This is a genomic window from Leyella stercorea (assembly GCF_019052365.1).
Lineage (GTDB): Bacteria > Bacteroidota > Bacteroidia > Bacteroidales > Bacteroidaceae > Prevotella.
The window spans coordinates 1-57671 of sequence record NZ_JAHQUY010000005.1; the positions used below are offsets into that span (position 1 = coordinate 1).

Sequence of the window (57671 nt, forward strand, 5' to 3'; positions counted from 1 at the left end):
CAAGCATTTTGAAGAACAGGGAAAGACCACCAAAAGGTGTTATTTCCTTATTTACGAACTTTATGTCACAGTTTCGCATCGGAGTATATTCTTTTTTCGTGGTAAAGTTAGTAAATATTTATGAATCAAGCATATACAAAGCTGCTTTTCTAATGGCGGTCATTAGAAAAAGCTTCTTGTCATTTTCTAATGACCGATTTGGGTTTATTATTGGCTATGTAACTTAAGCTATCTGTTGAGTCGGTTTAGAACGTGATGTTCACACCGGCTGCAAAGGCGCTGTTGTTGCGGGTGTAGTCGGAGTTGTATGTGTTAGACACGCCCGGTGCGAGAGTCACGGTCTCCGAAGTCTTCACGTGGTCGTAGAATGTGTGGAAGTAAGCCACGGAGAAGTCGAGCTTCTTTGTGATGTGGTAAACGCCGCCCAAGCCAACAGAGTTGGAGCCAACAACGAACGACTTGTCGTCCATGTACTCGTCTGTAAGACCGTAGTTGGTGTTCTGCCAACCGGTGCTGACCGTAATCTTCTTTGTCACGTCGTACTCAACGCCGGCGTTGAACTCGAGTGTACCGCGCTTCTTGAGCAGCTTGTTGCGGTTGTTGTAAGAAGTGGCGTTATAGTCGTCGAACCAGTGGAAGCCCACGTTGATGTGCAGCTCGTCGATAGGACTGTAGCCCACACCCACGGTGAGCAGCGACGGTATGTCGCCAGCAATCTTCTTGCCGTCGGCGTACTCGCCGATAGCCTTGTCGATCTTCGAGTCGAACTGCTGCTTCAGACCTGCTGTTGTAGCCACAACGGTCGGGTCAGCGAGCACCGCAGTAGAAGTCTGTTCAGCCTTGATTATAGCCTGCTCCTGCGGCAGACCAGCCTGCATGAACTTAGCGGTGAGAACCTTGTTCATCTGGTTCTTCAGATTGTCGTCGAGGTTACCGATAGACGGCAACTGGTTGACCGACTTGTTCTTCAGACGCATACGAGTCTTGAACTCGTACTTAGCCGAGAAGTTCCAGTGTCCGGTCTTATAGTCGACAGCCAACATTGGTGTGAAGCCGATGCCGCTCTGGTCGCAGCTCAGCTCGATGTTAGCCGAGTTCTCCTTCGACGGGTCGAGCACCTGGTAGAGCGGCATATTGCCCACCTTGATGTCCTCAACATATCCGTAGTAGTTGCAGGTAGCGTAGATGCCGCGCAAGCCGGCGTAAACGCTGAAGTTGTCGCTCACCTTGTAAGCTGCACCAGCCGAAAGACCGAAGTAGTACTGACGGCCATGCATGTAGCTGTTGAAGCTGTACGAGCCATTCTTGCCGAAAGCCTTGTCAGAGGTGAACATCTCTGCGCCGAGTTTGGTGTCGATAGCGCGAGCCAGTCCGATCGCACCCATAGCAGTCTCGCTCACGATCTTCTCGAACGAGCCGAGTCCGTTGTCGAACGTACACTTACCGCCGCCGCCAGTCAGCGCGAAGTTGCCCTGCAGCGACCATCTGCCCTTGTTGTATGCATACTGGAAAGAAGGAATAACCGGCGCGACAGCCTTTCCCTTGAAGTCGCGTGGAGTAGTAGGATTGTTCACGTTGTTTGTGAACAGCTTGTAGTCGTTATTGATTGTACGTGTCTGCCAAGCCGCCTGCCAGTTGATAGCGAGGTGGTTGCCTTCGCCCATAAATACAACACCAGCCGGGTTATAATACACACCATCAATACCAATAGAAGCCTCGCGGCTCATCATACGACTGAATGCGACGTGCTGGTTGGTGTTAGTGAGAAGACCGCCCGCAAAAGTCGCGCTGCTTGAGGCAATCGCTGCTGTCAAGCATACTGTTTTAAACTTGTTTATCATAATTACCTTGAATAATTGGTTGCAAAGTTAGCTGAATTGTTCTAAACTTCGGCTATATCATGGTTTATTTTAATAACTATTAACGCTTAGAGGCTCAACTTCGCGTGTGTGTATGTTATGCTTTTGTCACCGTTCGCGTTCGCCGTCCGATCGGATTGCGTCCGCCGTCCGATCGGATTGCGTCCGCCGTCCGATCAGATTGCGTTCGGTGTCCAATCGGATTGCGTTCGGTGCACGATGAAAAGAGTATGCCGGAGACCTCCGCTACTAGATGTCCAAAACGATAAAAAACGTTTAAATGCGTGCGGCTATAGCCTCAGTCTTGAAAAAAAAGAGTAACTTTGCAGCATAGTACTATTTATACGTATATATTCATTAACAGCAAATTAAGATCAAGACCAATTCCTTGCGACGCGTGGATGCGCCGTCGGGAGTGTCACCCCTTTTGTTTAAACAGAAAGAAATATGCACAAAGCAGGATTTGTAAACATAGTGGGCAATCCTAATGTGGGCAAGTCGACGCTGATGAACCAGCTTGTCGGCGAGCGCATCAGCATTGCCACGTTCAAGGCGCAGACCACGCGCCACCGCATCATGGGCATCGTCAATGAGGAAGACGCGCAGATCGTATTCTCTGACACGCCCGGCGTACTCAAACCAAACTATAAGCTCCAGGAGTCGATGCTCGCATTCTCGGAGTCGGCGTTGCAGGATGCCGACGTGCTGCTCTACGTCACCGACGTCGTGGAGAACCCCGAGAAGAACCAGGACTTCCTCGACAAGGTGAAGCGCATGAAAATACCCGTGCTGCTGCTCATCAACAAGATTGACCAGAGCGACCAGAAGACGCTCGGCGACACCGTTGAGCGCTGGCACTCGCTGCTGCCCAATGCCGAGATTCTCCCCATCTCGGCTAAGAACAAGTTCGGCGTTGACATGCTCATGCGCCGCATCAAGGAACTGCTGCCCGACTCGCCGCCGTTCTTCGACAAGGACCAGCTCACCGACAAGCCCGCACGCTTCTTCGTCTCGGAGATTATCCGCGAGAAGATTCTGCTCTACTACGACAAGGAGATTCCGTACTCGGTAGAGGTGAAGGTGGAGTCGTTCAAGGAGACCGACAAGCACATCGACATACACGCCGTGATATACGTGGAGCGCGACTCGCAGAAGGGCATCATCATCGGACACCAGGGCGTGGCGCTGAAGAAAATGTCGACCGAGGCACGCAAGTCGCTCGAGAAGTTCTTCGGCAAGAGCGTATACCTCCACACCTTCGTGAAGGTGGACAAGGACTGGCGCAGCTCGCAGCGCGAACTCGACAACTTCGGATATAACCCGGAGTAAACTCCCCTGAATAGCAAAGAGGGGATACTCTCGTCAGACTGGCGAGGGCCGGAGTAGGGTCAGCTTCGGAAAATCGTTAACAAGGATGCAGAGACCACATCCTACAAGCCTCCGTGAGATGCGGAGGAAAGAATGACTAAAAGAATATGGCAAATTTAGTGGCAATAGTGGGACGCCCGAACGTGGGCAAGTCTACACTGTTCAACCGCCTGACCAAGACACGTCAGGCAATCGTTAGCGACACCGCAGGCACCACACGCGACCGCCAGTACGGCAAGTGCGAGTGGAACGGACGCGAGTTTTCTGTAGTAGACACCGGCGGATGGGTCGTGAATAGCGACGACATCTTCGAGGATGCCATCCGCAAGCAGGTTATCGTGGCAACCGAGGAGGCCGACGTTGTGCTCTTCGTCGTTGACGTGCAGACCGGACTCACCGACTGGGATCAGGACGTGGCTACAATCCTCCGCCGCACCAAGCTCCCCGTGATTCTTGTGGCTAACAAGACCGACAACAACGACCAGATATACGACGCGGCTGAGTTCTACGCACTCGGACTCGGCGAGCCGCAGTGCATCTCGTCGGCAACCGGCAGCGGCACGGGCGACCTGCTCGACCTCGTGCTCACAAAGCTCAAACCCGAAGTGAAGGAAGACGTAGAGGACGGCATACCACGCTTCGCCGTAGTAGGACGCCCGAACGCCGGCAAGAGCTCTATCATCAACGCCTTCATCGGCGAAGACCGCAACATCGTGACCGAGATAGCCGGCACCACACGCGACTCTATCTACACACGCTACGACAAGTTCGGCTTCGACTTCTACCTCGTAGACACAGCCGGCATCCGCCGCAAGAACAAGGTGTCGGAAGACCTGGAGTTCTACTCGGTGATGCGCTCCATCCGCGCTATCGAGAACTCCGACGTCTGCATCCTCATGCTCGACGCAACACGCGGCATCGAGGCGCAGGACATGAACATCTTCCAGCTCATACAGCGCAACAACAAGTCGCTCGTAGTGGTTGTCAACAAGTGGGACCTCGTGGAGAACAAGGACCAGGCAGTCATCAAGACCTTCGAGAACGCCATCCGTCAGCGCATGGCTCCGTTCGTCGACTTCCCTATTATCTTCGCCTCGGCGCTCACCAAGCAGCGCATCTTCAAGGTGCTCGAGACAGCCAAGGAGGTGTACCTCAACCGCAAGGCACACGTGGGCACATCGAAGCTCAACGAGGTGATGCTACCGCTCATCGAGGCTTACCCGCCACCATCAACAAAGGGCAAGTACATCAAGATAAAGTACTGCACGCAGCTGCCTAACACGCAGATTCCGTCGTTCGTGTTCTACGCCAACCTGCCGCAGTATATCAAGGAGCCGTACCGCCGCTTCCTCGAGAACAAGATTCGCGAAAACTGGTCGATGCACGGCTGCCCGATAAACATCTTTATCCGACAGAAGTAACTAAAAGGGGGTGCAGTTGTCTCAACTGCACCAACCTATTTGCACCAACCTATTTGCACCAATAGCTCGGTTGGTGCACTTGAGACAAGTGCACCCCCTATCTGCACCAACCTATTTGCACCCATCTAATTGGTTGGTGCACTTGAGACAAGTGCACCCCCTATTTGCACCCCTATTTGCACCCCCTATTTACACCAATCTATGCGACACATTATATATTTAATAACAACCTTGTGTAGTCTGGCCCTCGTCTCCTGCGGCAAGCAGTCTGCTGCCGTCAGCCCCGACGAGATGGCATCGCGTGCCGCCAAGGTCTACTACGACTATCTGCTTCACGGCAACTGCGCGGCATACGTCGACGGCTTCTACCGCCCCGACAGCATACCAGAGAGCTACCGCGAGCAGCTCATCGTGAGCGCAAAGCAGTACGTAGGGCAGATGAAGACCGACCACCAAGGACTCGTGAGCGTTGAGGCTGCCGGAGCACGCACCGACACCGCGAAGCACGTGGGCGAGGCGTACCTCATGCTCGGCTTCGGCGACAAGACTAAAGAGGAGATCGTTGTGCCACTCGTGCTGCACAACGGCAACTGGATGCTAAGATAATGATATAACATATACAAAAAAAGAGCCATGTTGCATCAACTGCGACATGGCTTTTCAATTAATAGTAAAGTGATGACTATCAGTTTTTCTTATTCTTTGAGAAGGTAATTATTAGGTGATTGTTTAAAAGGTACTTATCTGCTCGCTTCGTCCTGTAAAAGAACCGCTCGCAGACGGTTTGTGTCTTATGGTTTTGGTAGGTTGTTATGTACTGATGATAATTTTCGTGTGCAAAGATAGTTTTATTTTCCAATATGGCAAAATTATCTGGCACTTTTATTTCAATTAAAGCGATATTTGTTTAAAATTCGCAATTATTCTGTCTTTTTTCTGTTTTTTACAGGAAATATTGAGCCAAATCAATATGTTATTAAAATAATTATCCGTACTTTTGTATTACACCCGAAAACGGTTGAAATCCAATCACCACCTCACCACCTCACCATAACAAATCTCACCACCTCACCATCTCACCATAACACCACCATATGTCTACAATATCTCCCTTTGCGCATCCGCTCTACGTGATGCTCAAGCCCGTTGGCGCAGCCTGCAACCTGCGCTGCGAATACTGCTACTATCTTGAGAAGTCGAACCTCTACCGCGATGCGCAGAAGCGCGTGCTTTCGGAGGAGATGCTCGAGCAGTTCACCAAGGAATACATCGAGGCGCAGACCTCGCCCGACATTCTCTTCACATGGCACGGCGGCGAACCGCTCATGCGCCCACTTGCGTTCTATCGGAAAGCTGTGGAGCTGCAGCGCAAGTACGGCGTGGGCAGACGCATATCCAACTCGATACAGACCAACGGCACGCTGCTCAACGATGAGTGGTGCCGCTTCCTGCGCGAGAACAACTGGCTCGTCGGAATATCCATCGACGGACCGCAGGAGTTTCACGACGAGTTCCGCCGCACCGCCTCGGGCGCACAGACATGGCAGAAGGTGATGCACGGCATACGCCTGCTGAAGAAGCACGGCGTGGAGTGGAACGCGATGGCGGTGGTGAACGACTTCAACGCCGACTATCCGCTCGACTTCTATCGCTTCTTCAAGGAGAACGGATGCCAGTTCCTGCAGTTCACGCCTATCGTTGAGCGCACGGTGAAGCACGCCGACGGACGCCATCTCGCCACGATCACCGACCCGGCAGACGCGCCGCTCTCCGACATGAGCGTCACGCCGGAACAGTGGGGACGCTTCCTCTGCGCCATCTTCGACGAGTGGGTGCGCCACGACGTGGGCAAGATATACGTGGAGCTGTTCGACTGCATGCTTGCTAACTGGGTGGGCGTGACGCCCGGCATCTGCATGTACGCCAAGGAGTGCGGACACGCCGGCGTGATGGAGTTCAACGGCGACGTCTACTCCTGCGACCACTTCGTGTTCCCAGAATACCGACTGGGCAACATACGCCAGAAAACCATCACCGAGATGCTCTACGGCGAGCAGCAGCAGCGTTTCAGCGAACTCAAGCACAAGTCGCTGCCGCAGGAGTGCAAGGAATGTCGCTGGGAGTTTGCCTGCCACGGCGAGTGTCCGAAGAACCGTTTCATAAAAGACCGCTACGGCAACCCCGGCAAGAACTATCTCTGCCGCGGCTACCAGCAGTTCTTTGAGCACGTAGCGCCCTACATGGAGTACATGAAAAACGAATACCTCAACCAGCGTCCGCCTGCGAACGTGATGGATAGGGTAGACGAGATAGCAAAAAAGTAGCGGAGGTCTCCGGCCTCCGCAGCAGTTGATAATACATTTGTTTATTCAGTATTATTGCTTGCTGCGGAGGCCGGAGACCTCCGCTACTAATATATATATATGTAATGTAGTTAGAGTTGCTTGAGCTTGCTCATTTCCACCTCCTTCACACGCTTGAAGAGGTCGGAAGCGAAGACGAGGTCGTTGAGCTTCTCGTTCGTAGCGCCCATCACATCGTCCTTCGTGCCATGCCACTCGTTGTTGCCCTGGTAGATGAAGAGGATGTTCTCGCCGATGCCCATCACTGAGTTCATGTCGTGCGTGTTGATGATGGTCGTGATGTTATACTCCTTCGTGATAGACGAGAGCAGCTGGTCGATAACGAGCGACGTGTGCGGGTCGAGGCCCGAGTTAGGCTCGTCGCAGAACAGATACTTCGGGTTGAGCACGATGGCGCGCGCTATAGCCACACGCTTCTGCATACCGCCCGAGATCTCACCCGGATACTTCAGCTGTGCGTCGCTGAGGTTGACACGGTCGAGACACTCCTGGGCGCGGCGCACACGCTCGCGGTAGTTCATTGAAGAGAACATGTCGAGCGGGAACATCACGTTCTCCAGCACGTTGAGCGAGTCGAAGAGCGCTGCGCTTTGGAATATCATGCCCATTTCGCGGCGCATGAACACCTTCTCCTGCTTTGTCATAGCCACGAAGTTGCGTCCGTCGTAGAGCACCTCGCCGCTTGTAGGCGTGAGCAGTCCCACGAGGTTCTTCATCAGCACGGTCTTTCCCGAACCGCTCTGTCCGATGATGAGATTCGTCTTGCCGTCCTCGAAGACGGCGTTGATGTCTTTCAGCACTTCCTTGTCGCCGAATGACTTATATAAGTGTTTTACTTCTATCATATTGTGTTGAGGTGTTGAGATGTTGAGGTGTTGAGATGTTGAGGTGTTGAGATGTTGAGGTGTTGAGATGTTGAGGTGTTGAGTTGTTGAGGTGTTGAGATTTGTTGTTAGGGTGGTAATGTCACCACCTCACCATCTCACCACAACAACTTCATTTTTCACCACATCACCATCTCACCACAACAACTTCATTTTGCTTAGCTGAGCAGCTGAGTGAGGAATACGTCCGAGAACAATATCAATACACTTGAGCAGACCACAGCGTCGGTACTCGCTTTGCCTACTTCCACCGATCCGCCTTCGACTGTGTAGCCGAAGAAGCTCGACACGCTCGAAATGATGAACGCGAAGACAAGACTCTTGATGATACTCATCCACATGAACCACGCATTGAACGAGTGCTGCAGACCCAGCGTCAGGTCTTCGGGCGAAAGGATGTGTCCGATGTACGCCGTGCCGTAGGCGCCGAGAATACCCGTGGCTGAAGAGAAGATGACGAGGAACGGCATCAGCGTCACCAGTCCCAGTATCTTCGGCAGGATGAGATAGTTGGCGGAGTTGACGCCCATTATCTCCAATGCGTCAATCTGCTGCGTCACGCGCATCGTGCCCAGCTCCGAGGCGATGTTGGAGCCCACCTTGCCGGCAAGAATAAGACACATGATGCTTGAAGAGAACTCCAAGAGCAGAATCTCGCGCGTGGTGTAGCCCGACACCCATCGAGGCATCCACGGACTCTGGATGTTCAGCTTCATCTGGATGCAGATTACGGCACCGATGAAGAACGAGATGAGCAGCACGATGCCTATGGAGTTGACGCCGAGCGCAGACATCTCCTTTACGTACTGCTTCAGAAACATGCGCATACGCTCAGGTCGCGCGAAGGAACGGCCCATCAGCATGATGTAGCGCCCCAGTGTGTTTAAGTATTTTAATATCAACATAGTTGCGTTCGCTTTATATAATATTGTATTAACGATGCAAAAGTAGCAATAAAAAGATAAAAACTCGGCATTGTGCATAAGTTTTTATGTTTTATTTGTGGGTTTTCTATCAATTTGCACTACCTTTGTAGAGTAAATAATAACAAGAACATGAGTGAAATCGACATAAAGAATGGTCAGGCGGCAGAAGCTGCTGCAGAGGACAAGCCCCACTGCATGGTGCTGCGCACCGAAGGACTGGTGAAACGATACGGAAAGCGTACCGTTGTCAACAATGTGTCTATCAACGTGAAGCAGGGCGAAATCGTAGGTCTGCTCGGACCGAACGGCGCCGGCAAGACAACGTCGTTCTACATGACCACCGGACTCATTGTGCCCAACGACGGCCACATCTATCTCGACGACAAGGAGATAACCGACTATCCCGTCTACAAGCGAGCACGCGCCGGCATCGGCTATCTGCCGCAGGAGGCAAGCGTGTTCCGCAAGCTGAGCGTGGAGGACAACATCATGGCGGTGCTCGAGATGACAAAGCTCACGCACCATCAGCAGCTTGAGAAACTCGAAGCGCTCATTGCCGACTTCAACCTCGGAAAGGTGCGCAAGAACATGGGCGACCAGCTCTCCGGCGGCGAGCGCCGACGCACCGAGATCGCTCGCTGCCTCGCCATCGACCCGAAGTTCATCATGCTCGACGAGCCTTTCGCTGGCGTCGACCCTATCGCCGTAGAGGAGATTCAGCACGTGGTGTGGCGACTGAAGTACCGCAACATCGGTATTCTCATTACCGACCATAACGTGCAGGAGACGCTCACCATCACCGACCGCGCATACCTGCTCTTCGAAGGACGCATCCTCTTTCAGGGCAACCCCGAGGAACTGGCGCAGAACCGCATCGTGCGCGAGAAGTATCTCGGCTCGCAGTTCGAACTGAAGAAGAAAGACTTCCAGCTCGTGGACGAACAGAAACGTAAGCGCGACCGCGACCGCGAACTGCAAGGATAAACAACCGGCTTGGCGACTCACGCTACACGCATTTTTCAATAGTAAATAGACAAGAACTTTAAGGCATAACCAATAGACATGAAGATATTATTCGTTTCTGATATTCACGGTTGTCTGCCAACGCTGCAGCAAGTGCTCAGCTTCTACGACCGCGAACACTACGACATGCTCTGCATTCTGGGCGACATACTCAACTACGGACCGCGCAACCGCATTCCCGAAGGCATCGACCCGAAAGGCATCGTCGAACTGCTCAACGCTCGCAAGCACAACATCATAGCCGTGCGCGGCAATTGCGACGCAGAGGTAGACCAGATGTTGCTCCAGTTCCCGATAATGGCAGACTACGCCCTCGTCGTAGACGGCACACAGCGCTTCTTCCTCACACACGGACACGTATACAACGAGCAGAACCGTCCAACGTTCAAGCACGACATATTCATCTACGGACACACCCATCTCTGGAAGCTCGAAGAGACGGAGCAGGGCGACGTGGTGTGCAATCTCGGCTCTATAACCTTCCCCAAAGGCGGCAACGAACCCACTTTCGCCACCTACGACGACGGCGTGATGCGCGTGCGCAGAATGGACGGAACCGTGCTGCGGGAGCTTGTTAAAAAAACAAATTTTTGACCTTTATATTCTCTATTTACATTATTAATGTGTAATTTTGCACTTCCGTGGAGTGCAGCGAATATAAAGACTACAAGCTGAAGCTGCAAAAGCTATAAGCTGAAACGGCAATACGCACTCAGTCAAACCGAATATAATAAGTAAAAACAATAAATACAAAAAACAGAAAAATGAACATTTCATTTGAAAATCCCGACAAAGTGAATGGTCTGTTGACTATCACAGTCGAAGAGTCAGATTTCCAGGACTCTGTCGAGAAGACACTTAAGGACTACCGCAAGAAGGCTAACATCCCTGGCTTCCGCCCGGGTCAGGCTCCTATGGGTCTCATCAAGCGCCAGTTCGGTGCATCTGTACGCTACGACGCTGTTAACAAGTTCGTAGGCGAGCAGCTCTACAAATACATCAAGGACAACAATATCCAGATGCTCGGCGAGCCTCTGCCTTCTGACAAGCAGGAGACTCCGGCTGACATCGAGAAGCCGGCTCCTTACACATTCGTATTCGACATCGCTGTTGCTCCGGAGTTCACAATCAACCTCGACGGTCGCAACAAGATCGACTACTACACAATCAAGGCTGACGAGAAGCTCATCAACGAGCAGGTAGACATGTACGCAAGTCGTGCAGGTAGCTACTCAAAGGTTGAGGAGTACGACGGCGAGAAGAACGATATGCTCAAGGGCGACCTGCGTGAGCTCGACGCTGAGGGCAACACAAAGGAAGGTGGTATCACCGTTGAGGCTGCTGTGCTCATGCCTTCATACATCAAGGTTGACGAGCAGAAGGACCTCTTCAAGGGTGCTAAGCTCGGCGACATCATCACATTCAACCCGCGTAAGGCTTATCCGGAAGGCGAAGCAGAAATCTCTGCTCTCCTCAAGATCGACCGCGAGGTAGCTAAGGAGCTCGAGTCTGACTTCAGCTATCAGATTACAGAGATCAGCCGCTACAACAAGGCTGAGATTAACCAGGACCTCTTCGATCAGGTATTCGGCAAGGACGAGGTTAAGAGCGAGGAAGAGTTCCGCAACAAGATCGCTGAGTCTCTCAAGCCGCAGCTCGAGACCAACTCTAACTTCAAGTTCCTCCTCGACGTTCGCGAGTACTGCGAGAAGAAGGTAGGCGAGCTCACATGGCCTGACGCACTCCTCAAGCGCGTTATGCTCATGAACAACCAGGACAAGGGCGAGGAGTTCGTAGAGAAGAACTACGCTGAGAGCATCAAGCAGCTCGAGTGGCACCTCATCAAGGAGCAGCTCGTTAAGGCCGCTGAGGTGAAGGTAGAGGACGCTGACATCCGCGAGGCTGCTAAGGAGATGGCTCGCATGCAGTTCGCTCAGTACGGCATGACAAGCATTCCTGAGGAGTACATCGAGAACTACGCTAACGAGCTTCTCAAGAAGCGCGAGGCTGTAGACAACTTCGTAGAGCGTGCTATCGACGTGAAGCTTGCAGCTGCACTCAAGAACACCGTAACTCTCAACGAGAAGGAAATCACTCTCGACGAGTTCAACGAAATGATGAAGTAATAAGTCTATTTGATAGATATAAAAAATCCCTTGCAGAGCAATCTGCAAGGGATTTTTTTAATTAGTAATTATTAATTAGTAATTATTAATTGGCTGGTAGATGGCTGGCAGATGGCTGGCAGATGGGGTCTATCTATCAGCTATCTATCAGCCTTTAACTCTCTACTCAACAACGCGTTACACGCCTGCTGGCAGATATGGTACATTTTTTCGCGTTGATAGAGTTTTTACATATCCTCTTCTCAACTAAAGACTCTCTTTACTCTTTCTCCGGAGCCTTGTCGATAAGGTCCATAAACTGGTCGAGCTTCGGAGTGATGATAATCTGAGTGCGGCGGTTGCGCTGCTTGCCTACCTCGGTAGAGTTGGTTGTAACGGGGTTGTACTCGCCGCGTCCGCCAGCTGTGAGGCGCTTCGGGTCTACGCCGTACTTGTTCTGCAGAGCCTGCACCACGCTCGATGCACGCAAGCAAGAGAGGTCCCAGTTGTTGCGGATGTTCTTCATTGTAGCCGCACTTGCGTTCACTGGCACATTGTCGGTGTTACCCTCGATGAGTACCTCGTAGTCCTTGTAGTCGGTGATGATCTTCGCAATCTTGCTCAGAGTCTCCGCAGCGCGGTCGTTGATTTCGTACGAACCGCTCTTGTAGAGCATGTTGTCGGCAAGCGAGATGTACACGACACCCTTGAGCACCTGCACGTCTACCTCCTTCATCTCCTCCTTAGAGAGCGAGCGTGTGAGGTTGTTGGTGAGCACCATGTTGAGCGAGTCTGACTTCGACTTCACCTCAACCAAGTGGCGGATGTACTGGTTCGACTCGTTGATCTGGTCAACAAGCTTAGAGATATTCACGTTGTTATCGCCAGCGTTGGTCAAACTCTTGTCGAGCGAAGCCTGCAGCGCAGCATAGTCCTGCTTCTGCTGCTTGAGAAGTTCCTTTGAAGCGTTGAGCTGTTCCTCGAGAGCTGCCACGCGAGCCTTCGATGCAGCGAGGTTTTCCTTAGCTGTCTGATAGTTGCCTGTGAGTTCTCTGTTTTCGTTCTGGCAGTTTACAAGATCCTTCTTTGATGCGCAGCTTGAGAAAGCGAGCAAGCCTGCGAACATCGCGATTGTCAATACGTTTCTTTTCTTCATATTCTAAATGTTTTTTATTGTTTTCAAAGTAGCATTTCGGTGCAAAGTTAGCATTTAAACTTCATATCTACTACATATAAGATGTTTATATAACTAAAATGTAAAGCCGGTTTAATGTAATTTAACTGTATATGATTGTCGTAGCATGGTGTAAAATGCTATTTTTTTGTTCTTTTTATAGGGTTATTTCATTTAAAATGCTTTATTTTGCAAATAGTAATGTGTATAACGCATTCTTTATGTGATACGACTAATCAAAACTAAAAACAAAACATACATCGAATGAAGAACTTGAAGTATATGGCTGTGGCGGCATTGTTGGCGTGCGGAGCGCTCAATGCCTCAGCGAAAGACAACGTAGAGTACGTGGATCCGTTCATCGGAACGACTAACTTCAGCATCTGCAACCCGGGCGCTATCCGTCCGCACGGACTGATGTCGGTGGTGCCGTTCAACGTGATGGGATCTGACCTCAACGTGCAGGACAAGGACAAGCGCTGGTGGTCGGCGTGCTATGAGTACAACAACAAATACTTCACTGGCTTTGCGCACGTGACGCTCAGCGGCGTGGGCTGTCCCGAGATGGGCACTCTGCTCACCATGCCTACATCGGGCGAGCTTTGCGTCGACTACCGCAGCTACGGCTCCGAATACAAAAACGAGACGGCGCGTCCGGGCTATTACAGCACCATGCTTACAAAGTACGGCATCAAGTGCGAGGTGGCGTCTACGATGCGCTCGTCTATTGAACGCTACACCTTCCCGAAGGGCAAGGGCAACCTGCTTTTCAACCTCGGCAACGGACTCACCAACGAGATTGGCGCTTCGCTGCGCCGCGTCAGCGACACCGAGTTCGAGGGCACACGCCTTTTAGGCACGTTCTGCTACAACCCGCAGGCGGTGTTCCCGATGTACTTCGTCGTTCGTGTGAGCAAGAAGCCTGAGGCTTACGGCATGTGGAAGAAGCAGCCGGCTTTCGGCAACGCTCAGGCTCAGTGGGACTCCGACCAGGGCAAGTACAAGCTCTATCCGGGCTACGGTCGCGACATGGCTGGCAACGATATAGGCTATTATATGTCGTACGATTGTGCCGAGGGCGATCAGGTGGAAGTGCAGGTAGGCGTGTCGTTCGTGTCTATCGACAACGCTCGCGAGAACCTCAACGCCGAGCAGAACGGCTTCGAGTTTGAGAAGGTTGTGAAAGAGGGTCACGACGAGTGGGCTCGTACGCTCGACCGCGTCACCGTAGAGGGCGGCACCGAGGACCAACGCCGTGTGTTCTACACCGCTCTTTACCACACACAGATTCACCCGACCGTGCTGCAGGACGTCAACGGCGAGTATCCGAAGATGGAAAGCAACGAGAACGGCAAGACCGCAGGCAATCGCTACACAGTATTTTCGCTGTGGGACACATACCGCAACCTCTCGCAGCTCGAGACATTGCTCTATCCCGACAAGCAGGTGGACATGATCAACTCGATGATTGACATGTACCGCGAGTGGGGCTGGATGCCGAAGTGGGAGTTGTTCTCTCGCGAGACATGGACTATGGAGGGCGACCCTGCCATCCCGTACATCACCGACGCTTACATGCGCGGTCTGCGCGGCTTCGACATCAACGAGGCTTACAAGGCGTTCCGCACATCGGCTACTACCGAGGGCAAGAACAATCGTATGCGTCCCGATATCGACCCGTACATAGAGCGTGGCTATGTGCCGATGGGCTACTATGCTGCCGATATGTCGGGCGACAACTCCGTGTCGCACGCATTGGAGTATTACCTCGCAGACAACGCGCTCTCCATACTTGCCAACGAACTCGGACACAAGACAGACGCCAAGTTGTTCCGCCAGCGCTCTCTCGGCTACAAGCACTACTACTCTAAGGAGAGCGGCACGCTGCGCCCGATAACTATGGACGGCAAGTTCCTCTCACCGTTCAACCCCGAGGACGGCTACGACTTCACCAATGCGCCGGGCTTCCACGAGGGTTCGGCATGGAACTACACGTTCTACGCTCCGTACGACGTGCTGGGCATGGCTAAGCTCATGGGCGGACAGCGCAAGTTCTGCGACAAGCTGCAGATGGTGTTCGACAAGGGACTCTACGACCCTGCCAACGAGCCTGACATCGCCTACCCGTACCTCTTCTCCTACTTCAAGGGCGACGAGTGGCGCACGCAGAAGACCGTCAGCGAACTGCTCGCAAAGTATTACACAGCGCGTCCGGACGGCATTCCTGGCAATGAAGACACCGGCACGATGTCGGCTTGGGCTATCTTCTCGATGATTGGTCTCTATCCTGACAACCCTGGCGATCCTTCATACACGCTCACCACTCCGGTGTTCGACAAGGTGACGCTACATCTCGATCCGAAGTTCTACCCGCAGGGCGATATCACCATCGAGACCGACCGCACATCTCCGTCGCAGCTCTACATCAAGAGCATGACGCTCGGCGGCAAGAAGCTCAACGGCTACCGCATCTCGCACAAGCAGCTCGTGGAAGGCAAGACGCTGCGCATGAGTCTGAAGTAATAGCACCTCAGAAAGAAACGCATAACAGTATAAACTTAATAGGGCGTGCTGGAAGTAGCAACACTTCCAGCACGCCCTTTTGCTGTTCAATAGCAGTTGTTTAATTCCCTGCAACTATTTTCGTTGTCTGTCCACCTATTTTTAATATGTATATACCATTGGTAGGTAATATTATGTTGGCGGCTCCTCTTTCTACGACCAACTCTTTAACAAGTTTGCCATCTGCTGAAAACAGTTCCACTCTTTCCGGCTTACCTATATTGGTTACAGTAACGTTCTTTCCGCTTACAGATGTTTTCAATCCACCAGTAGCCACGTTCTCAACACTTGTCGTATTGTTAGAATAAATCACTTCACCATTGTAAGATACTTCCATCAATTTTCTTCCAATTCCGTCTACTCCACAACCATTGTTCCATAGCAGACCTAAGTCTGACGACAGCCCTTTGTACCAGACAAAAGTTCCACAGTCGATACCTTCCAAACTTTCTTGCACGAGCATTTTGTCGAATCCACTGTTTTCGTCTTTCTGTACGTCCAGACATGTGATGTGCGATTCTCTCAAATTGGGATAGTTATCGATGTTCCATGCGCTGTATACCTCGCAGCTTTCACCTACTTTTAGTCCGAAATCGTACATCAGATACCATGTATCTTCTGCTGCGTTAGCAGGCTTGAAGTACACTTTATCGCCATCGGTACGTATGTAGGCATATAATTGGGGCTCAGGTTTGGTTTCTTCATAATAGAATAGTTTCAAGGCTTGGTGCCCGTCAACTGTTTCCGTACCATTTAACTTGGCATACGTGTTGTAGTATACTGTATTGTCTGCCGATTGAGTTCCACACAATCTCGTTTTCCATGTCGTACCGTCTTTGAAATATGTTTGGGCGGTAGCAAGCATTGGCATTATTGTAAATGCAATCAGTGCAAATATGTTACGTATAAGTTTTTGTTTCATAGGTAAAATGTTTAAATGTTAATAATAAGTTCGTTTATGTTGCAAAAATATAAATGATAAGTGTAATAAGCAACTAATTGTTGTGGTTTTTTTTGATTTGTCAGTTTTTTTATCTATTTTTGCGGAAAATGTTAGTAATAGAATTGCTATCACGCTTTTAATAATATTAAAAAAACATTGTATTATGAAAATCCGCCATCTTAAAGTGTCAGCTGTGCTTCTCGCAGCTACGTTATTGACAAGTTCGTGTGTTGGTTCGTTCAGTCTGTTCAACAAGCTTGCTGGTTGGAACAAGGATGCAACCGGCAACAAGTTCCTCAATGAGCTTATCTTTATCCTCATTTCGCCGGCATACGCAGTGTGTACTGTGGCTGACGTACTCGTGCTCAACACCATCGAGTTCTGGACCGGCAGCAATCCGGTTGCACAGCGCGTAGGCACAACGCAGGAGATTACGGGCAAGGACGGCAAGCTCTACGCCGTGACCACTCTGCGCAACGGCTACAAGATCAAGTCGCCTGATGGTGAGGTCATAAAGTTCAAGTACGACAAGAAGACCAATTCTTGGAGCAAGGAGGAGAAGGGCAAGATTGAAGAGCTCTTCCGCATCAACGAGGACGGCACTATCCAGGCGCATCTGCAGGACGGTCGTTCTATCACCGTTACACCCGATGCTGCTGGTCTCTATGAGGTTCGCATGGCTGCAGCCGGCGCGTGCTTCTGGGCACAGCGATAACAATGTTTTATAAAAAATATTTACCATTTAAACCCTTTCTATGAATATGCTGCTGACTGTTTCAAATTGCGCGATGGAGAGTTGTAATACCATTTCTTCTGTGCTCGTTGTGTTTGTCCTTTTACTGGCGCTTTTGTTCATTGTTGACTTCAAGGCGAAGCGTGCGTTAGCGAAAGGCAAGTCGGAGGATAGTGAGGGCGCAAAGCCTTCGAGCGTTACAAAGTTCATGAACGGTGTCGACTTCTTTCTGGCATTGTCGTTCTTAACTGTTGCCGTGAACCACTTCCACGTGTCTGTTTACACGCTGGTAGCCATGGCTATAGACTTCTTTTTAGGCGTATATACATTGTATCTGTGCCTTACGTTGCGCCAGAAGCTACTCACGTTCAGCGTTATCGTGAAGTTTGCAATACTCGTGTTGATTTACGTCTCGTATAAGTAGCCGCTGAACATATACAGAAAAACGACATATCTTAGGGCTTTCTCCCTGAGATATGTCGTTTTTTGTTGCTTATTGCTGTAAGTCATGCTTCAGCAGATACTTCTTTTCGCCTTATACCACGCCTCGTAGCGCTCCTGCATCGTGCGCACCGAGAAGCGTTCTTTGGCGAAAGCGTAGGCTTGCTGTGTGAGTGCGTCGCGGTCGGCGGTGGGCAGCCGGTCGAAGATACGGCGGTAGTCGTCGATATTGTTGCCATGCGCAAGCAAAGACCAGTCGGCGGGGAGCGTGTCGGCGAGTCCTGGGCACGCATTGGCTATCACGGGCAGGCGGTTGAGGCTTGCTTCCATAGAGAGCATGCTGAGACCCTCGAACTCCGACGGCATGAACAGATAGTCGAACGACTGCATGTAGCCGGCGAGTCCGAATATCGGGGGCACGAGCTGTGCGTTGAGGGGCTTTCCTTCGGCGGCGATCTCCGCAAGTGTCTGCTCTACGAGTGTGCGCTGCGAACCGTCGCCGGCTATGGTAAAGAAGAAGCGTGCGTCGCCTGCAAGCATCTTCAGCACATTGCAGAGCACAACTACGCCCTTCTGAGGCTCAAGGCGACCGGCGAACAAGATGTTGAGGTGTTCTTGCTCTGGCAAGCGGCAAAAGCCGAGCGGAGGTGTTGTTGGTGCACTTGAGACAAGTGCACCCCCTGAGGTGTTGAGGTGTTGTTGGTGCACTTGAGACAAGTGCACCCCCTGAGGTGTTGAGATGTTGAAATAATCCTTCTGCTCAACCTCCGCCACACCATTATTAATTATAGGCGCCACTTCGCCGAAGCGTTCGGCGTAGCTGTCGCGCACCGAGTCGGAGATGGCGATGTTGGCGTTGCGGCTCTTGAAGAACGCCTCAACCCACTGGGCGGTGCGGGGCAGACCCGTCCAAAGGCGTGTGTTGTGAATGGTGCGCACTATCTTCACGCGGCGTAGCATACGCGGAAAAACACGACTGAAGACGTAGAGTGCCAGGTCGGGCGTCTCGGTGTGCGTGTGTATCACGTCGGGGCGCCAGCGCAGCATGATGTAGAGCATGCGCAGCGGAAAGAGCAAAGCGGCGATGCGCTCGAAGAGGAAGTGGAAACTCACGTCGGGCATCCACGAGCGGTGGCAGCGCACGCCAGCCTTTTCGAGTTCGCCGATGAACTTCGGTGTGTAAGCGGTGCGTCCGCGCATTATCTCTACGACATGATACTCCATGCCGTGGGTCTGCGACTCGGCGATGTTGGCGGCTACGCGTTCGGCGCCGCCAAGCGAGAAGTGGGTTATGAGGTGGAATGTTCGCATGGAAATATGGTGCTGAGATATGATGTTGAGGTGTTGAGATGTTGTTGTGTTGAGATGTTGAGATATGATGTTGAGGTGTTGTTGTGGTGAGATGTTGAGATGAGGTGTTGGGATGTTGTTGTGGTGAGATGGTGAGATTTGATATAGTAATGTCACCACTTCACCACCTCGCCACCACAACATCTCATGTCACCATCTCACCATCTCACCACTTCAACACAGATAATCAATAACAATTACTGCATTATACGCCCAGAGCCACAGCGTGAGTGCCGCAACGAGCACCCTTGCCGCCATGCTGTTCTTGCGGCGCAGTATGTATCCGGTGGCGATAGGGATGATGAACGCCCAGTGAGCCGTCATGATGTACACCTCGTTGAGGCCGAAACCGAAGCCCATGTGCATGAGCATGTCGAATGCGAACCACGCGAGCACCATGAGGAAGAACTTCTCGCGGCGTGCTATCCATGTGCCAGCAACAAGAAGCAGTACGACGAGAGCCTCTACGATATAGTTGACCGCCGAGCGATACTCTACGAACACGGGGCGCGTCTGCTGCACGTCCTCAAGCAGATAGTCGCGGTGGAGCTGCAGCGACTCGCCGAACAGATTGTCCACTGCCGACTGCCAGCGGCTGGTTGTCATATCGCTCCATTCGAGCAGCGGCACGCTCTTTGTGAGCGCTTCGCCGTTCTGTTGCTTCACGAAGTCGTCGTGCTCTTTCAGTTTCGCGATGCGCGCCGGGTCTTTCTTTGCCACCGCCGCCTCGATGCGCTTAATATTCCTCTCCTGCGGCGCAATGATGGCTTCCTTTTGCCACAGATAAACCGCGCCGAGCAGCAGCGTCGGCACCACGAACGAGAGTATGCTGCGCCACGAGAACACCTTTCTGCCGTTTACGAACCAAGCCGCCAGCGCCACCTTCACGCCGTTGGTGAGCGTCATGCCCGCCGTGAGGAAGAAGAGCAGGGCGCTCTGCCACAGCTTCATCGGCTTGCCCTCCTTCAGCCGGCGTCCGGCTATGAGCAGCGTGAGCAGCAGCAGCGGCAGCGAGAGCGCGAAGTGGTCGGGCACCATCGTGGCTATCATCACATGCGCAAAGCCGTAGAACATAGCCGTGAGGAAAGCCGCGTCCATGCGGTTCACCTCCACCACGTCGCGCAGCAAGCGGTGCATGAGCACAACCCCCCACACGTCGGTAGCCACGAGCAGCGCGCCCATGAGCAACACAGCGGCGTTGAACTCCGTGGGCGGCATTATCTGATGGTTCAGCCAGAACAGCGGCAGCAGCAGCGCCACGAACAGTGGGTGGCGTAGGGCGTTCCAGTGGAGACGCATGCAGGAGATGAATATCAGCGAGAAGATGTCGTAGCCCGACATGTTCAGGTGGTTGTAGAACACCGACCAGAAGCCCACGTGCGCACCACGTGTGAACGACTGCCAATGATTGGCGATGAGCAGCGCGTTGAGCGCGGCGAACACTATCAGCGCCACTATGGCTACGGGGCGTTCCTCTTTGCGAAGTATTTTCATGTTATGTTTTCCTATATGTTGTCAGAAGAAGAGATACTGCACGATGAGCGCCACGTTCCATATCCACAGATATGCCGCCAGCGCGGCTATCAGCCCTTTCAGCGCGAGAGCCTTGCGGCGCTTCTCGGTAGCCTTCAGCAGGAACGCCACGGCTATCGGTATGATGTATATCCAGTGGGCTGACATGATGTACACCTCGTTGATGCCGAAGCCCAGACCCACGTGCAGCACCATATCCAGAGCGAAATAAGACATGGCGAGCCAGAAGAAGCGCGACCGTCTGCCTGCCCAGATGCCGAGCACGAAGAGCAGAGCGATGATGCCCTCAACGATATAGTTGAACGCATAGCGGTAGTGTACCATCATCGGGCGCGACTTCAGCACGTCGCCCAACAGATAGTCCTGGTGCAGCTGAATAGACTCGCCGAAGAGATTTTCCACTATCGACTCTGAGCGCGAGGTCGTAACGTCGGTCCAGCTGATGAACTCGCCGTTGGCTATCGGCTTGCCGTTCTTGCGCACGCGCTTTTTCTTCTTCGCCGCAGCCACCTTCGCCTTGTTTACAGAGTCGCGCTCAGCCTTGGCAGCCAGCGCAGAGTCTTGCTGTGTGGTGGTGAACGCAGCGAACGCTATCGAGTCGCGGTGCGCCTGCTCAGCCTGCTCTGCCTTCCGCTTAGCCTCCTTCGCGGCTTTCGCCTTCTCGCGTGCAGCTTTTGCCGTCACGTCGCGCGGCCAGACGATGTAGTCGTAGCTCAAGCGTGCCACGCCCCATGTGAGCGCCGCCGGCAGCAGAATGCAACCGAAGAGGAACTTCGGTCGGAAGATGCGCCATCCGTTCACGAAGAGGTCGGAGAGATAAATCTTCAGTCCGTTGTTCAGCGATGTGCCCGCCGTCACGAAGAAGTAGAGCGCCGCCTGCCATCCGCTCAGCCGCTGCTTCTTCAGTATCAGCTTGCCCGACACGTAGAGTGCCAGCAGCAGAAGCATCATCGAGATGACGAAGTGGTCGGGCACCATCGTAGAGAGCATCACGAACGCGAAGCCGAAGTAGAAGACGGTAGCCAGCGTAGAGTCGGTGCGGCTCACGCCCACCACCTCGCGGCAGATGCGGTAGAGGAATATCATCGAGTAGAACGCCGCGAACAGCAGTATCGCCGACACGATGAAGATGGCGCAGTTGATGCCCGTGAGCCACATCAGTCCTTGGTTGATGAGGTAGGGCACGTACATGAAGAACGCCAGCAGCGGATGGCGGTAGACGTTGTAGCCCGCCGTCCAGTTGCTCACCACGCTGTACGTGATGGGGTCGAAACCCGAGATGTGGAACTTCGAGATGAACAGATGCCAGTAGTGGGCGTTCTGCGGTGTGAACACGTCGTAGTACTTGCAGATGACGAGGGCGTCGAGGGCAAGGAACACCAAGAGCATCACCGTCGCCAACGGGCGTTCTTCGCGCTTCACGCGGAAGAGGCGGAACGCACTGAGGAGGGAGTCGCTATTCATATTGTTTGTTGTTTCTGTTTTCTTTCTTTTCTTTTAAGCCTTTCTAAGCCTTTCTAAGCCTCTTTAAGCCTTTGCGTAAACTTTTGCTAACTAAGCCCTCCCCGACGGGGAGGGTTGGGAGGGGCTTTTTAAAAAGAATCTCACGAGCACGAAGTTCACGGGCACGCAGATACAGAACATCGGAATCGGCGCCCACTGCTTCGGCACGCCTATCCAAAGGAACAGATTAAGCGTGAGCATCTGCAGCACATAGTTTACGGCGTGCGAGAAGGCGAAGCCTGCGCCGCGCTTAGCCGACGCCTTCACGCGGAACGTGTAGCGCGTGGACGCCACGAAGTTGAAGACGAAGCTGATGGCGTAGCCGATGGTCATCGCCACGCTCGGGTTGAGCCAGCTGATGAGCAGCCAGTAGATGGCGTACTGCAACGCCGTTGCCAGCACGCCCACTATGCCAAAGCGTATCACTTCGCCAAGTTTTTGTCTGTCTATCATATCTTTCTTTTTTTTATATGGATGGGTGTTAACAGATTCTCTGCGCACACGAACTATATATTATAATGATTTCATGTGTTATGAGCATTTACGGTTTTTACTCTACAAACTTGGTGCTGCGGAGGCCGGAGACCTCCGCTACGGATAAATCGCATTTCTATAGTTTTGATGCACACACACTGTGTATTTGTCATCGTTCTCCGTCCGCCGTCCGATCAGATTCCGTTCGCCGTCCAATCGGATTCCGTCCGCCGTCCGATCGGATTGCGTTCGCCGCCCGATCAGATTCCGTCCGCCGTCCAATCGGATTCCGTTCGCCGTCCGCCGAAAAAGTCAAAAAAAAGCGTTCTATCTGAACGGCTTGTAATGGGCTTTATCTGCGAAGGCGAGCAGTTCGCGGTCGCCCCTGCTGTCGCCGAACGCCTCGATGTGGTAGTCGCAGCGGTGCGTCGTGAGTTCGGGCAGCTGCTTGCAGAGTCGCTCCACCTTCTCCGCTCCGTAGCAGTTGTTGGAGAGGAAGCGCCCCGTGAGGCGTCCGTCTTTGTCAGTCTCCACCTGCGTGCCGAGCACACAGAACGCCGACCGGCTCGCGCGCGCCATCTCCGTAAAGAACGGGCGCACCCAGTTGTCGATGCTTGCGCTCACCACACACACGTTCTCGCCCTGGGCGAAGAGCTTCGAGAGCAGCGCCTTCGCCTTCGGTCTTATCAGGCAGGCGTTGTCGTCGGCGAAGCGGCGGCACAGTGCGTCGAATGTTTCAGCCTCCATGCCGCGGAAGAACCACGCGAAGATGCGCTGCTTGGCGCGGTAGTTGGGGTAGAGCTTTAGTTTCATCAGCACCAGCAGCGGACTGTGCACGAGGAATCCCCAGACGAACCGCCACGTGCCGCAGGCGTAGCGTATGAACACTAACAGCGTGTCCGCCGTCGTCAGCGTGCCGTCGAAGTCGAATACGTAGAGTCGTTTCATATTATATAACGTATATCATGAGCAGGAACGTGAGCAGCCACGCCACCACGACAATCTGCGAGAAGTGGTCGCGCAGGATGATCTTTGTAGGGTCGCCGCTCTTCTGGTCGACCACCGCAATCTGTATGTAGCGCAGCAGACCGATGAGCACGAAGACGAACGTGAGGTAGAGGTAAGGCGTCTGGAAACGCTCCACAACCTCCGGCGAGACGCAGTACATGATGTAGCAGACGAGTGTGACGGAGGCGGTGATGGTGATGGCTTGGTTGATGAACGTGAGGTTGTAGCGCACGGTGTTCTTGCGCGGCGCCTCGCCCGTCTCGTTCATGCGCAGCACGTCGTCGCGGCGCTTGGCGAACGACATGAAGAGCGTGAGCAGGAAGGTCATGATGACTATCCAGTTGCTCAGCGGCAGCTCGCAGGCGAAGCCTCCGGCGAGGATGCGTAGCACGAAGCCGAACGCCACGATGCACACGTCGAGTATGGCATACTGCTTCAGCTTAGAGCAGTAGGCGAGGTTGAGCACGTAGTAGAACACGATGACAGCCATAACGTTGCTCATCACTTCGGGCGGCAGCGTCAGCGCCACGCCGATGCCGAGCACGAACATCACTATCATAAGCGTGTAGCCCATGCGTATGGACAGCGCGCCTGAGGCTATCGGGCGCTGACACTTCACAGGATGGTTGCGGTCGGCGTCTACGTCCACGATGTCGTTGTAGCAGTAAATGGACGACGCCACGAAACTGTAGGCGAAGAATGTGAGCGTCACGAGTTCTATCGAGTGGAGGTCGAAGAGCTCGCCACCGAAAAACATCGGGATGAAGACGAAGAAGTTCTTTATCCACTGCTTGGGGCGCGTAAGGCGCAGAATATTCTTTATCATAATGTGTTGAGGTGTTGAGATGGTGAGAAATGTTGTTGAGGGGTTGAGGTGTTGAGATGGTGAGAAATGTTGTTGAGGTGGTGAGGGGTTGAGGTGGTGACATTACTTTTTGCTGAAGATATTCAGCGCGAAGCTCGTTGCCTGATGCAGCACCCACGCTACGGGCAGCGTGATGGCAACGGTGGCGGCGAACGTTCCCCAATAGCCCAAGCCCATCGGCTGTATGTATACGAGCACGAAGTGGATGTGTATGAGGTAAGCCTCCAGACTAAGCATTCCGACAAGACGGAACGCGCGGTTCACCCACTCGGGCGTGCGGCGGAAGATGCGGTTCATCACCAGTATGGAGCACACCGTGAACGGTATGTAGAGCATTCGCTCAACGAAGAGCGGGAAGTGTCCGTGGCGCACCTGCTCAAGATATAGGCACGTGCCGAACGTCATGAGGAACGTAACGAGCAACAGCCACACCGCATCGGGCGGCAACTGCTTGCGCGAGCGAACCATCTCGCCCATGTTGATGCCGATGAAGAAGATAGGCACGCGACTCCAGAATATCTCCAGATGACCCACGGCGGCATGTATCGGCAGCACCCACTGCACCATCACGCACCACACCACCATCAGCATCGGCAGCCAACGATAGGTAGGGTAGCGCTCGATGAGGCGCATATACCACGGCGCAACGAGGTAGAGCGCCATGATGGCAGGCACGTACCAGAACGTTAGCTCGTCGTGCAGCCAGAAGTCCCAGTTGATGGTGATGTCGCCGATGAGGTCGATGATGTCCTTCGAGAAACGGCGCGCTCCGAGATAGTCGCGCAGGTAGAACGCCGTGGAGCAGATGAGCCATGTAGGCAGGATGCGGATGAGTCGGCGGCGATAGAAATGGCTCACCGACGGCGTCTTTGTCCATGCGAACCACAGGCCCACACCACTAAGGAAGAGGAAGATGTCGACCCCCACGTTGCCGCAGCGGCGCAGTCCGTAGAACGGGTCGCCGCGGTCGAGCGCCACATGGAACAGAATGACGAAGAGCATTGCGGCTCCCATCTGTTCGGCGCGGAATCGCGATATGTTTCCTAACTCAATGCTTGGTATCTTCATTGCGTAGCTTGAAATTATGGTAGAACCATGCCAATGCTATCGACGCCACGATGTACAGCAGCAGACCCGTGTACACATCGCCGTGGCGAGAGATTGGTATGAATATTTTTCTTGTGAGCGGATGCAGCACGAAAAGTGCGGCAGAGATGGTGCCTACCCACGCTATCCACTCGTTCACGGTTTTCGGCAGTAGCTTTACGATGCCGATTGAGGCGGTGCACACGAAGAGCGGCGCCCACAGCCATGTCTGGAAGTTGAAGCTGAAGAAGAACACTGCTACGACGGATATCACCATGAGCGTCATGCGTACGCCGTGTGTCAGTTTTTTGCCGTGGCGAGCATAGAGCAGTCCGGCGCAGAACGGCAGCACGCCGCCCATGAAGTTGTAGCGTACGCGGTTGAGCGTGTCGCCCTCTGGGTCGCAGAACGCCTGCATAGCCCAGCACACCGCAATGAGCAGTAGGGCGTAGACGTCGCCCTTGCGCCAAAGCAGCAGGCGGTAGACTATATAGAGCTGCATCATCAGTCCGAAGAACCAGTAGGGGCCGGGCCATATCACATGGTCGGGGTCGGGCATCATGTTGTTGAACATGAACATCTGTCCGAGTATGTCCATGACGTGATACTTGTGCGATCCGGGCGTGATGGCGTCAACCATCGTGAACGCCACGAAGCCCACTATCATCATCTTGAACAGCTTAACGTAGTGATGCTTCAGGAACGGCACCACGTTGGTCTGCTTCGGCGAGAGTGCGCCGCGCTTTTCGTACTTCATGACGAGTCCGTAGGCGGAGAGGAAGAGGAACACCGGCACACCGTAATGGCCGAAGAACGACACGAGGTGGATGGGCAGGTTGAGGTCGGGGTGTGCGAGCGCCTGCATCAGATCGCTTGCCTTCGACATGGTGAAGGTGTACTCGTTTTCCTTTACGGCGAAACCGAGCCAGTGACAGTAGTTATGCAGGAAGATGCCTATTATGGCGAGTCCGCGCATGGCGGAACATTCTGTGCGGGTAAGCATTATTTATTCTTCAATTCAAAGTTTGTCGTAATCCGTAGTTTTCTTTAGTATTCTCGGGCGGTTCTCGTTGTACTCGGGCGACAGCAGGTTGAGCTGTTCGTTGTAGTCGCGGGCGTGGATACCACCGAGATAGAGCAGCATGTGCGCAAGAGCGTCGGTCATGAAGCGTCGGTTGCGTGCGTTCACCACCTGGCGGAATACCTCAGGACGCTTCTTTATATACTTGCGCGAGCACCATATCCACATCGGAATGTCGAACTCGGCGTGCGCCAGTCGAGCATCTATCTTCGCCGAGTGCATTCGGCAGAAGAAGTGCATGTCGCCCTCGTAGCACTCCTCGCCATGATCGGGCACGTAGATAACTATAGCGTCCTCGTTCTCGAACTTTTTCACTATCTCTGTCACCACCGAGTCGTTGTACAGAATAGCGTTGTCGTAGTCGGCAAGCGTCTGACGCTCGCGGGCGTTCAGATTGGGCTTCATTTCCTTATAGTCGTCGCCGCGGAAGAGCTTGCGCTCCTTCGGCGAACGCTGGCGATACTGCACGTGCTGGCCCAGCAGATGGAATATTATGAGGTTGTGGTCGGTGTTCTGTCCCTGCAACTCGTCGTAGTCTTTCAGCAGGTCCTCGTCGTAGCGGTGCAGCTGCGTGTTGCGCGTGTCGAACTGCGCCGCGCTCAGCTTCGGGTTGTTCAGGAAGAAGCCGCCACTGAAGTCGTACACCGCCTCCTTAGCCTTCGGCAGGAACTGGTTGGTGATGAACGTTACGTGGTAGCCCGCCTTGCGGAACAGTTCGGGGAAGAGCGGATAGTCGCACCATTCGCCCTTGTCGCCCACGCTGTACATCGAGAAGAGCAGCTTGAAGACGAAGCTCGTGAGGTTCCACGGTGACACTACGTCGGTGTACTTCACCAGTCGGCCCTGACGCTCGAGCTTCTGCTGACGCGGTGTGGTGGGCATCGTGTAGCCGTACTGCGAAGAGTGGTGGCGGTTGTAGCTCTCGCCTATGATGAGCACGATGTTAGGCGAGCGGAACGAGCAGGAGTCTACCTGCACTTTGCTTGCCGTGCGTACAAGTCGGTCGATCTGCTTCGCCGTGAGCGTGTTGGCGTATATGCTGAACACGAGTCGGTATATCGGTTGGTAGAGCACGGCGTGGTCTTTCTCGGTGAGGGTGTGCTCAACTTCGCCGATTGTGGTGCCCGACATCAGTTTGTGCGTGGCAACCTTGTTATGCGCACTCGCGCAAACCGACCATACGAGTAGCGCAAGCACGGCGGTACCTATCACGGGGCGTGCACGGCGCAGCAGTTCGCAGGTGCGCAGCCATATCGACTTGATTAGTTCGCGCCAGCGGCGTGGAATGAAGTGGGGAAAGCGCAGTTGCAGTGCGCTGATGATATGCACGAACATGAGCAGCAACACCCATCCCACATTGCTCAGCAATACATCCGGCGACACGCATGAGCGCAGGAACTCGCCCGACTCGCGCGAGTCGGTCTCGCCTACAAGCTGCAGCATGGTAGGCGTGAGCGTCGACTGGAACTTCACGAAGCAGTAGACGTCAACCACTGCCGTGGCGTAGAGTGCGAAATAGAAGAAGCCGCGCACCCATATCATCACCTTGTGTGGCAGCACGGTGAGAATCAGCGTGAGCACGTACACGTCGAGGAACAGTTCGAGGTAGAGGTTGTCGTAGAGGTGTGCTCCGCGTGCGTCGGGCAGCGTTGCCCACGCCGTTATGCAGCCGAGCATATACATGAACACGGCGAACGCACAATTGCGGCGCAGCGGCTCAGCCACAGCAGCGAGCACCTTACCAATAGTTTTCAAATATTTCATCTATATCTTCTGTTGTATAGTTTTCAACCTTTTATGTATAGTTTTCAACCTATTAAAGTAATATAAGGCAAATTTACACATCTTTTCTGATATATTAATTGATTGTCTTTAAAAAATATCGGTGTACGTTAAAACTTACCCACACAGATATACGAAAAAAGGGCACTCCCTTTCGGGAATGCCCTATATCTTGCAATTAAGTCATTGCTTTATTTTGCAATCAATTCTCTGCTTCGTAGCATAGAATCTGTTGCTTCTTAAGCCGTCTGATTAGTCAGCGAGCTTAACAGTAGCGCGGCGGTTGTAAGAAACCGGTGAGAGGTCGTTAACACCACCCTTGCCCTCTGTTGTGATCTGGTCGCGGCTAACACCCATCTTAACGAGCTCGTTAGCAACTGTCTCAGCACGACGCTCAGAAAGCTTCTGGTTGTAAGGAGCAGAACCAGTAGCGCTGTCAGCATAGCCAGTAACTACGAGGTTAGAGTTGTTCTCCTTAGCGTACTCAGCGAGGTTCTTAACATTTACGAGATCCTTGCGAGAAGCGATGTTGTACTTGTTGAGGTTGAAGAATACAGACATCGGAGCGTTGTAGTAAGCCTTAACGTCGTTAGCATTCTGCTCATCCTTCTTTGCAGCGAGGAGGCTCTTCAGACGTGCGTTCTCAGCGTTAGCATCGTTGAGCTGTGCGTTGAGTGCGTCGATCTGTGACTGAGAGAGTGCCTTGATAGCGTCTACGTCCGGAGTCTTGTTCCATGTAGACTTGCCGAGGTTGAACTGAAGACCGAGCTCTGCGTAGAGCTTGTTGTCGTGTGAATCCCATACGCGGCTGTTTAAGTTCGGATCGCCGTTTACGTTGCCGTCGAAGTCAGGCTCAGCCCAGTTCCAGCCAAGCTCGAAGTAGAGACCTACGTGCTTGCTCAGGCGGAATGTATTGAGGATACCTGCAGAGAGGTTCATTGCGTAGCGGTTGTAGTCGCATGTACGGCTGATACCTGCACCTACGAAAGGAACGAAGTTCCAAACGCGTGTCTCGTTGTAACCATAGATCATGTTGCTAAGGTTGAAGAGAACGTTCTCGTTGAGTGTCCAGTGGTTGTTGTCGTGCTTGTGCTCGTCGATTACTGTGCGGCCCCAAACGCCAGAGAACTTAGTGCGAAGACCAAGACCCGGTGTGAACCACTTACCTACAGCAACTGAGAAGCCCGGAGTTGCACGGAACTTCTTGAACGGGCTGCGGTCGAGGCCCTGACCATGCTCCTGGTTTGAATAGAATGCGTTCCAGTCTGCACCAGCCTGAATAAACCAATTACTCCAGAATGAATTTGTAGCAACGCTGTGCTTGAGTGTAGGATCAGCAGTTGTCTCCTGAGCCATTGCACCCATTGATAAGCCACACATTGCCAAAGCAATTAATAACTTTTTCATAGCTTTTATATTTAACAATCAATTAATATTCGTTGTAATTGTAAGTACTTTTTGCCTATATTAGTTGTGCAAAGTTAATAAAAAAACAATTAGTAATACTGTTTTTTTTGAAAAAAACGTTCTAATACCTTAATTTTTATTGATTTATGTATGCATTATACTCCGAAAAGCTGTTCCAAGTCGGTCTGGCGTAGCATTGTGAGTATCTTTTTGCCGTCTGGAGTGTAGCTAAAATTGGAGCAAGCGAATAGGCTATTGACGATATTTTCCATCTCTGCGTTGGTGAGCACCTGACCGTATGTGACGGCTGCGTTGCGTGCCAGTTCGAGAGCGATGGAGTGGTTGATGTCGTCGATGGCGGATGTGGTCTTTTCGCGAGCCGACGCCACGAGGTCCTGCACAAGAGCCACGTAGTCGAGTCCGTCGAGTCCGCTCGGCACAGCCGTTATCGTGTAGTCGCCTTCTTCGTTCGGAGTGAGTTCGAAGCCGATGTTCTGCAGCTCGGGCATCACTGCCTCCACTACAACCTTGTCAGACGCCGAGAAGTGAATGGTGTCGGGGAAGAGCGGTTTCTGCAAACTTGGACGGCGCTTCTGCATCTGCTCGATGTAGCCTTCGTAGAGAATGCGAGTGTGGGCACGGTACTGGTCGATAATCATCAGACCCGACTTTACGGATGTCATGATGTAGCGACCCTTGTACTGATAGTGAGTGGGCGACTTCTCTTCGAGCGGCGACGGCTCGGTTGAGGCTGACAGCATGTCTGTGTCTGCTGATAGTGCGTTGAATCCTGCCGACTGCACGTCTGTGCCACCCGGTTGTGTATTCGCGTCTGCGTTGAAATCAAGCGAATCGGCATCGAATCCTGCTGATTGCGAGCTGGAGCCGTCCGGCTTTGAAAAACCTTTCGAGAGAACGATGCCGTTGTCGGCGAATGGTTTGTTTGCGACGTTAGAACGCGACTGTATTACGCCACCCGTATCGTTGCCGAAGAGCGACGGCGCTGACTGCTGGCGCGAGTGTGCCGAGCTGAGGCCTTCGTAGAGCTGCTCCCAATTGTCGGGTGCTGCGGAAGAGCGCTGCGCAGACGGCTCGTTGAACGGGTTGTACGCAGGGTTGTATTGTACTTTCGGTGCGCTGATGTCTGCCTGCGGCATTGCACCGAGTGCCGGAATGTCGGGCTGTCCTTCGGTGTCGAACTCTATCGCCGTCACATCGTTGAACATACCCACGGCGTCGCGCACGGCTGCTGTGAGAATCTGCCACACCGTCTGCTCGTTCTCGAACTTAATCTCGGTCTTCGTGGGGTGGATATTCACGTCGATGTCCGTCGGGTTGACTGTGAAGTATATGAAATAAGGTATCTGTTCGCCTTCGGGTACGAGTCGTTCGTAGGCGGTCATGATGGCTTTGTGGAAGTAGGGGTGCTTCATGTAGCGTCCGTTGACGAAGAAGAACTGGCGTGCGCCCTTCTTTCTTGCCGACTCGGGCTTGCCTACGAATCCGCTTATCTTGCACATCGTGGTGTCGATGTCTATCGGCAGCAGGTGCTGGTTTATCTTCTTTCCGATCACGTCGACGATGCGCTGGCGCAATCCGCCTGCCTTCAGGTTGTAAAGCTCGGTCTGGTTGTTGTAGAGCGTGAAGGCAACGTCGGGGTAGACGAGTGCGATGCGTTCGAATGCGGTGACGATATTGTTGAGTTCGGTGGTGTTAGACTTGAGGAACTTGCGGCGTACGGGGACGTTGTAGAAGAGGTTGCTGATGGTGAAGTTGCAACCTACGGGGCACTGCACGGGTTCTTGTGACACGAAGCGCGAACCGGCGATGGTGAGTGCCGTGCCGAGGTCGTCGTCTGGTCGTCGCGTGCGCAGTTCCACTTGAGCTACGGCGGCGATAGACGCGAGCGCCTCGCCGCGGAAGCCCATCGTGTGCAGATTGAAGAGGTCGTCGGCTTGGCGTATCTTCGACGTGGCGTGACGTTCGAACGACAGGCGTGCGTCGGTCTCCGACATGCCCTTGCCGTTGTCGGTCACTTGTATCGACGTGCGGCCGGAGTCGACGCATACAACGTTGATGAGCGTGGCGCCGGCGTCGATGGAGTTTTCCACCAGCTCCTTTATCACGCTTGCGGGGCGCTGTATCACCTCGCCTGCGGCTATCTGGTTTGCCACTGAATCGGGCAGAAGTTGTATAATATCGTTCATGTCGTTAGTTGTTCTCTTAGGGTGTGTCTTTTAATATATGTGGCTCGGCTACATCGCTATCAGTAGTATGATGGCTAAGAGCAGGAAACCTATCATCACAAGCAGTCCCAGCAGCCGCACTTGTCCGTTCTGACGGCGACGCGACGGCGGTTCGGCTTCTCTTATCGAACGCTCTGCGAGTTCTTCGGGCGGTACGCCACGGCGCAGATTGTTGAGAAGGTCGCGTTGCTCGTTGCTGAAGCGGAATGTATGGTGGAAGCCGCGGGGGCGGCGGTTGAAGAAGTACATTGTGAATGTTGAATGTTGTGGTGTTGTGAATGTTGAGATGTTGTGGTGTTGAGATGGTGAGGTGTTGTGAGATGTTGTGGTGTTGAGATGTTGAATGGTGAGGTGTTGTGGTGTTGAGGTGTTGAGATATGTCATTTCGGCTTTGACGTTTGCCGTAGCGGAGGTCTCTGGCCTCCGCAGCAGCAAACAAGTCTTATTTTGTTGTAAAGCCGAGCAGCAAACAAGTCTTATTATGCAGCAAAGCCGAGCAGATAATAGTTATTCTAACCTCTGCAGCGGCGCCTCTATTCGCAGCATCTCCTTCAGTTCTGTGCCAGCCGCCTTGCCTCGCCAGTTGAACACATCGTACTTGTCCTTCGGTCTTATTTCCTCGAACCATGCGAACTCCGGCAGCTTGTACTTCTCTGGTGGAATCTGCGTGATAGGATACATCGTTCCTACAGCCTTCGACGCCCATATCTTCTGCAACTTGCGTTCAGCCGACATGTACATGCGTAGCGTGTCGGTCTCCATATAGTTGAGCTCTGAGAGCACGGAGTCCTTCTGGTTGGCGTTGTAGTAGAGCGACTTCACGTTGCCCGTTGCCTCGGCGCGTCGTATTGCTCCGTCGGTGAAGAACGCGTCCATGCGTTTCGATGAAATCTGGTTGAAGTGGTTCTTCTCGTCGCACTTCTCCACAGACAGCGCCTGCCCCACAATCTCAGCCTTGCGCACCGTCGAGTCGTTCATGTATACATGTATCACCTCGCCCAGCAGCTGTCTGCCGAGGTTCCACACTATCGGGTCGCGGTACATCGTCATGCACGAGTCTTGCGAGCTGAACACGAGCGAGTCGCACACAGCCTGCACGTCGTCGCGGTAGGCACGCACATGGTTGAAGGCGTGCACTTTGCGGTAAACCGAGTCGGTCTTGATGTTGAACGTGTAGAGCTTCAGCGAGTCGGCATGCACGTAGAGTGTGTCCTTCTGCGAGTAGTCGAGCATCAGCGCGCGCTTCGTAGCGTAGCCGTAGCCCGTCGTCTCGTTGTAGAACAGATGGTCGCAGCGCAGTTCGTTCTTGTTCTCCGTGTCGGTGTATATCACGTTGCCGAATCCTTCGTTCTGCTTCAGCTTGTCGTTGTGGAAGAGCGAGTCGCCGGTGATTGTTTTCTTGCCATCCACGATGGTAGAGCGTCCGAACAGTTGCGACATATTCGTCTTGCTGTTGGTGTAGGCGTCGGTAGTGTTGATGACGGTGCTCTTCGACTTGATTGTAGACGGACCCGTAACGTGAGCGATGCGGGTGCGTGTGTCGTAGTGGAGTGAGTCGGTGTTGATGATGTTCTCGCCGCTGCGCATGTGTACGTCGTAGAAGAACGCCGCCTTGCGTGTCGCGGTGTTGTACTCGCCCCAGTCGCTCACCAGCTCGTCCTTGCCGTCGATGAGTTTGCCGCCCTCGAAGAAATAGGCGTTGTCGTACAGACGGTCGTAGTCGAGCGAGTCTGTGTAGAGCGTCTGCGTGCGATGCTTAAGCACCACGTTGCGGCGTGCGTGCATCATCTGCTCCGCACCTATATAGTCGGCATAATCGCACTTGAGTGAGAGCGTATCGCCCTGCTTGAAGTGCACGTGTCCGAACGCCTTTACCGAGTTTGCCTCCTGGAAGAAGTAGGCGCTGTCGCACCACAGCTGTGATCCGGCATGCGTGAAGTGTACCTTTCCACGCAGAATCTGTGCGTCGGGCACCGCGCCGTACATGTCGTAGGCGAGCTCGTCGGAGTGGACGAGATACACGCGTTCGTCGGTCTTCGGTCGCTTCCTCTTGCCCTTCGGCGCCGCAGAAGCCCATATCAGGCAGAAGCCAAAAAGGCATAGAACTGCTGCGAGAGCGGTTCTATGCCAGTTGTTCGTTATTGGGGATTGTCTTTTCTTCATTATTATTCTAAGCCTTTCTAAGCCTTTTAGGCGTTCTTAAGCCTTCCTGAGAGCCTTATTTAACCCAGCCTTCGTACTCGTACTTATAGTTCTTGTAGCGGTCCTGCATACGCACATAGGTGGTCTTTATCTTCTTCACCACCCAATTGTGCAGGAACTCGGCGCGCTGCTTCTGAAGCACTACGTTCTTCAGCACCTGGAAGTCTTCGTTGATAGTAGCGCGGTGAGCCGGTATGCGGTTCTTCAGCTTCACGATAGCCACAACGTTCTTGCCCTTCTCGTTCACCATTGTGAACGCGTCAGACACGTCGCCGACCTCCATGTTCTCCACTTTGCGAGCCACTTCCGTCGGCAGGTCCTTCATCTGGAACTTCGATGTGCGGCCATCCTCACTGTTGAACGACATGAGACCGTGGTTGTTGCGTGTGTCTTTGTCGTCAGACATGTATGTAGCAGCCTCCTCGAACGCGAGCTTGTTGGCGCGTATGTCGGTAGCGAGCGAGTCGAGCTTCACGCGCATCGAGTCGGTAGCCTCTGGCGATACACGTGGGATGCGCAGGATGTGGCGCACCTTGATCTTGTCGCCGCGCTTGTCGATAAGCTGTATGATGTGGAAACCATACTCCGACTCAACAATCTTCGACACGCGCTTCGGGTCGGTGAGGTTGAACGCAACCGCAGCGAAGGCTGGGTCAAGCATACCGCGACCAACGTAGTCCATCTCGCCGCCCTGACGTGCAGAGCCTGGGTCTTCGGAGTAGAGGCGTGCGAGCGTTCCGAAAGAAGTCTCGCCGCTTGTGATGCGGTCGGTATATTCGCGCAGCTCGTTCTTCACGTGGTTGATTTCCTCCTGCGAAATCTTCGGCTGCTTTGTGATTATCTCCACCTCTACCTGAGTTGGAACGAGCGGAATGCTGTCCTCTGGCAAGTTGTTGAAGTATTTGCGTACGTCAGCCGGCGTAACGGCGATGTCGCTCACGAGTTTCTCGCGCATCTGCTGTATGAGCTGGTTGTTGCGGAAGTCGTCGTGCAGCTGCTGGCGCATCTGCGTAACAGTCATCTTCTTGTATTCCTCCAGCTTCTCCTTAGAACCAGCCTGCTGTATCCAGCGGTTTATCTGCATCTCTATGTTCTGCGAAATCTCAGCCTCAGTAACGTTGATTGAGTCGATTTCAGCCTGATGGAGGAACAGCTTCTGCACAGCAATCTGCTCAGGAATGATATAGTCGGGGTCGCCGTTCCATGTCATACCCTCCATCTCGCCCTGGAGTTTCATCATTTCCACGTCCGATTTGAGGATGGGCTGGTCGCCTACCACCCATATCACTTCGTCTACGATGCTGTGCTCTGGCACGCGCTCCTCGGTCTTGAGCGTGTCCTGCTTAAGCTCTGTGTCCGAACCGGCATAGCTGCCTGCGTTCGCACCGATGCCCACAAGCAGAGCCGCAGCGGCGAAAGTCGCCATTATAATGTTGCGTTGTTTTCTCATGTATATGTATATATTATAATATGTATAGTGTGTAGAGGGCGCGCCAGCACCCTCCGACGATTAGTGCTTGTTAACGGTGCTGAGCACATCCTTGTTCACTACGACCGTGTAGCGCTTGCGCAGAGCTTCAATCCACGCCTTCTCGAGCTGCTCCTGATAGTCGGCAACAACCAGTTCGCGCACGTCGTTGTATGTCTTCGGAGCCTTCAGCTTCTCGCCGTATGTAGCCGAGATGGGGAAGTCTTTCACGTCAGCCACAGTAGTGTCCTTAGCAAACACCACCTTGTCAATGAGCGCGTTGTCGCCCTCGCGGAAGATGCCCTTTACGACCTTGATGCGTATTGTAGAGTCGTTGAACTCCTTGCGCAGACGCTCAGCCCATTTTTCGAACGGAATGTTCTTCAGCGACTTCTTCACAGCCTCTACGTCGCCATCCTGCTTCACCCAGTAGGCGATGCCCTTGAAGCGCGGCTGTTCCCACTTGTAGCGCTTGCGATTCTTCTTGAAGTAAGCTGCGAGACCCTTCTCGTCCTTCGCTGCCTTGTCCCACACCGTGCGGTTAGAGATTTCGTAGAGCAACAGTCCGTCGTGATACTCGCGGATGAGGTTCTTCAGAGCCGGGTCGGCAGCCGCCATCTCGTCGGCGCGACGGTTGAGTATGTCCTCCGGTGTGCACTGCGGAACGGAGTGCTTTGCTATAGAGTCGATGTTCTGCGAGATGATTCGCTCGCGCAGTCCGCGGCTTTCTATGAAGCGGTGGATGTCGGCGCGAACCGTATCGTAGGGGAAGAAGTTCTGCTTTGCTTCGACCTTAATGATGTGATAGCCGAACGGTGAGAGGATCGGCTTTGATATCTCGCCCGGCTTCATTGCGAAGATGGCGTCCTCAAACTCCTTCACCATATATCCGCGCTGCACCCAAGAGAGGTCGCCGCCGCGGCGTGCCGAACCCTTGTCGTCTGAGCAGCGCTGTGCAAGCTCAGCGAAATCGGCACCCTTGATGAGTGCGTTGTATATTGAGTCGGCACGTACGAGTGCTGAGTCGCTCTGTGCCTTTGTTGCGTTCTGCTTCAGTGAGACGAGTATGTGGCGCGGGCGAACCAGTCCGCCGTTCCCGTCGATGCGTTTGCGTGTGTCTTCGTAGATGGTGCGTGCCTCGCGCTCTACGTCGTTGTCGTTGATGAAAGAAGGGCGTATCTGCTGGTCGCGGTACATGCGGAACTCGTCGCGGAAAGCCTTTGTGGTGTCGATGCCAGCCTCTTCAGCTGCCATCACCTTCAGTTTGTAGTTCACAAACAGGTCGATATATTCGTCCACGCTCTTCTTGTCGACAACGGTTTCAGAGTTGTTTTTGTTGTACGAGTATTCGAACTCCGAGCGCGGCACAGCCTTTCCGTTTATAGTCATGATAGTTGGGTCGGCTGTCTGTGCCGATGCTGTGGTTGCTGCCACGAGCAGTGCTACCAACAATGATTTTACCTTCATTTTTTCTTTTGGTGTTTGTTTATTGGGGCTTTCTCCCCACGTTTCTTGTATATTTGAATTGGCTTGAAAACCCAATAACTACACGGCTGGAGATGCTTTCGCACCTCAAGCCGTGTGGTTGTTGGGCTTTCTTTCAGTGTTCAATATTTATTACTGTGGGCGCGAGTAGTTCGGAGCCTCACTTGTAATTGTGATGTCGTGTGGGTGGCTCTCGAGCACACCTGCGTTTGTGATGCGTGTGAACTTAGCGTTGTGCATAGCCTCGATAGTGCCAGCACCGCAGTAGCCCATACCTGAGCGCAGACCGCCGATGAGCTGGTAGATCACCTCCTGCACGGTTCCCTTGTAAGGTACGCGTCCGGCGATGCCTTCCGGCACGAGCTTCTTCACGTCCTTTGTGCCAGCCTGGAAGTAGCGGTCCTTAGAGCCGTTCTCCATTGCCTCAAGCGAACCCATGCCGCGATAGCTCTTGAACTTACGTCCGTTGAAGATGATTGTGTCGCCGGGGCTCTCCTCTGTGCCTGCAACGAGCGAACCGATCATCACTGAGCTGCCGCCTGCTGCGATAGCCTTCACGACGTCGCCAGAGTAGCGCAGACCGCCGTCGGCGATCAATGGAACGCCAGTGCCCTGGAGTGCAGAGTAAACGTCGTAAACTGCAGAGAGCTGCGGAACACCTACACCTGCTACGACGCGGGTTGTACAGATTGAACCCGGGCCGATGCCTACCTTAACGGCGTCGGCACCATTCTCAACGAGCATTCTTGCAGCCTCGCCGGTAGCCACGTTGCCTACAACGATGTCTACGTTCGGGAACGAAGCCTTTGCCTCGCGCAGCTTCTCGATAACGTACTTAGAGTGGCCGTGAGCGGTGTCGATAACGATAGCGTCGGCGCCAGCCTCTACGAGAGCGCTCATGCGGTCGAGTGTGTCTACTGTTACGCCCACACCTGCTGCTACGCGCAGACGACCCTTATCGTCCTTGCAAGCCATCGGCTTGTCCTTAGCCTTGGTGATGTCCTTGTATGTGATAAGACCTACGAGGTGGTTCTCGCTGTCTACAACCGGCAACTTCTCAATCTTGTTCGACTGGAGGATGTCAGCGGCCGCTGCGAGGTCGGTCTTGATATGTGTAGTCACGAGGTTCTCGTGTGTCATCACGTCGTCGATGAGTTTGTCGAGATGACGCTCAAAGCGAAGGTCGCGGTTTGTAACGATGCCTACGAGATGGCACTCTTCGTCCACTACCGGTATACCACCGATGTGATACTCCGCCATCATATCCAAGGCGTCCTTAACGGTCTTGCCACGGCGAATTGTCACCGGATCGTAGATCATGCCGTTCTCGGCACGCTTTACGATGGCTACCTGACGCGCCTGGTCTTCGATAGACATGTTCTTGTGAATAACACCGATGCCGCCTTCGCGTGCGATGGCAATAGCCATAGCCGACTCCGTTACGGTGTCCATGGCTGCTGTGACAAAGGGCACATTCAAGCAGATGTTACGCGAGAACTTGGTTTTCAACTCTACCGTCTTGGGCAGTACCTCTGAATAAGCGGGAATAAGGAGGACGTCATCGTATGTGAGTCCGTCCATTACAATTTTATCAGCAACAAATGATGACATATAACTTAAAAAATTTATTGCGTGCAAATTTAGCAATAAAAATCCATACGTGAAAAATTAAACACGATTTATTTTCTGCGTTAATGCTAATTAACGGAATTTGAGCGGAGTTGTGTTGGTTAGGGGTGTGGTTAGTTAGGGGGTGCAGTTGTCTCAACTGCACCAACCGAATTGAAATACTATCAAATATATTTGGTGCAGTTGAGACAACTGCACCCCCTAAAAGCACCCCCTGAAAGCACCTCCTGAAAGCACCTCCTGAAAGCACCCCCCTAACAGTGTTAGTTGGCTTGTTCTGAAAGGAACTTGATGCGCACGAGGCGTATTTCGTTTTCTTCGTAGTCGCCGAGTTCGTCGAGTGCGGTGTCGATATCGTCGGTGTCCGATTCGCGGAAGTACTCGTAGATATCGTCAATCTGGTCTTCGTCCATCACGTCTTCGAGGAAGTAGTCGATGTTGAGTTTTGTTCCGCTGTAGACGATGGCATCGAGGTCGTTGAGAAGGTCCTCGAAGTCGAGTCCGAGTGCCGAGGCGATGTCGTCGAGCGGCATGCGACGGTCGAGATACTGTATTATCTTCACCTTCTTCATAGAGTCCTTCGCCACGGTGCGTACGAACAACTCCTCGGGGCGTTCTATCTCGTTGTCCTTGCAGTACTGGCTGATAAGCTCGCAGAACGGCTTGCCGTAGCGGTTCGCCTTGCCTACGCCGATGCCCTGAATGTTGCGCAGTTCCTCAATCTTCACGGGGTACATCGTAGCCATCTGTTCGAGCGACACGTCCTGGAATATGACGTATGCCGGCAGGTTCTGCTTGCGTGCCGTTTTCTTTCTGAGGTCAACGAGCATGTTGTAGAGCGTAGGGTCGAGCGCCGAAGCTGTTGCCTCGCCGCCTTCGTCCTCTGTGTCGGAGAAGTCGGTGTCCTCTACGTATGTGAATGGCGTAGGGTTCTTCACGTAGCTCTTGCCCGCCGCCGTCACCTTCAGCAGTCCGTAGCTCTCTATGTCCTTATGAATGTAGCCCGCAATCATTCCCTGACGAATTACGGGGTTCCATATCTTCGCCGGCATGTCCTCGCCAGCACCGAAGTCTTCGAGCTGCTCGTGGTGATGGCTCACGATGTCGTCGGTTGCGCGTCCCTTCACGAAGTCGACGATATAGTCCTGTCGGAACGCCTCCTTCACGGCGATGATAGCCTTCAGCACTATCAGCAGCGCCTCCTTGCCGTCGCGCTGCACCTTCGGATGCAGACAGTTGTCGCAGTTGCCGCAATTCTCGTGCGGATAATCCTCGCCGAAGTAGTGCAGCAGCACCTTGCGTCTGCACACCGATGTCTCGGCGTATGCGGCAGTCTCCTGCAGCAGCTGCTTGCCTATGTCCTGCTCAGCCACGGGCTTGCCCTCCATGAACTTCTCCAGCTTCTGCAAGTCTTTGTAAGCATAGAATGCTATGCATATACCCTCGCCGCCGTCGCGTCCTGCGCGACCCGTTTCCTGATAATATCCCTCAAGACTCTTCGGTATGTCGTAGTGTATGACGAAGCGCACATCGGGTTTGTCGATGCCCATGCCGAAGGCTATGGTAGCCACGATGACGTCGATGCGCTCCATGAGGAAGTCGTCCTGCGTCTGCGAGCGTGTAGCCGAGTCGAGGCCGGCGTGATAAGCCGCCGCCTTTATGTCGTTGGCTTTCAGCACGGCAGCCAGTTCCTCCACCTTCTTGCGCGAGATGCAGTAGATGATGCCGCTCTTGCCAGGGTGTTGTTTGATGAATTTAATAATCTGCTTGTCGATGTCGTTCGTCTTCTGTCTCACCTCATAATAAAGGTTAGCGCGGTTGAACGAGCTCTTGAATTCCTTCGCGTCGGCTATGCCCAGACTCTTCTTTATGTCCATGCGCACCTTGTCGGTGGCTGTAGCCGTGAGCGCTATGACCGGAGCTGCGCCAATCTTGTTTATCGTAGGGCGTATGTTGCGGTATTCGGGGCGGAAGTCGTGACCCCACTCCGATATACAGTGCGCCTCGTCGATGGCGTAGAACGAAATCTTGAACGAACGGAAGAACTCCAGGTTGTCCTCTTTGTTGAGCGACTCCGGCGCCACATAAAGCAGTTTTGTGCGGCCCTCGTGCACATCCTTGTACACCTGATTGATGGCAGCGCGGTTGAGCGACGAGTTCAGATAGTGAGCCACGCCGGTTTCCTCGCTGAGTCCGTTCACTACATCCACTTGGTTCTTCATCAGTGCGATGAGCGGCGACACCACGATTGCCGTGCCTTCCATGATGAGCGACGGCAGCTGGTAGCACAAGCTCTTGCCTCCGCCTGTAGGCATGAGCACGAATGTGTCATTGCCTTCAAGCAGATTGCGTATTATTGCTTCTTGGTCGCCCTTGAACGAGTCGAACCCGAAGTGGTGTTTCAGTTGTTCGTTGAGGTTGATTGTCCCAGTCATAGTAAAAAGATTTGTCTAAGTGTATCTCGAAGCCACTACTGGAGATTTGCCTTCTCCAGCTGTGCCTTTGCGTACTCCAGTGTTACGGTGAAGCTGTCGATGTTCTTGGTCGGAGCCTCGAACATAGCGTCCATCACGATCGACTCTACGATAGAGCGCAGTCCGCGTGCGCCGAGCTTGTACTCCACAGCCTTGTCTACGATGAAGTCGTATGTCTCGGGTGCGAACTCGAGCTTGATGCCGTCCATCTCGAAGAGCTTTGTGTACTGCTTTATGATAGAGTTCTTCGGCTCTACGAGGATGCGTCGCAGCGCTTCGCGGTCGAGCGGGTTGAGGTAGGTGAGCACCGGCAGACGGCCGATAATCTCGGGTATCAAGCCGAACGACTTCAAGTCCTGCGGCAGGATGTACTTCATGAGGTTGCCCTTGTCGATGTTGCGCACGTTCTGCACCGAGTTGAATCCCACCACGTGGGTGTTCAGACGCTGTGCAATCTTGCGCTCGATGCCGTCGAACGCACCGCCGCAGATGAAGAGTATGTTGCGTGTGTCGACGTGTATATAGTCCTGGTCGGGGTGCTTGCGTCCGCCCTTTGGCGGCACGTTCACCATTGTTCCCTCGAGCAGCTTGAGCAGACCCTGCTGCACACCCTCGCCGCTCACGTCGCGCGTGATGCTTGGGTTGTCGGCCTTGCGCGCAATCTTGTCAATCTCGTCGATGAAGACGATGCCGCGCTGCGCCGCCTCCACGTTGTAGTCGGCTACCTGCAGCAGGCGCGAGAGAATGCTCTCCACGTCCTCGCCCACGTATCCCGCCTCTGTGAACACCGTTGCGTCTACGATGGTGAACGGCACCTTCAGCAGTTTTGCTATGGTGCGTGCGAGCAGCGTCTTGCCCGTACCGGTCGAGCCGACCATGATGATGTTGCTCTTCTCTATCTCCACGCCGTCGTCCTCTGCACCTTCCGCGTGCTGCTGCAGACGCTTGTAGTGGTTGTATACGGCTACCGACAGATACTTCTTCGCATCGTCCTGACCGATGATATACTCGTCGAGATATTCCTTTATCTCTGTTGGTTTCGGCACGTCGTTGAGCGACACGTCGAATGCGCCCGAGTTCTTGCGCGTTCCCTCCGGTCCGAAGCCCGCTTCGAGCACAATCTGATAGGCCTGCTGCGCACACGAGTCGCAGATGAAGCCGTTCAGTCCGGTGATGAGGAAGTTTACGTCCTTCTCGCTTCTTCCGCAGAAGCTACATACTTTCTTTGGCATTTTTCTTCTTTTCTCTTCTCTTTACTTCTTGCGTATCATTACTTGGTCGATCATTCCGTACTCCTTAGCCTCCTCGGCTGTCATCCAGTAGTTGCGGTCGGAGTCTGCCCACACCTTGTCGAACGGTGTGTGCGAGTGTTCGGAGATGATGGTGTAGAGTTCTTTCTTGAACTTCTGTATCTCGCGTGCTTCGATCTCGATGTCCGAAGCCTGACCCTGCACGCCGCCGAGCGGCTGGTGAATCATCACGCGGCTATGCTTCAGCGCCGAGCGCTTGCCTTCCTGACCTGCCACGAGCAGCACCGCAGCCATCGAAGCCGCCATGCCCGTACACATCGTAGCCACGTCGGAGGTGATGAACTGCATGGTGTCGTAGATGCCGAGACCTGCTGTCACGCTACCGCCGGGAGAGTTGATGTATATAGAGATGTCCTTGCCCGGGTCTACAGAGTCGAGGTAGAGCAGCTGCGCCGAGAGCGTGTTGGCTGTATAGTCGTTGATTTCGGTGCCGAGGAAGATGATGCGGTCCATCATCAAGCGCGAGAACACGTCCATCTGTGTCACGTTGAGCTGGCGCTCCTCAAGGATATACGGGTTGAGGTACTGCGCCTGAGCCTTCATCACGTCGTCGAGCATCATGCCGTTAATGCCGAGTCTACTTGTTGCGAATTTTCTAAAATCGTTCATATCTGTAAGTTTCGTTTTTTCTGAAGTTCTCTTCTGCTTCCAGTTCGTATACGCCGGCTTGCGCCAGCCGTATCTTATATATAATAATGTGTAGTTTTATATGTATGATATCGAAGCAGATACAAAGATACAAAAATGTATCGAACAGGGCGAATATTCTGAAGAAAAAATTTTGTAGCTTTGCAACTTATCGCTTTCATTATCAGTCAAACATACAGAAACAACTAAAAAATACGAACAGATATGAAAAAGACAATCTTTTTAATGGCAATGCTGCTGGCGCTCAGCGCAGCGGCTCCTATGGCTTCCGCCGCACCGCAGTCTCACCGCAATCGCCCGCACACACAGATGGTGGACAAGAAGGATAAGGACGCTGCCGACGAGGAGAAGGGCATCGTGGCTTACTCGGATACTGTAACTGCCGACACGGCGTCTGCCGCTAACGGCGGAGCCACGTTCGACAACGATGCCCCAGTCAGTCGCGACGAACTGCTCTCGTTCTACAACAGTTTGCCAGGATGGATCGTAAAGCTCTTCCTTATAGTGTGCGTTTTCGTGCCGATGCTGCTGTGCTTCCTTGCGCCTATCATTGTCGTTCTGCTCGTCATACGCTACTTCATGCGCCGCCACAAAGACCGCGTGCGACTGACTGAGATGGCTATGGAGAAGGGCGAACCATTCTCCGACGAACTGAAACCGCTCAGCAAGAAGTCGCCCGAGTATATGTGGCGCCGCGGAGTGCGCAACACGTCGATTGGTGCCGGACTCATGATTCTCTTCTGGTTCTTCGGTATGCAGTCGCTCATGGGCATAGGCGCTCTTGTGGCGTGCATCGGACTCGGACAGATGTTCATGGTGAAGTACAACTACGACAGTAAGATGCCGTGGCAGAAGCGCGACGACGAGGACGAAACCGACCATTGACCCTATTCTTTTAAAGACAGAACGAAATGAAGGATACTAACGACGATCTCTCTCTTATACAGCAGGTGGCTGAGCTTCACGACAAGACGGCTTTCGACCGTCTTGTCAGGAAGTATCAGTCGCCTATAAGGCGCTTCTTCCTCCACCAGACGCTGGGAGACGCGCAGCTGAGCGACGACCTCGCGCAGGACACCTTCATAAGGGCTTATACCAGCATCGGGACGTTTCGCGGCTCGGCGGCGTTCTCCACATGGCTCTTCCGCATAGCCTACAACGTGTTCTACGACTATCGGCGCCGGCTGCGCCCGTCTGCCGACGACCTCGACGCAGCGCGCCCCGCTGCAGCCGGTGCCGACCGGTCGCTCGGGATGGATGTCTACGGTGCTCTCGCCCGTCTGCCCGACGCCGAGCGCACATGCGTCACGCTGCAGCTCGTCGACGGCTATCCCATCGAACGCATCGCCGCAATAACGGGCATGGCGGAGGGCACGGTGAAGTCGCATCTCTTCCGCGGAAAGCAGAAACTTACCGCATTCCTGCGGCAGAACGGCTATTCTTAAGACCCTAAATGTAGGTGGAAAATAAAAGACAACGTAAAAATTCAATCATGCTATGACTGATGTAAAGAATAAAACAAGTTATGACGAGACTGTCGATGAGGCGCTTCTTCAGCGGTTCTTCGCCGACAGCGCTCGCATGGATATCGCCGACGACGGATTCACCGACCGCCTCATGCGCCGTCTGCCCGAGGAAGTGGACACCCGCTGCTACCGTCTCTACCGCTTGTGGACGGCAGCGATGGTAGCGGTCTGCGTTGCCGTCTTCTTCTTCGTCAACGGCTTCCAGCTGCTCAAGCTGCGCGTGTGCAGAGCTGTCGGCGGTTTCCTCGGCGACGTGGTTCACGCCGTACAGGATAGGGTGGCATCGTTCTCGCTGCCCGCTTCCGTCTCCTTCCCCCCATCCGCCGACTGGACAACGCTGCTTCATGTTCCGCTCATGATAGCGATAGCGCTTGTCGTGCTCGGCTCGCTTGTGCTGTACGACATCAACGAATCGGTCTGATACACAAGCCGCCTCGTCCTTCTGCTCACGAAATGTCATCGTGTAGCGTACGGAATCCGATCGGGCGGCGAACGGAAACCGATCGGACGGCGTTCGGAGTACGATGATTGGAGTACACAATAGTAGCGGAGGTAAAAGCCTCCGCAGCACCAAGTCTGACACTAATAATAATGGTTAGCATCGCTGGTTGCTGCGGAGGCTTTTACCTCCGCTACTAATATGGCTGTTTAGAAAACGAATGTGCTGAATCGCTTGGTGTTCGCTTCCTTCTGCTTCAGCTCCTCCTGCATCCGCTGCATCGCCATCTTGAAGAAGAAGCGTATGAGATGCTCGTCGGTGGCTTCGGTGCGAATCATGCGCAGAGCGGAGATGTACTCCTGACGGGCTTCCGACGGAATGATGAGCAACGGATGCCCCATGCGTAGCAGGATATAATTGCTCACGAGACGACCCGTTCTGCCGTTTCCGTCGCGGAATGGATGCAGATACTCGTAGAAGCCGTGAAAACGGGCGGCAAGCACCATCGGGTGAGCGGCGGCTGTGGCGATGGCTTGCTCCGTCGTTTCGAGCAGTCGCGGCACTCTGGCTACCAGCTCTTCGTGGTCGCCGAACACGGTGTCGCCGGCAGCCATGTCGGTTGTCGTGTATTCGCCTGGCGTTGCGTCGGGCGCACGGTAGGCGAGCGTGTGACTTGTTACGCGACGGTTAATCTCTTTCAACAGCGCCTCGTTGAGCGGATGCTGCACGTTCCGCATCATATACTCAAAAGCCTCGAAGTGGTCGAGCATCTCGAAAGCCTCGAACAGCGTCTTGCCGGCTGGAATCATGCCCAGGCCCTTCTCCTTCAGTTCGCGCGTGTCGTCAACAGAGAACGAGTTGCCCTCGATGGCGCACGAGTGGGTGGAGAAGAGCACCTCGTTATACTTGAAGTATTCTTTCCCGTCCATTCTGTCGACGACAAGCGACAGGTACCTGCCCCGCAAGTCGTCGTATTCCTTTATTTCCTTTTCGAATGTCATAGTCGTCCGTTTCAGCTTGCTAAGATACAATTTTTGTGGAAAAGCGCCAAGCGCTTGAACAAAAAACATCAAACACTTGAACAAAAACGTACGAAACGCTTGAAGAAGAAGCGTACGAAACGCCTAAACAAAAAAAGAGGATGCAACCGAAGTTGTATCCTCTTTTTGCGTGACTCGCATGGGGCTCGAACCCATGACCCCAACATTAAAAGTGTTGTGCTCTACCAACTGAGCTAGCGAGTCTCCGTATTTGCTTTATATTTCAAAAGCGAGTGCAAAGTTAGTGGTTTTTTATAAATTACGCAAATATTTTGTTTGTTTTTTACGCTTTCCACTTCTTTTTCGTCTATTTCTGTTGGTTTTCTACTGCTGTAGGCGGGTCTTCGTCGTTCAGATGCTCTTTTGTGACGTAGCGCTGCCAGTAGGCTATGATGAGCGACGTGAGCGGTAGAGCAATGATCAGACCGATGAAGCCGAGCAGTGCGCCCCACACCGAGAGCGAGAGCAGCAGTATGGCGGGGTTGAGGCCCATCGCCTTGCCCATAATCTTCGGCGTGACGTACATGTCGGTGATGATCTGCACCACGCAGAAGAGGCCGAACGCCAAGCCGAACACCATCCAGAAGTCCTGCCCCGTGTCGGCAGCCTTAAGCATGGCGAGGAAGGCTGTAGGAATGAGCGCGAAGGTGTGCAGATAAGGCACGAGGTCCATCACGCCGATGAGTATTCCGAGGCCGATAGCCATAGGGAAGTCCATCAGGCTGAAGCCGATGCAGAACATCACGCCCATGCAGAGCGCCACTAAGCCCTGACCACGTATGTAGTTGTTCATCTCGCGCTCCACGTCCTGCGCCAGTTCCTGCCAGAACGGACGGTTCTTCTTCGGGAATATCTTCACCCAGCTCGTCGTGAGAAACTCGTAGTCGAGCAGTATGAAGAACGTGTAGAGCAGCGTGATACACGACGCTACGATAGACATCACGATGTTGGCTGTCTGCCCGATCACGGCGAAGAGCTTCGGCATCGTCGTCTTCAGCGTGTCGCTGAAATCCTTGCTTTTGAAGAAGCGCTCCAGCGCCTCCTGGTTGTTTATGGCCCAGTCTTTCGCCATGCGCGAGAAGTCGTTGGTGTGTGTTGTCTGGTGCAGCCAGTGGAGGATGAACTCGTACAGTTTCTGGAACTGGCTCACCATCGGCGGCACGATGAAGTATACAAGCAGTCCGATTACGGACAGAATGGCGAGCATGGCGATGATGATAGCCAGGGCGCGCACCTTCACGTGCATGCGATACTGTATGAACTTCACCATCGGGTAGAGCAGATATGCCAGGAACCACGCGATGAAGAAGGGCAGCAGCACGCTGCTCAGATAGTTGGTGATGGCGAAGACGGCCACGGTTATGCCGCCGACGGCTGTCCAGCGCATCACTTTGTCGAATGTAATCTTTTGTTCGTTCATATTATTGTTCCATTGCTTTCTTGTAGCACTCGCGGCAGAGCGGCTCATACTCGGCCTGTTCGCCGATGAGCACTTGGTTCTGGTCGTGCACAAGACGATGACTCACGTAGGCGAGCGCTCCGCACTTCACGCAGATGGCGTGCACCTTCGTCACTTCGTCGGCTACGGCGCACAGAGCCGGTATCGGGCCGAAGGGAGTGCATTGAAAGTCCATGTCAAGGCCGGCTATTATCACGCGCACGCCGTTGTTGGCAAGCTGGTTGCACACCGCTACGAGGTCCATGCCGAAGAACTGCGCCTCGTCTATGCCCACCACGTCGAAGTCGTAACCGTCCGTGCTTGTGGTGTGACTGCTCAGGTAGTTCAGAATCTCGGCTGACGTGGAGAGCGGCACCGACATCACGGAGTTGCGGTCATGGCTCACCACCTCCTCCTCAGAATAGCGTGTGTCTATCTGCGGCTTGAATATAACAACTCTTTGGCGAGCGAAGGTAGCTCGCTTTATGCGGCGTATAAGTTCCTCGGTCTTGCCCGAGAACATTGAACCGCACACTACTTCAATTCTTCCTTGGCGATACTTCTCGCCCTCTAAATTTGCTTTCATTGTGAGTACAAATTTACGAATACGTTTTAAAAATTGCAAAGAAACGACATGTTTTTTTGCCGTTCTTGATTAATATAACTATATTTGCCCACAATATGGGTATATTATATATTGTGCCTACTCCGGTGGGCAATATGGAAGACATGACGATGCGTGCCATCCGCATATTGAAAGAGGCAGATCTGGTGCTTGCCGAGGACACTCGCACATCGGGCATTCTGCTTCAGCATTTCGATATAAAGAACCGGCTGATGTCGCATCACAAGTTCAACGAACACGGCACAACGGCATCCGTAGTCGAACGTCTGAAGGCTGGCGAGACGATAGCGCTCATCAGCGACGCCGGCACGCCCGGAATCAGCGACCCCGGCTTCTTTCTCGCTCGCGAGGCGGCTAAAGCCGGCATCACGGTGCAGTGTCTGCCCGGCGCTACGGCGTTCGTTCCGGCTATCGTAAGCTCGGGTCTGCCGTGCGACCGCTTCTGCTTCGAGGGATTCCTGCCGCAGAAGAAAGGCCGCCAGACGCTGCTGCAGTCGCTGCAGACCGAGACGCGCACGATGATATTCTACGAGTCGCCTTACCGACTGGTGAAGACGCTCGAGCAGTTTGCCGAGTTCTTCGGCGATGACCGTCAGGCGAGCGTCTGCCGCGAGATATCCAAGCTGCATGAGGAGAGCGTGCGTGGCACGCTGGCTGAGATAATAGCACACTTCAAGCAGACCGAGCCGCGCGGAGAGATCGTAGTCGTGGTGGCTGGCTGCGCCGGCGTTGACATCTCGGCACGCAAGGCGCTCAAGGAGCAGGCTAAGGAGAAGAAGCCGAAGCTGAGCAACAAGGAACGCTACGCTATGCGTGAGGCGGCGCCTGCGGAGTTCAAGAAAAAGAAATTCAGAGACGAATAATAAAAAACAAAACGATATGAAAAAACTATCTTTAGTATTATTATCCGTGGTGTTGCTGTCAGTGACATCATGCGATTTAATTAGCAAGTCAAAAGAAGGTAATGCACCTAACGTAGAGCAGACCGACTCGCTCCAGCGAATCATCTCGCAGAAGGACAACGAGATTAACGACATGATGGAGACATTCAACCAGATTCAGATCGGTCTGCGCGAGATAAGCGAGGCTGAGAACCGCGTCACCGTAGCACAGACTGGTGAGGGAACAAGCAGTCGCAAGCAGATGCTCGAGGACGTTCGCTTCATCTCGTCTACAATGCAGCAGAACCGCGCTTTGCTCGAGAAACTCCGCCAGCAGTTGCGCGAGTCGAGCATCAAGGGCGACCAGCTGCGCCGCACTATCGACGAACTCGTAGCGCAGATTAACGACAAGGAACAGCAGCTGCAGCAGTTGCGCGCCGAACTCGACGCTAAAAACATACACATCGCCGACCTCGACAAGACCATCACCGGCCTTAATGACAACGTATCATCGCTGCAGGAGGAGTCGTCGAAGAAGACCGAGACTATCAACGACCAGGACGCACAGCTCAACACCGCATGGTTCGCGTTCGGCACAAAGAGAGAACTGAAGGATCAGCGTATCATCGACGGATCAAAGGTGCTGCAGTCGAACTTCAACAAGAGCTACTTCACAAAGATCGACATCCGCGTGCAGAAGGAGATAAAGCTCTACTCTAAGTCGGCTAAGATTCTCACTATGCACCCCTCAAGCTCTTACACCTTGCAGCAGGATGCCAACAAGCAGTACGTTCTGCGCATCAGCAATCCGCAGATCTTCTGGTCTACCAGCAAGTATCTCGTAATCCAGGTTAAGAAGTAATTGCGCACGAATCATTATACAGACGACAAATGCGCATAGGTGTAATCGTAGCAATGGACAAGGAGTTTGCACAGTTGCAGACTCTTGCGTCCGACAAGAAGGAACAGACCGTTGCGGGTCGCACTTTCGTTGTGGGCCGCATCGGTGAGAACGAAATTGTAATGCAGAAGTGCGGCATCGGAAAGGTGAACGCAGCGGTTGGAGCGTCGGAGATGATTGCGGCGTTCCATCCCGATCTGGTCATCTCTACCGGCGTGGCTGGCGGTGCCGACACGAGTCTCGAGGTTTGCGAGGTGGTGGTGAGCACGGCTTGCTGCTACCACGACGTTTATTGCGGCGACGAGTGCGCAATGGGTCAGGTGCTCGGCATGCCTGAACGCTTCGAGAGCGACGCCGCTCTCGTTGAGAAGGCCACATCGCTCAACTGCCACACGCAGGTTCACGCCGGACTCATCGTCACCGGCGACTGGTTTGTCAACTCTCGCGAGAAGATGCAGCAGATTCTCGACAACTTCCCAACGGCAATGGCTGTAGACATGGAGAGCTGCTCTATAGCGCAGACCTGCCATATCTATAACACGCCGTTCGTCAGCTTCCGCATCATCAGCGATATTCCGCTCAAAGACCACAAGGCACAGATGTACTACGACTTCTGGGAGCGTATGGCTGAAGGATCGTTCGAAGTGACGAAGGCGTTCCTTGAAAGAGTATAAAAGCCCCTCCCAACCATCAAGCCCCTCCCAACCCTCCCCGTCGGGGAGGGCTTAGGATAGTTTAGAAAAGAATAGCCCTTGGCTTAGAAAGGCCTAAGAAGGCTTAGCTAGGCTTAGACGCCGCCTTCCCCTCAGCCTTTCCCTTGGCTTAGAAAGGCCTAAGAAGGCTTAGTCCGGCTTAGACGCAGCCTAAAACAATAAAAAAGACAATGAAAAAAATACCAAGTTTTACAATAAACCATAACACCCTCTTGCGCGGCATCTACGTTTCGCGCAAAGACTCAGTAGGTGGCGACACCGTAACCACATTCGACATCCGCATGAAGGAGCCTAACCGCGAGCCAGCGTTGCATCCCGGCGCACTTCATACCATCGAGCATCTCGCTGCTACATATCTGCGCAACGATGCGGAGTGGAAGGACCGCATCGTATATTGGGGCCCGATGGGCTGCCTCACGGGCAACTATCTGCTGATGCGTGGCGACCTTGAGCCGCGCGACATCGTAGATCTCATGCGCCGCACGTTCCGCTTCGTGGCAGACTTTGAGGGCGAGATACCGGGTGCCGAGCCGCAGGACTGCGGCAACTGGCTGCTTCACGACCTGCCGATGGCACGTTGGGAGTCGCGCAAATACTGCGAGGAAGTACTCGACGTAATCACCGACGCCAATATGGTGTATCCGCAGAAGTAGAGAAAACGAGAATATCTATATATTCAAGAGGTATAAACTTGTAAAAAAAAAACAAGTGTTGACAAGAAAAAGTTAGCAAAATATTTTGCCGAACCACCGAAATTGCTTACCTTTGCACCGCTTTACAAAAGCACGGGATGTAGCGCAGTTGGTTAGCGCACGCGTCTGGGGGGCGTGAGGTCGCAAGTTCGAGTCTTGTCATCCCGACCTGATACGGGGTAGAATGTTCAACATTCTACCCCGTTTTTTGTATCTGTAGGATTGTATGGTAACAGTAAAAATCGTAAATGTTCCTAACACATGAAATCGTTATAACACTAACGATTAAGTACGTGAAAAAATCCTCCATATCTGCCAGCATTGCCGTAACCTGCACATTATTAATGCAATAATGGCTGGTAGATATCACGCAAAAAAGCGATATCTACCAGCCATCTGCCAGCTTATCTGCCAGCTTATCGCAAGCTGCTGGGGTTTATATCAAATTCGTCCTTGAAGCACTTGTTGAAGTACGAGGGAGAGGTGAAGCCAACCTCGTATGCAATCTCGGAAACACTCTTTTCGGTCTTTTCCAACAGCTGACGAGCCTTCGTGAGTCGCGCCTTGCGTAGCAGCTCTACCGGCGTCTGACCCGTCAGAGCCTTCACCTTTCTATATAGCTGCACGCGCGAGAGTCCTATCTCTTCGCCCAAGCGCTCCACCGAGAAGTCGCTGTCGCCGAGATTCTGCTGGATAGCCGAGCGCAGTCTGCCCACGAACGACTTGTCGGCTGCGTTCAGCTTCTCTTCTTCCTCCGCCTCCTGCTTGTCGCTGGCGAACACCGACCGTAGCATTACGCGCGAACGCATCAGGTTTTCGATGCGCGAGAGCAGCACCTGACCCGAGAACGGCTTCGTGATATACGAGTCGGCGCCCGTGTCGTAGCCCTCCTTGCGCTGTTCTGAGAGCGAGCGTGCCGTGAGCAGCACCACCGGAATATGGCTTGTTGCGGTGTCCGCCTTCAGTCGTTTTGTGAATTCCAAGCCGTTCATCACCGGCATCATCACGTCGCACACCACCAGTTTCGGCACCTCGCGGCGTGCTTTCTCCAAGCCCTGCTCGCCGTTCGTAGCCTCCGATACGTTGTACTTGTCCTGCAGAATAGATCGCAGGTAGGCACGCATGCCGTTGTTGTCGTCGATGATGAGCACGAGCGGACGCTCTGCGTCGAAGTCCTCGGCGTTCGTAATGCGGTCTGAGTTCTCTTTCGGTGTGCTGTCGGTGGCAATATAGTTGTCGTCCACCAGCCCCTTCTCCGCCTGAGTTGCAGCCGGCGCATCCTTTGCAGGGTCGTAACCGGGCTGCGAGTCGGGCAACGTGATGACGAATGTTGTACCCTTGCCATCCTCGCTTTCGGCGTGAACGTCGCCGTGGTGCATGTCTATGTACGCCTTCACGAGCGACAGACCGATGCCTGTACCGCCGATGGCGCCCTTCGCCTGGTAGAAGCGCTCGAAGAGATGCGGCAGCTCCTCAGCCGGAATGCCCTTGCCCGTGTCGGCTATGCGCAGCGTGTAGCTGTGGTCGCTGTGTATCAGCGAGATGCTGATGCTTCCTTTCTCGGGCGTATACTTCAGTGCGTTCGACATTATATTAAAGTATACATGCTCCATCTTGTTGCGGTCGGCAATCAGCATCGCATCGTTCTCCACGCCCGACACATCCACGCGTATCGTTATGCCGCGGCGTGCCGCCACCGTGCGGAAGTCCTCAGTCCATGTCGTCAGTTCCTGCTGCAGGTAGAAGCGGTTGAGGTGCAGCTCAGCCTTGTTGTTCTGCACCTTGCGGAAGTCGAGAATCTCGCCCACAAGTTGTATCAGTATTCGCGTGTTGCGCTGCACCATCTCCAGCATCGAACGCTGTCCACCCTTTATCGTCGGGTCTTCGAGCAACTGTTCTGCAGGTCCGGCGATGAGCGTCAGCGGTGTGCGCAGTTCGTGACTCACGTTCGTGAAGAACTGCAGCTGCGTCTGCGTCATTTCCTCCATCTCCTCGGTCATTTTGCGCTGCTGTTCCATCGAGGCTTTCAGCTGTCGGTTGATGCGGGTACGAGTGAAGAACGCGTAGACGGCTGCGGCGCACATCACGATGAGCAGCACCACGAACACGAGCAACACGAGCAGGTAGATGCGCTGCGTGTTGAAGTCGTTGGCAGCCTTGTCCACACGCGAGCGAAGCGTAGAGAGATGGTCCTGCTGTCTTACCGTCTCGTCGTACTGCATGAGCAGCACACGAGCGTTGTTGCGCGTCACGAGTGCAGACGAGAGCTGGGTCTCTCTGTTGTATTTCTTTCCCGTCAGTATGTTTATGGCGAGCTGCATCACCTCATCGCCGCGAGTGGGGTAGGTGTATGAGGCGAAGAGCGTGCCGTTGTTCACGAGTTCCATGCCTCCGCCATTCTGCGGCATGGCGTCGATGCCGCAGAATTTTATGTGCGAGAGGTCGAGTCCGTGCTTTTCGGCGGCGCGGCGTGCGCCCATTGCCATGCGGTCGTTATGAGCAAACACGCAGTCGAACTCGTTGTGCGGTTTCGAGAGCAGCGAGTCGATGGCGCGGAATGCGCCCTCCTCAGTCCAGTCGGCGTTCAGCTGTTCCACAATGCTCAGTCCCGGTCGGCAAGCCACCAAGCTGTCGAAGCCCTGCTTGCGCTCTATCGCCGGCGACGACGTAGAGAGTCCGCACAGCTCCAGTATGCGTCCACCGTCGGTGAGTGCGCCAGACAGATATTCGCCCATCGAACTGCCTATCTCCTTATTGTCCGCGCCGATATACGCTGTGTACTTGTTCGACCGTGTGCGTCGGTCGAAGATAATCACCGGTATGCCCTTTTCGTATGCGCGGTCTATCGCAGGCGATATGCTCACCTGACCCGGCGCCACGATGAGCAGGTCTACACCCTCGTCCACGAACTTGTTTATCTGTTCGGTCTGCAACTGCACGTTGTCGTTAGCCGAACTGATGCGCAGGTCTACATCGTTGTAGTAGAGTGCGGCGATGCGCAGCTCCTCGTTGAGCTTCTCGCGCCACACGTCTTCCGAGCATTGCGACACGCCTATGACGAAGCGCTTCGGCTGACTGGTGCATGAGATTATCAGTGGGAGCAGAAACAGAAGGAGATACTTGCAGAATCTGCGTGCTGAGTGTTTCATTAGATATGTTGTTTTTAAGTTGTTTGTATTTATCGGGGTAGGAAAAACCACGCTTCCTACTATTTGTTTGAACTTTATCGCTTAAATTCGCTGCAAATATAGCAAAAATAATGCATTTGTGCATATTATTCAAGCATTTTTGTTTCATGCAACATAATTACAACAGCGTGAACGATATGTTGAATATTGGTTGGTTGCTTATTTCTATCTTTGCAATGTCAAAAGGAAAAAACATTGAAAGACCGTAAGGCTTCAAATCTTTAAAGAAAACACATCTAACGAAAATGCATAGATTGGATAATGATATAGATTGTTAATAGATTTTGATTAGTATAGTTGTTTAAGTATAGTTGATTAGGTTAGTAAGTAGTTAGTTAGTAGATTGATAATCGGGACACAATACTTTGTAAAAACACATAGGGCTGCATCAAGACTCTCCAAGCAGAGTTTTGATGCAGCTCTTTTTTTTATCTCTTTATATTAAGTAGATGCGTTCTCTTTATATTAATAAGACAAGTCGATTGCAACCGGATACACACGGTATGGATCGAAGTATTCCATGCAGCTGTTCACCATTGCCTGCAAATCAGCCTTGGCAACACCATGGAAGACCTGCTTGCCGTTTATCTTGACAGTTACTGGCTTCTTGAGGTCCACCAGCTGTTCGTTGAGATACACTCTCAGTCTGCCACCGGTAGCTATAGTGTAGTTGCGATTGAACTTCAGGTCGATGCCCCACATCTTGTCCTTCATCGTCGTAACGTATTCAACATTACTTACCTTGATAGAAACCACGTTCTTGTCGATATCCATCTCGTAGTATGTTCTTGCCTCTGACGGTCGTGCCAGCACCTGCAGGTTATAGAATCCCGAACGATGTCTGCCATCCATCTCGAAGTCCTCCCAAAGCACCGTCTTTGGATACGGATTGCGCACAAACTGCTTGAGCCAAGGTGTGGTCAGTCCGTAAGTGATGTGGTGCTGCATGCCAGGCAAGAGGTTGATGCGATGGCGGAAGATGGGCGTGTTGTCCACAGCCAACGGACGAGCCAGCTGCACAGAGTCGAAAGCCACTTGGGTGAACCATGTGAGGTCGTTGCGATAAAATCCCGTGTCGTCAGCACCCGTAAGCAGCGAGAAACCGATATTGGCGCAGTTCTCTACCGGCGCATTCTTCAGAGGCTCGCCACCTGCCATCGGACCCGCCGCCGCCCAATAGTCGGCGTAGAACGAGGCGAGACGCTGACTGCCATAACCGCCCTCGCTGATGCCGAACACGTAGAGTCGGTTGGCATCCACATCGCCGCTCGTCAAACCCAAACGAATAAGCTTTTCGAAGGCATACTGCTTCGACAGATGCCACCAGCGATAGTATTCGCCCTCGTTCGGAATCTGCGGAATGAAATAGATAGAAGGCGCATCCTTGAAGCCGAGACCCAGTTCGATACCATTCGCCCATTCTCTGTCCTTCGAGCCCGAACCGTGTGTGTAGAGGAAGAGCGGGTATTGACCATTGGCAGCCACACCCTTCTTGCCGTAATAATAAGGCATGACCGCATTAGGCTCCAGGCATTGCGGCAAGTGCCAGACGCTGTTCTTAGCCAGCTTCAGTTCGGCAGGCTCTATGAGCTTTTCCTCCTGCAGTGCATTGTTCGCCTCGCACCATGCTGTCCAAACCATCTTCTGATAGTTGGCTATGTCCTTGTTCTTTATTGCTGTCTGAAGCTCAGTGTCGAGAGGAGTGTTCTTAGCGTAGTCGGCCTTGCCGTCCTGCTCCAATGCTTTCTGCTGCGCTTGAAGCGACTGCTCGAAGTAGTCGTTCACCTTTTTCTGCAAGTCCTGCGATTGCGCCGTTGTGTGAGTAGAATAGGTTAGTGAGGCAATAGCCATCACCGCATAAATCATTTTTTTCATATTTATAAAATGCTATTTGATGTTGATAGACAATGTCTCCTTTGGCAGTCCTTCAGCCGACACGCTCAGCGTAGCCTTGCCCTGCTTTGTGCCTTCCACCACGACAACCAGCTCGCCACTGAAGAGCGGCATCTCCGTCGAGTTGAACGCCACGAGCGATGTTGCGTCGCCGTTGCATGCCGCACGGAACTTCGCTGCGCCCGTCACCTCGAACTTCATCTTGTTCGTAGCCGTCGGGCAGGGTGTTCCGTCCTTGTCCACTACCGACACCTTCACGAACGCCAGGTCTTCGCCCTTGGCAGCGATGCTGCTGCGGTCGGCTTCGAGCACGATGCGTGCCGGCTCGCCCGCCGTGCGCACCGTCTGTTCGCCCATCACCGTGCCGTCGTAGTTGTAAGCCACCACCTTCAGCTCGCCCGGCTCGTACTTCACGTTGTTCCAGCGCAGGCGGTAGCGGTCGAGGCGTGTGTTGGGGTTCTTCACTATTCTGCCCTGACTCTTTCCGTTCACGAAAAGTTCAGCCGACGGCGCATTGGTGTAGCAGTAAACCGGCGTCACCTCGCCCTCGCGTCCCGGGAACGTCCAGTGGGGCAGCACGTGCAGCGTGTTCACGTCCGTGCGCCAGTGAGAGCGGTACAGCCAGAAGCGGTCTTTCGGCAGTCCGGCGAGGTCGCAGATGCCGAAGTAGCTCGAACGCGACGGCCAGTATTCGTCGTACGGCGAGGGCTCGCCCAGATAGTCGTAGCCCGTCCATACGAACTCGCCTATCACATAGTCGCGGTCGTCCTGCATGCGCCAGTCGTCGTCCGGCAGATTGCTCCACGGACAATACTCTACGTCGTACGACGAGCACTGTCCGTCGCCGTACGTCTTCGAGTCTGACGGCTCCACGGGGAACTTGTACACGCCGCGCGAGCTCACCGTCGACGCCGTCTCCGAACCAAGCAGGAAGCCCTTCGGCAGTTGCTTTATGTTGTTGTCGTACTTATGCACGCGATAG

48 protein-coding genes and 2 tRNA genes (1 of these 50 running past the window's edge) are annotated in these 57671 nt (G+C 53.4%); 19 read left to right on the top strand and 31 right to left on the bottom strand.

The genetic code is table 11. The annotated features are described in order from the left end of the window. On the top strand, positions 1-227 hold a 227-nt coding region (locus KTQ90_RS01610; RefSeq protein WP_217316970.1), incomplete at its 5' end, for a hypothetical protein. A gap of 18 nt (positions 228-245) precedes the next feature. Here KTQ90_RS01610 and KTQ90_RS01615 read toward each other — a convergent pair. Further along, positions 246-1841 carry an OmpP1/FadL family transporter gene (locus KTQ90_RS01615; protein WP_217316971.1) on the bottom strand — a complete coding sequence of 532 codons (1596 nt, stop codon included), beginning with the start codon at positions 1839-1841 and terminating at the stop codon, positions 246-248. A gap of 465 nt (positions 1842-2306) precedes the next feature. Here KTQ90_RS01615 and era point away from each other — a divergent pair, with 465 nt between their 5' ends. The 4 genes from era to KTQ90_RS01635 all read left to right on the top strand — a co-directional run bounded on the left by era (position 2307) and on the right by KTQ90_RS01635 (position 6972). After that, on the top strand, positions 2307-3188 hold the full coding sequence (gene era, locus KTQ90_RS01620; protein WP_217316972.1) for a GTPase Era: 882 nt from the start codon (positions 2307-2309) through the stop codon (positions 3186-3188). Positions 3189-3334: 146 nt separating this feature from the next. Continuing rightward, positions 3335-4648, top strand: coding sequence for a ribosome biogenesis GTPase Der (gene der / locus KTQ90_RS01625; protein ID WP_217316973.1), 1314 nt, complete (start codon positions 3335-3337; stop codon positions 4646-4648). A gap of 201 nt (positions 4649-4849) precedes the next feature. Continuing rightward, positions 4850-5254, top strand: a complete 405-nt coding sequence (locus KTQ90_RS01630; RefSeq protein ID WP_217316974.1) for a hypothetical protein — start codon at positions 4850-4852, stop codon at positions 5252-5254. Positions 5255-5742: 488 nt separating this feature from the next. Further along, entirely contained in the window at positions 5743-6972 is a 1230-nt protein-coding gene (locus KTQ90_RS01635) for an anaerobic sulfatase-maturation protein (RefSeq protein ID WP_217316975.1), read from the top strand. Between the two features lie 110 nt (positions 6973-7082). Here KTQ90_RS01635 and KTQ90_RS01640 read toward each other — a convergent pair whose 3' ends face one another. After that, entirely contained in the window at positions 7083-7856 is a 774-nt protein-coding gene (locus tag KTQ90_RS01640) for an ABC transporter ATP-binding protein (RefSeq protein WP_217316976.1), read from the bottom strand. A 197-nt stretch (positions 7857-8053) separates the two neighbouring features. Continuing rightward, positions 8054-8800 carry an MlaE family ABC transporter permease gene (locus KTQ90_RS01645; protein WP_217316977.1) on the bottom strand — a complete coding sequence of 249 codons (747 nt, stop codon included), beginning with the start codon at positions 8798-8800 and terminating at the stop codon, positions 8054-8056. A 216-nt stretch (positions 8801-9016) separates the two neighbouring features. On the opposite strand from KTQ90_RS01645, the gene lptB reads away from it, so the two are divergent. The 3 genes from lptB (at position 9017) to tig (ending at position 11970) form a co-directional block, all read left to right on the top strand. Then, positions 9017-9805, top strand: coding sequence for an LPS export ABC transporter ATP-binding protein (gene lptB, locus KTQ90_RS01650; RefSeq protein WP_217317015.1), 789 nt, complete (start codon positions 9017-9019; stop codon positions 9803-9805). A gap of 78 nt (positions 9806-9883) precedes the next feature. Beyond that, positions 9884-10438 carry a phosphodiesterase gene (gene yfcE / locus KTQ90_RS01655; protein WP_217316978.1) on the top strand — a complete coding sequence of 185 codons (555 nt, stop codon included), beginning with the start codon at positions 9884-9886 and terminating at the stop codon, positions 10436-10438. Between the two features lie 170 nt (positions 10439-10608). Further along, positions 10609-11970, top strand: coding sequence for a trigger factor (tig, locus tag KTQ90_RS01660; RefSeq protein ID WP_217316979.1), 1362 nt, complete (start codon positions 10609-10611; stop codon positions 11968-11970). A gap of 259 nt (positions 11971-12229) precedes the next feature. Here tig and KTQ90_RS01665 read toward each other — a convergent pair whose 3' ends face one another. Continuing rightward, positions 12230-13105, bottom strand: coding sequence for an OmpA family protein (locus tag KTQ90_RS01665; RefSeq protein WP_217316980.1), 876 nt, complete (start codon positions 13103-13105; stop codon positions 12230-12232). A gap of 282 nt (positions 13106-13387) precedes the next feature. On the opposite strand from KTQ90_RS01665, the gene KTQ90_RS01670 reads away from it, so the two are divergent. After that, a complete protein-coding gene (locus tag KTQ90_RS01670; RefSeq protein WP_217316981.1) occupies positions 13388-15646 on the top strand; it encodes a GH92 family glycosyl hydrolase in 2259 nt (752 codons plus the stop codon). A gap of 100 nt (positions 15647-15746) precedes the next feature. On the opposite strand, the gene KTQ90_RS01675 is transcribed toward KTQ90_RS01670, so the two are convergent. Then, a complete protein-coding gene (locus KTQ90_RS01675; RefSeq protein ID WP_217316982.1) occupies positions 15747-16607 on the bottom strand; it encodes a T9SS type A sorting domain-containing protein in 861 nt (286 codons plus the stop codon). A 184-nt stretch (positions 16608-16791) separates the two neighbouring features. Here KTQ90_RS01675 and KTQ90_RS01680 point away from each other — a divergent pair, with 184 nt between their 5' ends. Continuing rightward, the gene (locus KTQ90_RS01680) at positions 16792-17343 is read left to right on the top strand and encodes a DUF3332 domain-containing protein (RefSeq protein ID WP_217316983.1); all 552 of its coding nucleotides are present in this window, start codon (positions 16792-16794) and stop codon (positions 17341-17343) included. A 73-nt stretch (positions 17344-17416) separates the two neighbouring features. Further along, positions 17417-17785 (top strand): hypothetical protein, encoded by a 369-nt coding sequence (locus tag KTQ90_RS01685; protein WP_217316984.1) that lies wholly within the window; start codon positions 17417-17419, stop codon positions 17783-17785. A gap of 89 nt (positions 17786-17874) precedes the next feature. Here the strand turns inward: KTQ90_RS01685 and KTQ90_RS01690 are convergent, their stop codons facing one another. From KTQ90_RS01690 to clpP, 19 genes are all read right to left on the bottom strand, one after another. Then, positions 17875-19296 carry a glycosyltransferase family 4 protein gene (locus KTQ90_RS01690; protein WP_217316985.1) on the bottom strand — a complete coding sequence of 474 codons (1422 nt, stop codon included), beginning with the start codon at positions 19294-19296 and terminating at the stop codon, positions 17875-17877. 30 nt (positions 19297-19326) lie between these two features. Further along, positions 19327-20646, bottom strand: a complete 1320-nt coding sequence (locus tag KTQ90_RS01695) for a DUF6080 domain-containing protein (RefSeq protein WP_217316986.1) — start codon at positions 20644-20646, stop codon at positions 19327-19329. A 21-nt stretch (positions 20647-20667) separates the two neighbouring features. Next, complete coding sequence (locus KTQ90_RS01700; RefSeq protein WP_217316987.1) at positions 20668-22149, bottom strand: DUF6080 domain-containing protein; 1482 nt, start codon at positions 22147-22149, stop codon at positions 20668-20670. 90 nt (positions 22150-22239) lie between these two features. Then, positions 22240-22641 (bottom strand): GtrA family protein, encoded by a 402-nt coding sequence (locus tag KTQ90_RS01705; protein WP_217316988.1) that lies wholly within the window; start codon positions 22639-22641, stop codon positions 22240-22242. 348 nt (positions 22642-22989) lie between these two features. Beyond that, positions 22990-23610: an HAD-IB family hydrolase gene (locus KTQ90_RS01710; RefSeq protein WP_217316989.1), complete on the bottom strand. Its 621-nt coding sequence runs from the start codon at positions 23608-23610 to the stop codon at positions 22990-22992. A gap of 1 nt (position 23611) precedes the next feature. Then, a complete protein-coding gene (locus KTQ90_RS01715) occupies positions 23612-24496 on the bottom strand; it encodes a decaprenyl-phosphate phosphoribosyltransferase (protein WP_254359367.1) in 885 nt (294 codons plus the stop codon). A gap of 102 nt (positions 24497-24598) precedes the next feature. Then, positions 24599-25603: an acyltransferase family protein gene (locus KTQ90_RS01720; RefSeq protein ID WP_217316990.1), complete on the bottom strand. Its 1005-nt coding sequence runs from the start codon at positions 25601-25603 to the stop codon at positions 24599-24601. Next, entirely contained in the window at positions 25584-26624 is a 1041-nt protein-coding gene (locus KTQ90_RS01725; RefSeq protein WP_254359369.1) for an acyltransferase family protein, read from the bottom strand. Before KTQ90_RS01725 ends, KTQ90_RS01720 begins: the two co-directional genes overlap by 20 nt. A gap of 15 nt (positions 26625-26639) precedes the next feature. Next, the gene (locus tag KTQ90_RS01730) at positions 26640-28466 is read right to left on the bottom strand and encodes a phosphoethanolamine transferase (RefSeq protein ID WP_217316991.1); all 1827 of its coding nucleotides are present in this window, start codon (positions 28464-28466) and stop codon (positions 26640-26642) included. Positions 28467-28736: 270 nt separating this feature from the next. Then, positions 28737-29891, bottom strand: a complete 1155-nt coding sequence (locus KTQ90_RS01735; protein ID WP_217316992.1) for an OmpA family protein — start codon at positions 29889-29891, stop codon at positions 28737-28739. 155 nt (positions 29892-30046) lie between these two features. Next, on the bottom strand, positions 30047-32098 hold the full coding sequence (mutL, locus tag KTQ90_RS01740; RefSeq protein WP_217316993.1) for a DNA mismatch repair endonuclease MutL: 2052 nt from the start codon (positions 32096-32098) through the stop codon (positions 30047-30049). A gap of 48 nt (positions 32099-32146) precedes the next feature. Beyond that, a complete protein-coding gene (locus KTQ90_RS01745; protein WP_217316994.1) occupies positions 32147-32521 on the bottom strand; it encodes a hypothetical protein in 375 nt (124 codons plus the stop codon). A 123-nt stretch (positions 32522-32644) separates the two neighbouring features. Next, on the bottom strand, positions 32645-34300 hold the full coding sequence (locus tag KTQ90_RS01750; protein ID WP_217316995.1) for an OstA-like protein: 1656 nt from the start codon (positions 34298-34300) through the stop codon (positions 32645-32647). Positions 34301-34355: 55 nt separating this feature from the next. Then, positions 34356-35789 (bottom strand): peptidylprolyl isomerase, encoded by a 1434-nt coding sequence (locus KTQ90_RS01755; RefSeq protein ID WP_254360392.1) that lies wholly within the window; start codon positions 35787-35789, stop codon positions 34356-34358. 60 nt (positions 35790-35849) lie between these two features. Further along, positions 35850-37274: a peptidylprolyl isomerase gene (locus KTQ90_RS01760; protein ID WP_217316996.1), complete on the bottom strand. Its 1425-nt coding sequence runs from the start codon at positions 37272-37274 to the stop codon at positions 35850-35852. Between the two features lie 150 nt (positions 37275-37424). Then, entirely contained in the window at positions 37425-38903 is a 1479-nt protein-coding gene (guaB, locus tag KTQ90_RS01765) for an IMP dehydrogenase (protein ID WP_022157265.1), read from the bottom strand. 281 nt (positions 38904-39184) lie between these two features. Further along, positions 39185-41356, bottom strand: coding sequence for a DNA helicase RecQ (recQ, locus tag KTQ90_RS01770; protein WP_217316997.1), 2172 nt, complete (start codon positions 41354-41356; stop codon positions 39185-39187). 35 nt (positions 41357-41391) lie between these two features. Beyond that, entirely contained in the window at positions 41392-42627 is a 1236-nt protein-coding gene (gene clpX, locus KTQ90_RS01775; protein WP_022157263.1) for an ATP-dependent Clp protease ATP-binding subunit ClpX, read from the bottom strand. A 21-nt stretch (positions 42628-42648) separates the two neighbouring features. Continuing rightward, a complete protein-coding gene (clpP, locus tag KTQ90_RS01780; protein ID WP_007901267.1) occupies positions 42649-43314 on the bottom strand; it encodes an ATP-dependent Clp endopeptidase proteolytic subunit ClpP in 666 nt (221 codons plus the stop codon). Positions 43315-43557: 243 nt separating this feature from the next. Between clpP and KTQ90_RS01785 the strand changes: the two genes are divergently transcribed. Genes KTQ90_RS01785 through KTQ90_RS01795 form a run of 3 tightly spaced genes read left to right on the top strand, consistent with a single transcriptional unit; the run spans position 43558 to position 45300 of the window. Further along, positions 43558-44238 (top strand): DUF6249 domain-containing protein, encoded by a 681-nt coding sequence (locus tag KTQ90_RS01785; protein WP_217316998.1) that lies wholly within the window; start codon positions 43558-43560, stop codon positions 44236-44238. A 26-nt stretch (positions 44239-44264) separates the two neighbouring features. Next, positions 44265-44798 carry an RNA polymerase sigma factor gene (locus tag KTQ90_RS01790; protein ID WP_217316999.1) on the top strand — a complete coding sequence of 178 codons (534 nt, stop codon included), beginning with the start codon at positions 44265-44267 and terminating at the stop codon, positions 44796-44798. Positions 44799-44850: 52 nt separating this feature from the next. Further along, positions 44851-45300, top strand: a complete 450-nt coding sequence (locus KTQ90_RS01795) for a DUF5056 domain-containing protein (RefSeq protein ID WP_217317000.1) — start codon at positions 44851-44853, stop codon at positions 45298-45300. Positions 45301-45527: 227 nt separating this feature from the next. Here KTQ90_RS01795 and KTQ90_RS01800 read toward each other — a convergent pair whose 3' ends face one another. The 4 genes from KTQ90_RS01800 to KTQ90_RS01815 all read right to left on the bottom strand — a co-directional run bounded on the left by KTQ90_RS01800 (position 45528) and on the right by KTQ90_RS01815 (position 48382). Further along, a complete protein-coding gene (locus tag KTQ90_RS01800) occupies positions 45528-46319 on the bottom strand; it encodes a Fic family protein (protein ID WP_217317001.1) in 792 nt (263 codons plus the stop codon). A gap of 170 nt (positions 46320-46489) precedes the next feature. Then, positions 46490-46562: transfer RNA gene (locus KTQ90_RS01805), tRNA-Lys, on the bottom strand. A gap of 103 nt (positions 46563-46665) precedes the next feature. Then, complete coding sequence (locus KTQ90_RS01810; protein WP_217317002.1) at positions 46666-47778, bottom strand: AI-2E family transporter; 1113 nt, start codon at positions 47776-47778, stop codon at positions 46666-46668. Between the two features lies 1 nt (position 47779). Then, the gene (locus KTQ90_RS01815) at positions 47780-48382 is read right to left on the bottom strand and encodes a thymidine kinase (RefSeq protein WP_022157256.1); all 603 of its coding nucleotides are present in this window, start codon (positions 48380-48382) and stop codon (positions 47780-47782) included. A 95-nt stretch (positions 48383-48477) separates the two neighbouring features. Between KTQ90_RS01815 and rsmI the strand changes: the two genes are divergently transcribed. The 5 genes from rsmI to KTQ90_RS01840 all read left to right on the top strand — a co-directional run bounded on the left by rsmI (position 48478) and on the right by KTQ90_RS01840 (position 51776). After that, positions 48478-49284, top strand: coding sequence for a 16S rRNA (cytidine(1402)-2'-O)-methyltransferase (rsmI, locus tag KTQ90_RS01820; RefSeq protein WP_217317003.1), 807 nt, complete (start codon positions 48478-48480; stop codon positions 49282-49284). 16 nt (positions 49285-49300) lie between these two features. Continuing rightward, complete coding sequence (locus KTQ90_RS01825) at positions 49301-50164, top strand: Cbp1 family collagen-binding glycoprotein adhesin (RefSeq protein ID WP_217317004.1); 864 nt, start codon at positions 49301-49303, stop codon at positions 50162-50164. Between the two features lie 29 nt (positions 50165-50193). Next, positions 50194-50877 (top strand): 5'-methylthioadenosine/adenosylhomocysteine nucleosidase, encoded by a 684-nt coding sequence (locus tag KTQ90_RS01830; RefSeq protein WP_217317005.1) that lies wholly within the window; start codon positions 50194-50196, stop codon positions 50875-50877. 209 nt (positions 50878-51086) lie between these two features. Continuing rightward, a complete protein-coding gene (locus KTQ90_RS01835) occupies positions 51087-51569 on the top strand; it encodes an S-ribosylhomocysteine lyase (protein WP_217317006.1) in 483 nt (160 codons plus the stop codon). Between the two features lie 133 nt (positions 51570-51702). Continuing rightward, positions 51703-51776, top strand: a tRNA-Pro gene (locus tag KTQ90_RS01840). Between the two features lie 248 nt (positions 51777-52024). On the opposite strand, the gene KTQ90_RS01845 is transcribed toward KTQ90_RS01840, so the two are convergent. The 3 genes from KTQ90_RS01845 to KTQ90_RS01855 all read right to left on the bottom strand — a co-directional run. Further along, a complete protein-coding gene (locus tag KTQ90_RS01845) occupies positions 52025-54757 on the bottom strand; it encodes a hybrid sensor histidine kinase/response regulator transcription factor (RefSeq protein ID WP_217317007.1) in 2733 nt (910 codons plus the stop codon). 504 nt (positions 54758-55261) lie between these two features. Continuing rightward, positions 55262-56671: a hypothetical protein gene (locus KTQ90_RS01850; protein WP_217317008.1), complete on the bottom strand. Its 1410-nt coding sequence runs from the start codon at positions 56669-56671 to the stop codon at positions 55262-55264. A gap of 12 nt (positions 56672-56683) precedes the next feature. Then, positions 56684-57671 carry the 3' portion of a glycoside hydrolase family 2 TIM barrel-domain containing protein gene (locus KTQ90_RS01855; protein WP_217317009.1) on the bottom strand. 1382 nt of this gene lie beyond the right edge of the window, so only the last 988 of its 2370 coding nucleotides appear in the window; its start codon lies off the right edge, out of view; it ends in the stop codon at positions 56684-56686.

Coding starts and splice junctions, on each gene's coding strand:
- KTQ90_RS01615 (WP_217316971.1), bottom strand. CDS start 1,841: ATGATAAACAAGTTTAAAACAGTATGCTTGACAGCAGCGATTGCCTCA.
- era (WP_217316972.1), top strand. CDS start 2,307: ATGCACAAAGCAGGATTTGTAAACATAGTGGGCAATCCTAATGTGGGC.
- der (WP_217316973.1), top strand. CDS start 3,335: ATGGCAAATTTAGTGGCAATAGTGGGACGCCCGAACGTGGGCAAGTCT.
- KTQ90_RS01630 (WP_217316974.1), top strand. CDS start 4,850: ATGCGACACATTATATATTTAATAACAACCTTGTGTAGTCTGGCCCTC.
- KTQ90_RS01635 (WP_217316975.1), top strand. CDS start 5,743: ATGTCTACAATATCTCCCTTTGCGCATCCGCTCTACGTGATGCTCAAG.
- KTQ90_RS01640 (WP_217316976.1), bottom strand. CDS start 7,856: ATGATAGAAGTAAAACACTTATATAAGTCATTCGGCGACAAGGAAGTG.
- KTQ90_RS01645 (WP_217316977.1), bottom strand. CDS start 8,800: ATGTTGATATTAAAATACTTAAACACACTGGGGCGCTACATCATGCTG.
- lptB (WP_217317015.1), top strand. CDS start 9,017: ATGGTGCTGCGCACCGAAGGACTGGTGAAACGATACGGAAAGCGTACC.
- yfcE (WP_217316978.1), top strand. CDS start 9,884: ATGAAGATATTATTCGTTTCTGATATTCACGGTTGTCTGCCAACGCTG.
- tig (WP_217316979.1), top strand. CDS start 10,609: ATGAACATTTCATTTGAAAATCCCGACAAAGTGAATGGTCTGTTGACT.
- KTQ90_RS01665 (WP_217316980.1), bottom strand. CDS start 13,105: ATGAAGAAAAGAAACGTATTGACAATCGCGATGTTCGCAGGCTTGCTC.
- KTQ90_RS01670 (WP_217316981.1), top strand. CDS start 13,388: ATGAAGAACTTGAAGTATATGGCTGTGGCGGCATTGTTGGCGTGCGGA.
- KTQ90_RS01675 (WP_217316982.1), bottom strand. CDS start 16,607: ATGAAACAAAAACTTATACGTAACATATTTGCACTGATTGCATTTACA.
- KTQ90_RS01680 (WP_217316983.1), top strand. CDS start 16,792: ATGAAAATCCGCCATCTTAAAGTGTCAGCTGTGCTTCTCGCAGCTACG.
- KTQ90_RS01685 (WP_217316984.1), top strand. CDS start 17,417: ATGGAGAGTTGTAATACCATTTCTTCTGTGCTCGTTGTGTTTGTCCTT.
- KTQ90_RS01690 (WP_217316985.1), bottom strand. CDS start 19,296: ATGTTGTGGTGGCGAGGTGGTGAAGTGGTGACATTACTATATCAAATC.
- KTQ90_RS01695 (WP_217316986.1), bottom strand. CDS start 20,646: ATGAAAATACTTCGCAAAGAGGAACGCCCCGTAGCCATAGTGGCGCTG.
- KTQ90_RS01700 (WP_217316987.1), bottom strand. CDS start 22,149: ATGAATAGCGACTCCCTCCTCAGTGCGTTCCGCCTCTTCCGCGTGAAG.
- KTQ90_RS01705 (WP_217316988.1), bottom strand. CDS start 22,641: ATGATAGACAGACAAAAACTTGGCGAAGTGATACGCTTTGGCATAGTG.
- KTQ90_RS01710 (WP_217316989.1), bottom strand. CDS start 23,610: ATGAAACGACTCTACGTATTCGACTTCGACGGCACGCTGACGACGGCG.
- KTQ90_RS01715 (WP_254359367.1), bottom strand. CDS start 24,496: ATGATAAAGAATATTCTGCGCCTTACGCGCCCCAAGCAGTGGATAAAG.
- KTQ90_RS01720 (WP_217316990.1), bottom strand. CDS start 25,603: ATGAAGATACCAAGCATTGAGTTAGGAAACATATCGCGATTCCGCGCC.
- KTQ90_RS01725 (WP_254359369.1), bottom strand. CDS start 26,624: ATGCTTACCCGCACAGAATGTTCCGCCATGCGCGGACTCGCCATAATA.
- KTQ90_RS01730 (WP_217316991.1), bottom strand. CDS start 28,466: ATGAAATATTTGAAAACTATTGGTAAGGTGCTCGCTGCTGTGGCTGAG.
- KTQ90_RS01735 (WP_217316992.1), bottom strand. CDS start 29,891: ATGAAAAAGTTATTAATTGCTTTGGCAATGTGTGGCTTATCAATGGGT.
- mutL (WP_217316993.1), bottom strand. CDS start 32,098: ATGAACGATATTATACAACTTCTGCCCGATTCAGTGGCAAACCAGATA.
- KTQ90_RS01745 (WP_217316994.1), bottom strand. CDS start 32,521: ATGACATATCTCAACACCTCAACACCACAACACCTCACCATTCAACAT.
- KTQ90_RS01750 (WP_217316995.1), bottom strand. CDS start 34,300: ATGAAGAAAAGACAATCCCCAATAACGAACAACTGGCATAGAACCGCT.
- KTQ90_RS01755 (WP_254360392.1), bottom strand. CDS start 35,789: ATGAGAAAACAACGCAACATTATAATGGCGACTTTCGCCGCTGCGGCT.
- KTQ90_RS01760 (WP_217316996.1), bottom strand. CDS start 37,274: ATGAAGGTAAAATCATTGTTGGTAGCACTGCTCGTGGCAGCAACCACA.
- guaB (WP_022157265.1), bottom strand. CDS start 38,903: ATGTCATCATTTGTTGCTGATAAAATTGTAATGGACGGACTCACATAC.
- recQ (WP_217316997.1), bottom strand. CDS start 41,356: ATGACTGGGACAATCAACCTCAACGAACAACTGAAACACCACTTCGGG.
- clpX (WP_022157263.1), bottom strand. CDS start 42,627: ATGCCAAAGAAAGTATGTAGCTTCTGCGGAAGAAGCGAGAAGGACGTA.
- clpP (WP_007901267.1), bottom strand. CDS start 43,314: ATGAACGATTTTAGAAAATTCGCAACAAGTAGACTCGGCATTAACGGC.
- KTQ90_RS01785 (WP_217316998.1), top strand. CDS start 43,558: ATGAAAAAGACAATCTTTTTAATGGCAATGCTGCTGGCGCTCAGCGCA.
- KTQ90_RS01790 (WP_217316999.1), top strand. CDS start 44,265: ATGAAGGATACTAACGACGATCTCTCTCTTATACAGCAGGTGGCTGAG.
- KTQ90_RS01795 (WP_217317000.1), top strand. CDS start 44,851: ATGACTGATGTAAAGAATAAAACAAGTTATGACGAGACTGTCGATGAG.
- KTQ90_RS01800 (WP_217317001.1), bottom strand. CDS start 46,319: ATGACATTCGAAAAGGAAATAAAGGAATACGACGACTTGCGGGGCAGG.
- KTQ90_RS01810 (WP_217317002.1), bottom strand. CDS start 47,778: ATGAACGAACAAAAGATTACATTCGACAAAGTGATGCGCTGGACAGCC.
- KTQ90_RS01815 (WP_022157256.1), bottom strand. CDS start 48,382: ATGAAAGCAAATTTAGAGGGCGAGAAGTATCGCCAAGGAAGAATTGAA.
- rsmI (WP_217317003.1), top strand. CDS start 48,478: ATGGGTATATTATATATTGTGCCTACTCCGGTGGGCAATATGGAAGAC.
- KTQ90_RS01825 (WP_217317004.1), top strand. CDS start 49,301: ATGAAAAAACTATCTTTAGTATTATTATCCGTGGTGTTGCTGTCAGTG.
- KTQ90_RS01830 (WP_217317005.1), top strand. CDS start 50,194: ATGCGCATAGGTGTAATCGTAGCAATGGACAAGGAGTTTGCACAGTTG.
- KTQ90_RS01835 (WP_217317006.1), top strand. CDS start 51,087: ATGAAAAAAATACCAAGTTTTACAATAAACCATAACACCCTCTTGCGC.
- KTQ90_RS01845 (WP_217317007.1), bottom strand. CDS start 54,757: ATGAAACACTCAGCACGCAGATTCTGCAAGTATCTCCTTCTGTTTCTG.
- KTQ90_RS01850 (WP_217317008.1), bottom strand. CDS start 56,671: ATGAAAAAAATGATTTATGCGGTGATGGCTATTGCCTCACTAACCTAT.